The sequence below is a fragment of the Pseudomonas sp. P1_F7 genome (assembly GCF_056405655.1).
On record NZ_JBFUBR010000004.1, the window covers coordinates 230,687 to 288,357 of the forward strand.

The window sequence follows — 57,671 nt, forward strand, 5'->3', positions numbered from 1 at the left end:
CAACAGGGACAAACAACAAGGGGGCGAATTTTCATCCGCCCCCCATTTACCCGCTTATTCCTGTGGTTCTTCGTCAGCGGCAGCGTCGAGTTGCTGGTCTTCGGCAACGTCGTCGATCACAACTTCGCCGACAAACCCTTCACCCTCTTCACCTTCCAGCTCTTCACCTTCGACTTCCGACGGCTCCTGAACCCGCTCCAGCCCGACCAGTGTTTCATCGTTGGCCAGCTTGATCAGGGTCACGCCCTGGGTGTTACGCCCCAGGCTGGACACTTCGTCGACACGGGTGCGTACCAGGGTGCCCTGGTCGGAAATCAGCATGATTTCCTCGCCGTCGAGCACCTGGACTGCACCGACCAGACGGCCGTTACGGTCGTTGCTGACCATGGCGATAACGCCCTGACCGCCACGTTTGTACTCAGGGAACTCGGTGATCGCCGTGCGCTTGCCGAAACCACGGGCCGAAGCGGTCAGGATCTGGCTGCCTTCTTCCGGGATCAGCATGGAAATCAGCTTCTGGCCTTCCGGTAGACGCATGCCGCGGACACCGCGAGCGGTACGGCCCATGGCGCGAACGTCGGTTTCCTTGAAGCGAGTGACCTTGCCGCCGTCGGAGAACAGCATGACTTCGCGCTCGCCATCGGTAATGGCGGCAGAGATCAGTACGTCACCTTCGTCCAGCTCCAGCGCGATCAGACCGACGCTGCGTTGACGGCTGAAGGATTCCAGCGGGGTCTTCTTCACGGTGCCTTTAGCAGTGGCCATGAAGATGAAGTGACCTTCGGTGTATTCCTCGACCGGCAGCATGGTGGTGATGTATTCATCACTGTCCAGCGGCAGCAGGTTGACCAACGGACGACCACGGGCAGCGCGGGACGCTTCCGGGATTTCGTAGGTTTTCAGCCAGTACACTTTGCCTTTGCTGGAGAACAGCAGCAGCGTGGTGTGGCTGTTGGCGACCAGCAGGTGAGCGATGTAGTCCTCATCCTTGACGCCGGTTGCCGACTTGCCTTTACCGCCACGACGCTGAGCCTGGTACGCAGCCAGCGGCTGGGTCTTGGCGTAACCACCGTGGGAAATGGTCACGACGCGCTCTTCTTCCGGGATCATGTCACCCAGGGTCAGGTCGAGACGGGCATCGAGGATCTCGGTGCGACGTACGTCGCCGTATTCGGCGCGAATCACTTCCAGCTCTTCGCGGATCACTTCCATCAGGCGCGTGGCGCTGTTGAGGATGCGGATCAGCTCGCCGATCTGGTTGAGGATCTCTTGATACTCGGCCAGCAGTTTTTCGTGCTCCAGACCGGTCAGGCGGTGCAGACGCAGTTCCAGAATGGCTTGCGCCTGTTCCGGCGACAGGAAGTACTTGCCGTCGCGCAGACCGTATTGCGGATCGAGGTTTTCCGGACGGCAGGAATCGGCACCGGCACGCTCCACCATCGCCACCACGGCCGAGGACTCCCAAGGGGTGCTGATCAGCGCTTCCTTGGCTTCCGACGGCGTTGGCGAGGCTTTGATCAGGGCAATGACCGGGTCGATGTTCGACAGGGCAACCGCTTGACCTTCAAGGATGTGACCACGCTCACGCGCCTTGCGCAGTTCGAACACGGTACGGCGAGTGACGACTTCGCGACGGTGACGAACGAAGGCTTCCAGCAGGTCCTTGAGGTTGAGGATCCGCGGACGGCCGTCGATCAGCGCAACGATGTTGATACCGAACACCGCTTGCAGCTGGGTCTGGGCGTAGAGGTTGTTGAGGATCACCTCAGGCACTTCGCCACGACGCAGCTCGATCACGACGCGCATACCGTCCTTGTCGGACTCGTCGCGCAACTCGGTGATGCCTTCGAGCTTCTTCTCCTTGACCAGCTCGGCGATCTTCTCGATCAGACGCGCCTTGTTCAGCTGGTAAGGGAGTTCGGTGATGACGATCTGCTGACGGCCACCGACCTTGTCGATGTCTTCGATCATCGAGCGGGCGCGCATGTAAATGCGTCCGCGACCGGTGCGGTAGGCTTCGATGATGCCGGCGCGACCGTTGATGATCGCGGCGGTCGGGAAGTCCGGACCGGGGATGTATTGCATCAGTTCATCGACGGTCAGCTCGGGGTTGTCGATGAGCGCCAGGCAACCGTCGATGACTTCACCGAGGTTGTGCGGCGGAATGTTGGTCGCCATGCCCACGGCGATACCGCTGGAGCCGTTGACCAACAGGTTGGGAATACGGGTCGGCATGACCGCCGGGATCATTTCGGTGCCGTCGTAGTTCGGCACCCAGTCCACGGTTTCCTTGTGCAGGTCAGCCAGCAGCTCGTGCGCCAGCTTGGTCATGCGCACTTCGGTGTATCGCATGGCCGCGGCATTGTCGCCGTCCACCGAACCGAAGTTGCCCTGGCCGTCTACCAGCAGGTAGCGCAGGGAGAATGGCTGCGCCATCCGAACGATGGTGTCGTACACCGCGGTATCACCGTGCGGGTGATACTTACCGATCACGTCACCGACAACACGGGCAGATTTCTTGTACGGCTTGTTGAAGTCGTTGCCCAGCTCGCTCATCGCGAACAGCACGCGCCGGTGCACGGGCTTCAAGCCATCGCGCGCATCCGGCAGTGCCCGCCCGACAATTACGCTCATCGCGTAGTCGAGGTAGGACTGCTTCAGCTCGTCTTCGATATTGACCGGGAGGATTTCTTTGGCCAGTTCGCCCATGAGAAGCCTGATTCCTTTTTCTGGTGAAACTTCGTCACATCCATATGGGACGAACGAAGCTCGCCGATACAGGCTGAGTGCCATGCACCGACTTACGACAAATCAACGAGTTATGCCATGGATCTGCGCAGTACGGGTCGCCACTTCGGGCAACCCTGGAAACCGCGGGATGTTATCACAAGAGCCGCCACGCACCTATCCCCCAGATGCGCATGGAGAGTAGTTAAGTTGACCGGTGACAGGCTTGAAGGGGACCAGAGGGGCTTAGAGCTGTATTGAAAGGCGAATTCGGGCTGATTAGGGCAGCTTCATTGGCCTTTAGGGTCTCATCGCGAGCAAGCTCGCTCCCACAGGTTTCGCGTACGCCACCGAACTATGTGGGAGCGAGCTTGCTCGCGATGGCTATCTTTCAGACGCCAGAAACTATTAGTGCAGGCGCTTGCGGCACATCAACTGCGCCATCTTCGCCGCATCCGGGCGCTCGACGATGCCTTTTTCGGTGACGATCGCATCGATCAGATCTGCCGGCGTCACGTCGAACACCGGGTTGAAAGCATCGACGTCAGCCCCGACGCGCTTGCCACCGACCTCCAGCAACTCGCGACCATCACGCTCCTCAATCGGAATGTCATCGCCGCTGGCCAGGTTCATGTCAATGGTCGAACTCGGTGCCACCACCATGAAGCGCACGCCGTGATGCATGGCGTTGACGGCCAGTTGATAGGTGCCGATCTTGTTGGCCACGTCGCCATTGGCGGTGATCCGGTCAGCGCCGACGATGACCCAGGTAGGGCCTTTGGTCTTCATGATATGCGCCGCGGCGGAATCGACATTGAGGGTCACGGGAATGCCTTCATTGGCCAGTTCCCACGCGGTCAGCCGTGACCCCTGCAGCCATGGGCGGGTTTCGTCGACATATACCCGCTCGACCATACCCTCGATGAATGCACCACGAATCACTCCCAGCGCGGTGCCGAAACCGCCCGTGGCCAGCGCGCCGGTGTTGCAGTGGGTGAGGATCGCCTGGGCGTTGCCCTGATGCTTGCGGATCAGGTCCACACCCAGCTGGGCCATGGTCAGGTTGGCTTCGCGATCACTTTCATGAATGGCGATGGCCTCGGCCTCCAACACCGCCAGCGGATCGGCATTGTCCTTCAGGCGATCAAGCCGGTCGTGCATGCGGCCCAGCGCCCAGAACAGGTTGACGGCGGTAGGACGGGAGTCGGCCAACAGCATGAAGTCCTCTTCCAGTGCAGCGTACCAGTCACCACCTTCGGCAATCCGGGCACGAGCTGCCAGTACAATGCCATAAGCCGCACTGATACCAATCGCCGGCGCACCGCGCACCACCATCGAGCGAATGGCCTCGGCCACGCCAGCGGCGCTGGTGTAGGCAATCCAGGTTTCCTCGAACGGCAAAATGCGCTGATCCAGCAGATGGAGAGCGCCATCACGCCAATCGATGGCCTTTACTTTTTCCGCAGCCAACAGTCGATCGCGCATCCCTCACCCCGCACTCATGAACAAAAGCCGCCGATTATAGCGATCCCCCCGCGAAGACGCTCGGGTATACTTCGCCATCCTTTACAAAAGCACTGGAACCGACCCTCGATGCCGAACACTGCCGTTGCGCTCGACCTGTTATTGCTGCCGACCTGGCTGGTACCCGTCGAACCTGCTGGTGTTGTCCTCAAAGAACATGGCGTAGGCATCCGTGATGGACGCATCGTGTTTATCGGCCCACGTTCCGCCGCGCTGAAGCTTAACGCAACCGAAACCCGCGAATTGCCCGACATGCTGCTCAGCCCCGGCCTGATCAATGCCCACGGGCACGCGGCGATGACACTGTTCCGTGGCCTGGCCGATGACCTGCCATTGATGACCTGGCTGGAAAACCACATCTGGCCCGCCGAAGCCAAGTGGGTCGATGAAGATTTCGTGCGCGACGGCACCGACCTTGCCATCGCCGAGCAAATCAAAGGTGGCATCACCTGTTTCTCTGACATGTACTTCTTCCCGAAGGTTGCCAGCGAGCGCGTGCACAACAGCGGCATTCGCGCGCAGATCGCGATTCCGATCCTCGACTTCCCGATTCCGGGGGCCGCCACGGCGGACGAAGCCATTCGTCAGGGCATCGAATTGTTTGGCGATCTCAAGCACCACGAACGCATCAAAATCGCCTTCGGCCCCCATGCCCCCTACACCGTAGGCGACGAAAACCTGGAAAAAATCCGGGTGATTGCCGAGGAACTGGACGCCTCGATCCACATGCACGTGCATGAAACCGCCTTCGAAGTGCAGCAATCGGTCGAGCAGCGCGGTGAACGACCGCTGGCCCGACTGGCGCGCCTGGGTTTGCTGGGGCCACGCTTCCAGGCGGTTCACATGACTCAGATCAGCGAGGAAGACCTGGCACTGCTGGTAGAAAGTAACAGCAATGTGATTCATTGCCCGGAGTCGAACCTGAAGCTGGCCAGTGGGTTCTGCCCGGTCGAGCGTTTGTGGCAGGCCGGGGTCAATGTCGCGGTCGGCACCGATGGCGCGGCGAGCAACAATGATCTGGACCTGCTCGGCGAAACCCGCACCGCGGCCCTGCTGGCCAAGGCTGTCGCTGGCTCGGCCACCGCGCTGGATGCCCATCGTGCCTTGCGCATGGCCACCCTCAACGGCGCCCGGGCACTGGGTATCGAGGCCGACGTCGGCTCACTGGAAATCGGCAAAGCGGCGGACATGGTGGCATTCGACCTCTCCGGCCTGGCCCAACAACCGGTCTACGATCCGGTTTCGCAGCTTATATACGCCACCGGCCGGGACTGCGTGAAACACCTTTGGGTTGCCGGCAAGCAACTGCTCGACGACCGTCGCCTGACACGCTTGGATGAACAACAGCTTGGCACTGTCGCAAGGGCCTGGGGCCAGCGCATCAGTGGCCGTACCGAATCGTAAGCACCCTGGAACGCATTCCGGGGCAACAGGATTTTTCAAGTTTTAGAGGACTTAAACCATGAGCAACGTCGACTACGCCGAAATCGCCAAATTCGAGGCCCTGGCCCATCGCTGGTGGGACCGCGAAAGCGAGTTCAAACCACTGCACGACATCAACCCGCTGCGGGTCAACTGGATTGACGAGCGGGTCAATCTGGCCGGTAAAAAGGTCCTCGACGTCGGTTGCGGCGGCGGCATCCTCAGCGAAGCGATGGCTCAACGCGGCGCCACCGTGATGGGCATCGACATGGGCGAAGCGCCGCTGGCAGTTGCCCAGTTGCATCAGTTGGAGTCAGGCGTCAACGTCGAATACCGGCAGATCACCGCCGAAGCCCTGGCCGAAGAAATGCCTGAGCAGTTCGACGTGGTCACCTGCCTGGAAATGCTCGAACACGTGCCGGACCCGTCGTCGGTCATCCGCGCCTGCTTCCGCATGGTCAAGCCCGGTGGCCAGGTGTTCTTCTCCACCATCAACCGCAACCCGAAGGCGTACCTGTTCGCCATCGTCGGTGCCGAATACATCATGAAGCTGCTGCCGCGCGGCACCCACGACTTCAAGAAATTCATCCGCCCTTCCGAACTAGGCGCCTGGAGCCGCATGGCCGGCCTGACCGTCAAGGACATCATCGGCCTGACCTATAACCCGCTGACCAAGCACTACAAGCTGGCCTCCGACGTGGACGTCAACTACATGATCCAGACCCTGCGCGAGGAGTAAGCCGATGCCTATCAGAGCAGTTCTTTTCGACATGGACGGCACCCTGCTCGACACCGCGCCGGACTTCATTGCGATCTGTCAGGCGATGCGTGCCGACCGTGGTTTGCCACCAATGAACGACAAGCACATCCGCGACGAGATTTCCGGCGGCGCCCGGGCAATGGTCGCTGTGACCTTCGCCATGGACCCGGAATCGCCGGGGTTCGAGGCGTTGCGCCTGGAGTTCCTGGAGCGCTACCTCGTCGGTTGCGCCGTTCACAGCAAGCTGTTCGACGGTATGGCTGAATTGCTCGCCGACATCGAAAAAGCCAACCTGATCTGGGGCGTGGTCACCAACAAGCCACTGCGATTCGCCGAACCGATCATGCAACAGCTGGGGCTGGCCGAGCGTTCGGCGCTGCTGATCTGCCCGGATCACGTGAAGAACAGCAAACCCGATCCTGAGCCGCTGATCCTGGCCTGCAAGATGCTCGACCTGGACCCGGCCAGCGTGCTGTTCGTCGGCGATGACCTGCGTGATATCGAGTCGGGCCGCGATGCCGGCACCAAGACTGCCGCCGTGACCTTCGGCTATATCCACCCGGATGACAACCCGCGGCATTGGGGTGCGGACGTGGTGGTCGATCATCCGCTGGAGTTACGCAAGGTGCTCGATAGCGCGCTTTGCAGCTGCTGATTAAAGTCAAGAGATCGCAGCCTGCGGCAGCTCCTACAGGGGACCGCGATCGACGTAGGAGCTGCCGCAGGCTGCGATCTTTTCCAGTTTTGTAATGGATTGAGGTTTTTTATGTTTGATTATTCCGCCCGCCCCGAACTGCTCAAGGATCGGGTCATTCTGGTCACCGGCGCAGGACGCGGCATCGGCGCTGCTGCGGCAAAAACCTACGCGGCCCACGGTGCAACCGTACTGCTGCTGGGCAAGACCGAAGCCAACCTGACCCAGGTCTACGACGAAATCGAAGCCGCCGGCCATGCACAACCGGCGGTCATCCCGTTCAACCTCGAAACCGCCCTGCCCCATCAATACGATGAGCTGGCCGCCATGATCGAGAGCGAGTTCGGGCATCTCGACGGCCTGCTGCACAATGCTTCGATCATCGGCCCGCGCACGCCGATCGAACAGCTCTCCGGCGAAAACTTCATGCGGGTCATGCAAGTCAACGTCAATGCCATGTTCATGCTCACCAGCACACTGTTGCCGCTGCTCAAGCTGTCGCAGGATGCCTCGGTGGTGTTCACTTCCAGCAGCGTCGGCCGCAAGGGACGTGCGTATTGGGGCGCTTACGGCGTCTCCAAATTCGCCACTGAAGGCCTGATGCAAACCCTGGCTGACGAAGTCGATACCGTGGCCCCGGTGCGCTCCAACAGCATCAATCCGGGCGCTACCCGCACCAGCATGCGCGCCCAGGCTTACCCGGGTGAAAATCCACTGAACAACCCGACGCCCGAGGAGATCATGCCGGTCTACCTTTACCTGATGGGCCCGGACAGTACCGGTATCAATGGTCAGTCGTTCAACGCCCAGTAACGACCGTGCGTCGCTTTTTGGTGCCGCGCCGGCTTCCCGTCGCGGCACTTGAAGGCTCTCGAATTCAGGCCAGGCACCTGTCAAACAAATGTCACACGCCGCGCTCTGCAGGTGGCAGATAAACAACAACCAATTGATTTAAAACAAATTTTATTCGGATGAACCGAATGGCACGACTTTCGCTCTAAGTTTGCTCAGACACGCAACGTGAAAGCAGACGGGGTGAAGCATGAGTGCAGAAGTTACTCATCTTTTACAAAGCGGATTAAACTTGTACGAAATGTCCTACGGGACTGACGGACCAGTACGACGCGCAGCCCTAAGCCGCTCTCACCCTGCTTGTAAGACAGCCTTACTGCTTAGGGGCGCACGCCTTATGAAACCACCTTCCCAGACCAACGCAATTGACTTCGATAGCGCCAAATTGCAGCGCCTGGGCTTTGGTCAGCAGCCACCCCTTCTGGAAAGGCCCGTCAGCCTTGCGCAATTGCGCCAGCAACTGAGCCTGCAGCTGCAAACCAGTCTGGAGCCGCAACGCATTCTTGGGACGTTCTATCGCGAGATTCAGCGATTGGTGCCGTTGGACGCCTTGTGCTACCAGCACAAGAGCAGTGACTTGCGTCTGGAGTTCGGCCAGCGCGGCCACCATTCCATCAGTTACAGCCTCAGCCACGAAGGCGAACACCTGGGTGAACTGATTTTCCGCCGCAATCAGCGTTTCAGCGAACAGGAACAGGGCAATCTCGAATCACTGCTGGCCGCGCTGCTTTTCCCGATGCGCAACGCGTTGCTTTACCGTACCGCCACCCAAAGCGCACTGCGCGACCCGCTGACCGGCACCGGCAACCGCATCGCCATGGACCAGACACTGCAAAGGGAAATCGAGCTATCCCGGCGCCATCTGCAACCGTTGTCGGTGCTGATGCTGGACATCGATCATTTCAAGCAAGTCAATGATACCCATGGCCACAGCACAGGCGATGACGTGCTCAAGGCGGTCGCTGCCTCGATCAAAAACCAGCTGCGCAATGTGGACATGGTGTTTCGCTATGGCGGTGAAGAGTTCCTGATCCTGCTGTCGAACACCAGCCGCGAGGCCGCGGCCATGGTCGGTGAACGACTGCGGTTCGCGGTGCAGTCGCAAGAGTACCTGGCCGATAGTCATATGATCGTGCTGACAGTCAGCCTCGGCTGTTCGACCCTGTTGCCCGGCGAATCTGCCGAAAGCCTGTTGCGACGAGCAGACAGCGCGTTGTATGTGGCCAAGCGCGAAGGTCGTAACCGACTGGAGATGGCGGGCTGAGTCATCAACCGCGACACAAGACAGTGTGGGAGCGAGCCTGCTCGCGATGACCTGCTTACATTCAACACTTCTGGTGAATGTTAAGGCGCTATCGCGAGCAGGCCCGCTCCCACAGTTGTTTCAAGCAGACGTTGAATCAGCCTTCGGCCAGTGCCATCCGCTCACGCACGACCGGTGCCCGCTCTACGTGCTCCATTTGCATGCAACGTTCGAGAAACAGGTACATGTAGTCGTAACTCTTGCAAACAGCCTGGCGTAACTCCACCTGCAGGGATTTGCTCGGGTTGGTGCCCGCCAATGTGCAGATAATTTCCAGGGCTTCCCATGGATGGGCATCGTCGTACTGGGCATGCATCTTCAGCCACTTCATCGCCCGCTTGCGATCTTCCTCGGGGAACGAGGCGGCGTAGATACCGTTGGAACAAACTACCGCCGACCATTCCCCGGTCGCCCCTTCGATGGCGTAGTTGGTAGCGGCAATCGCAACGATCAGCGAGTCGGCTGAACTGGCGTGCCAGCACCAATGGCTCAAGGCGTGAAGCTCCGGTGCAACCTGCTGTGCCTGCAGGTCTTCCAGGCTGACACCGTGCGCGCGGCTCCAGTGCACCCAGTAGTCGGCGTGGTTCAATTCGACGCGGATATTGCGCATCAGCCAGCGACGAGCCATGTCTTCGCCGGGATGACGGGCAAAGCGTGTCTTGGTGAGGTTTTGTGCCATATACAACGCGAACTGTTCGACCACCGGCCAGCCACCGATCAGGTATTGGCGCATGGTCTTCGCACTGAGCTTGTTGTCTCGCATGCGTTGGTACAGTTCGTGTTCGACAACCCGGCGCTTGCTCTCGCTGCAATCCCGGATCAGGCGCTGGGCCCAGGCAGGATAACTTGCAGCTTCCATGAGCGGTCCGGTTCGGTTGAATGTGTCGATCACTGTCGAGCTCCTTTTGATTGTGATTGTAAGACCGGCAGGAGTTTCAACGGAACGTGCCAGGAGCCTTGAACAACAGCGGCTGAGGCCTGGCAGGACGACTTAGCAAGCTATCGCTGGTAAACAGATGCGGGCGTTCAATCACATACCCTTGAGCGTAATCTACCCCGATCTCCAGCAATGCCTGCTCGATCTGAGGCGTTTCGACAAACTCGGCAATCGTGCGCTTACCCATGACATGGCCGATGTGATTGATCACTTCGACCATGGCCCGGTTAATCGGGTCGTCCAGCATATCCTTTACGAAACTCCCATCGATCTTCAGGAAGTCTACAGGCAAATGTTTCAGGTACGCGAATGAGGACATTCCGGCACAAAAGTCATCCAGTGAAAAATGGCATCCTAAGCCTTTGAGTTCATTAATGAATCGAATGGCGCTGCCAAGATTTGAAATGGCACTGGTCTCAGTAATTTCAAAACAAATCATTTCAGGCGGAATCGAATACGTCACAAACTGTTCGCGCAAGAAGTCGAGGAACGCCTCATCCCCGATCGTCGTGCCTGACAGATTGATCGCACACATGGCCAGCGGCCCGTGGCCTTGCTCGGCCCGGCATTGGGCAATGATCTTGAACACGTTCTGCACAACCCAACGATCAAGTGAGCTCATCAGCCCATAACGCTCGGCAGCCGGAATGAAGCTATCGGGCAAGATCATCCGCCCGGCTTCATCATGCAATCGCAGCAGGATCTCAATGTGCCCGCCGTCCTGATCGATATGGCCCAAGGGGGCAATTTCCTGGGCGTACAGGCAGAAGCGGTCCTCCTCCAGCGCCATGTGCAAACGCTGCACCCAGGCCATTTCGCCGAAGCGCAGGGACAGTTCCGAGTCATCCGGATGATAGACCTGAACCCGGTTGCGGCCCTTTTCCTTGGCCATGTAGCAAGCCATGTCGGCAGCACGCAGCGAGGCTTCAAGCGTCGTCGGATTCTGCGCGACATGGACCAGCCCGATACTGACAGTGGTCACGAAAGGCCGGCCCTTCCAGACAAAATGCAGGTTCTGCACAGTCTGACGCAGGCTCTCGGCAATTTTCTCCGCCGCTTCCGGTGCGCAGTTTTCCAGCAGAATGCCGAACTCGTCGCCGCCAAGGCGCGCCAGGGTATCGCCTTCGCGCAACCCGGATTGCAACAAGGCACAGATATGCCGCAACAGTTCATCGCCCGCCGCGTGACCGCAGGTATCGTTCACCAGCTTGAACTGATCCAGATCGAGGAACATCAGGGCATGGCGACCCGAATAGCGAGTCAGGTTGTGCAGCGCCTGTTCCAGGCGATATTCGAATTCGCGGCGGTTGGCAAGGCCGGTCAAGGCGTCGTGGGTGGCCTGCCACGACAGATTGGCGATGTATTGCCGCTCCTGGGTCATGTCATGCAGCACCAGCACCGTCCCGCTGACTTTGCCGGCATTGCGGATCGGCGCGCCCACTAGCGTGACCGACACCGTGCTGCCGTCCAGGCGTTGAATCAGCTTGGAGTGCTCACTGCCGCCACTGAGTTGGCCGCTGAGAATATGCTCGATCAGGGTGAAACCATCGGTTTGGGCGTTTTCATCCAACAGGTTGAACAGCGCCGCCAGCGGCAACCCCGTCGCCTGCTCGGCCTTCCAGTGGGTCAACGCCTCGGCCGCCGGATTCATGTAGGCAATCGCACCGGAAACATCCGTGGTGATCACTCCGTCGCCAATCGATTGCAGGGTGATCTGCGCCCGTTCTTTCTCCAGTTGCAGCGCATCGGCGAAGGCATGGCGCTGCTTGAGCAGTTTATGGGTGCGCATCAAGGCCAATGCAATCAGGCCCAGGGCGGTGGCCAGATTCGTCACCAGCAACAAACGCAGAATCACCCGCGAACCTTCACCCAGGGCATCGCTGAACGCTTTCGCCGCCGGCGTCACACCGTCGTTGATGGCGAAAATCTGCTCCTTCCAGCGCTTGATGTCGGGCTCTGAGACGTGATTGGCGGTGATGTGTTGGTGCATCTGCCGTGCAACGTCATCGAGTTGATCCAGATACGAGTCACCTACCGTCCATAGGTCAATGGCCTTTTCGAGATAACTGAAGTGCCGGAAGTTGAGGTACAACCAGATCAGGCTGGAGACATCGTCCGGGTGGTTGCCGCCTTTGAGGATCGCCACTCGCGCAGCTTCGATATTCGGTGGCTGATGATCCAGCGCCACCCGCAACTCATGGCCACCTTGAGGTACGGCGATAGCGTTCTGATATTTGACAAAGATCGTCTCGTCGCGGCTGTCGGCGTAGAGATTGAGGTAGTAGATGGCGTCTTTCTGGCCCTTGGACCACAAGCTTTCGCCGGCAACATAGCCACGGACCGCCGACAGCACATAAAGACTAACGCCACCCAGCAAGGCCTGAAATAACACAACGGCGATGAATGGCCAGACAATGCCCAACAACCGTGGCGTTCCGAGAGTCCGCGTTTGATTCATGTGGTCCCTTGCATTATTACCGCCTGCTCGTCTTCCGGACGAAATCGCTATAGCTAGACTAGGGGGCGTTCGTGATCCCGGCAAGTAAGAACTGCCGCCCACCGTGAGTGGCGTTCTTTAAGCAACGCCAGCGCCGTACCGCCCCAGCCATAGACCTTGTACAGAAATCGACTTCTTCAAAAACGCTGCATTAACTATGTACCGCACAGCCTGTGCCATGAACCGTTGTAATCGGCGGCGAAACGCCAACGCTCGTTCAATCGAGCGAAGGCCAACCGACGCAACGAAAAGAGAAGCAGGCTTATGCAAATTACCCCTTTAACTAGCACATCAACTGAAACTTCAAATTCAGCCACGGCCACGGCGCAGATCTATCAGAGCCAACTGGACGACTATGAATTATTGCTGTCTTTCCTACGCGCAGAAGTCGGCTCTATCTCTCATTTCGCGCAAACACTGCTCAGACCCCGCACGCTCTCGCCGCTGGATCAAGAAAATGAAGCCGGTCAAACCGCTTTGCAAGACTTGATGAAAGACAACGAGTACCAAGCGCTGTGTAGAAGTAAAAACGTGTCCCCTCATTATTTGATTGTCACTGCAATAAACGGAACCTACGTCTACGAGACGTCGAATCGCGATGACCAGAACAAAGTAGCTCTGGCATTGACCGGATCTGAAAAATGGACAGAACTTAAAGCCCGCATCGAAAAAGCGGCCAAGTTGCTGAGCGGGCAGATCCGCTACGACCGCCTTATCAGCCTTCCCAGAATGGCCACTTTTTACGGTCTTGCCCCCTGGGATCCGACCAATACGACTGAACACCAAGCCGCCATCAATGCCCTTGAGGAAAAAATCGCAAGCTATCGTCTGAAACTGGAAGACGACTTCAACATTGTCGACTTGAAGCGCCCTCCCAGCGAAAAAGATCGCAAAGTGTTTAAAGCTGTCCAGGCAGCTTCATCCGATCCTTCCAGTGTCACTATGCAGAAAGTGCAAGAGCAGATCATCGGTGCGGAAACGATCGAAGCGATAAGAGCGTTTCTGCCCGAGGCCGGCATTTCTCCATTCACCCATCTGGCCAATGACATTCTTATGTCGGCTACCGTTGAACAAATCCGCACTACTCCTACCGTTTTTCTTGAAAAGATCCTGCAAAACCCTGAAGCCGAGAGACTGGCAACCAGCTTACTGTCGACCTTGAATTGGTATGGAGGAACAACTGGCGAAGAAACGTCGCCGCACATCCGTATCAAAGTCATAGCCAATGCATTGCAAATATGGTCTGAGGCACCGAGCCGAAACCCGGAAGAGGTTGCCGGTTTCGATTGGCAGGCGCGTTCGCACTGGGGCAAAAGTTATCAGACCATTCGGAGCGAATTCGAAGCCCATCTACTCTCGTCAAAACGGGCCGCGTCGGAAAAAGAAGCGATTGTTATGGCCCGATTATTTCTGCGCCAGTTTACGGTCGAGTTCCGTGTCGCCGATATTCCGACCGCGCTTCCATACAGGAGCTCACTTGTTTGGGTGAATTTCCTGAATGGCGTGAACCTGATAAACGCTACCGACCCTGGGGCGTTGTGCAGAATGACCTTTCAGCAATTGGTTAACCTGGCCCTCGATCGGGCCGAGGGAGAGACAGACGAGCAACTGAAAGAAGTAAGCCTGGCAAGGCTGCTGCCAACACTGGACTGGGCAGTGACCCAAGGCATCATCCTGGCTAAACGTCGTGAGGATTACACAGAGTCCGAGATCGAACTGGCGCTATCGGAGCTCGATAAACACACCAAAGCGCTCAGCACTGCCATCACCCGAATCAACGAAATCCCGCCCAACCGACTTTTAATGGCTAAAACGGTAGCGGAAGAGTTCTTTGGAAAACGCTTTGTCGCTGAAAACAGGAAGCTGGCGAGGAAAGAACGCGAGATCATCCGATGGAATAGCGTTCCGACCCTCCCTGGCAAGGAGTACGACCACTATTCGCTCATCGACATCCTCGCTTCAGATGAATTCGACGAGCAGACACGGTGGTATTACACGCTGACTAATGGCGCCGTCAGTCGATACTATTTCAGGATCGACAGTGACCGAGAGGTAACGTCGCCCTTTTATTGGGAGACATCAGGGATACCGGCGGTATATGGCACCTTGCCAGAAGTCAAATCAATGTTCTATCACGGCTTCCAGGATTACCTTGAACGACAGACAACCGCTTACAAAACGCTGATTCGCAGTCAACTGGCCTCACTCCCATTCGAGGATCGCCAGGCCATTGAATGGGGTGAACTCAAAATCCATAGTCTGAGAAAGGAAACCAGCGGTGTAGAAGCCCAAAACGAAACACCTGAAATAATCCTGCCGCTACGAGCCCGTAATGGCCTGATTTTGCAGACGACCTACGCTGATGAAACAAGAACTTACGAACTGCTACCCCGAGCAGGGCTGATACGCTGCGTAGAAACCCTCGACTCGGAACAATTCGGGGGTGCCAAAAAAACCGAGAAGTGGCGGATGAGAAATGGGACCGTTTCAGTTTCGGTGTTGCGCAACCAGACATTACCCTTTGACTGGGATGCTCATTCGACCGGGAGCGCACCCAAAGCAGGAGCGGTCTGTGAGGCAATCATCGAACAGCTAGGTGATTCGTTCACCGCACCTTCCAACGATGTACAAGCCGCAAACAGTGCTCCACTGACACTTTCCTCACCCCGTTGCCTGGCAATCAGTCATTTCATTGCCAGCCAGCTGTTGTTTGTGGACCCCAAACAGCTTTACAAGGACTGCGCCGGGCAGACCGCATTCGAACGCGAAAGGGCCAAAAAAGATAAAATCCTAGACGTTATCAAAATCTTCGTGCCGTTCTGGAAAAGTATCGAAGATCTGGCCTCAGGCGAAAAGACGCGCCTTATCGATGGCGTGTTCGGGGTATTCGTCGACGTATTGTCATTTGCACAACCGATCGGCAAGTTTGCTTCGGGCTCCACGAAACTAATCAGCAATGCTGGCCGACTGACCTTACGCGCCAGACTTCCGGCATTTAAATTGCTGACCAAAGAGTTTTTGGTTTTGAGCTTGCAGGCACTGAACCCGCTTGACGGCATCGGAGCGCTGCTCAAGGCATTGGGATCAAAAGGGCTGAACATCGGCAGAGCCGGTATTTTTCGCATCAAGGAACTGGCGGACAGAGCCGGTCATTATGATTTCTCCCGCAGCCTGCCACAGATCACTGGTGCGGGTCGCTGGAAGCCTTTGGTTAACGGTGACCAGTTAGCGTCTCTGAGAGGTTTGGACGATGTGCCAGTACGTAACCTGTCGTCCTCAGGCAAGGCCCAGCGTTACCTGGTCGACCCATTGTCGTCCAAGCCCTATGGCCCCTTACTGCCCACCCGCTCAAGTGAGCTTGCGCTGGGGCGATCTCACTACACCACCCTGGAAAAAACCAACAATAACGTCATTGTCGAGCTCGCTGACAACAGTTCCGTACGTGAAGTGCTTGAAGTCGATGGCCGGACGACGCTCTTCATTGACGACCAGCCTTACCGACTGAAGGACGATGTGTTACGACGCGCCGACCTGATGGACCTGGAGGACAGCTACAAGGCGGCTCCTTGCAGAATCCGTCGCATGCCCGGTTCCGCGCTGTGTAAAACCAGCTATGTCCTTCGCGACCCTGCCCCCACACCTGACATCGGCAGTTTTGATACTGCCAAGGGTTGGGCGCCCTGGTTCGGCGACATAAGTTATCTGCCTGCTACCAACAGGGCTGCGATGCGAGTGAGCGCGCTTCGCACGCACTCAACCCTACAGGGCACGATGGAGTTTCAAAAAGGTATTTATGGGCGGGTCATGGTCAGTGTCCACGTTCCGGGGCAGGAGCTCGTCGATAACTTCCACGTCGGCAGCATCATTGTCGAAGCAGCAGACGGCTCAAAACACTACGTTTTCACGCGGTTGAACGCCGGGGACTTTTACGTTGCCGAGCGCGCACCTGGACAAAGCGTGCACGACATCCTGACGTTCAAGAAAGCCGGCACCCTTCCCGATGAACTGAAAAACGAGCTATTGGTGGTGTACACCGGCTCTCTGAATGCCAACAACATGGTCAGAATCCATGGCCAGGTGTCGGTAGAGCGAGCATTGAAAGCAATGGATGACATTGCGATCCCGATCGGCGGCCATGCCAATCCGCCCGAAACACTCAAATGGCTCAAGGTTGATACCAGCCCGGGCGAAGCGGCTTTGTTCGATCACTCCACACGAATGATCATTCGGTCTTCCTCCGACGGTGCTGCAACCTGGTCGCTGTCCAAGGCTGCCCCCGACAATGCCCGTGAAACGACTGCGGAAATTTTCAACAACCTGTTCGGAAAAGAGGTCATCACCGTCGCATCGTCGACGCAGGCGGGGCCCAAGGCATTAAAAATCGATGACACGATGATGCAACTGCAACGCCTCATCAGCCGGAAAACACGACGTCCCCTGCACAACCCCCGGAACATCGCGTTCGCCGAAATCAAGACCAAGGCCGGGGGGCACGAGGTGTATGTCAGCGTTTCCGGCAACCAGGGTGATACTGGTTTCCTGCCATTGTTTGCCCAAAACAGACATACGAATGAGGTCAAAGTCGGCAGCACCAGCTACTTCAATATCGATCATAAAGTCCGCTTCCCGCAGACCGCACTTGAGGTATCGCCCCAAGGCAAGTTGCAAGCGATCCCGCACACTATCGACAACATTGAAACCTACACGCCTGCACTCACGTCTCGTCCCACCTCGCTGGACACCGAGAGCAAACTCATCAGTGTCATCCGAGGCAAATACCCGGACCCCAGGGACCTGGACTCCATCACGATCGCCACCACCCTGGCACCGTGCGACTCGTGCTCGGTCGTGATGAAGCAGTTCGGCTATGACGGCAGCGCCAATGCACTGGAGGTGATCTGGAGGTAATTGCTTGCTGGTCAGTGCTGCTGCAAATGCCCATACAGCTTGGCGTATAACCCACCCTCGGCGATCAGTTGCTGGTGGTCGCCGTCCTCGGCAATTTGCCCGCCGTCGAACACCAGCACGCGGTCAGCCTGTTTTACCGCCGAAAGGCGGTGGGCAATGATCAACGTGGTGCGGTTGCTCAGAAACCGCGCCAGTGCCTGGTGCAGGTTGTATTCGGTGGCGGCATCCAGCGCGGAGGTGGCTTCGTCGAGGATCACCACTTTGGGCTCCGCCAGCACCATCCGGGCGATGGCCAGGCGTTGGCGCTGCCCACCGGACAAACGCACGCCTGAGCGCCCGACGATGCTGTCCAGGCCATTGGGCAAATCCCGGACCGTGCCGTGCAACTGGGCGATTTCCAGTGCCTGCCAGCAAGCCTCGTCACTGCGCTCACGGCCCATGGTCAGATTGGCCCGAATGGTGTCGTTGAACAGCGCCGGATGCTGCAGGACCACGGCAACATTTTCCCGCACGGTTTCCAGGCCGATCTCTTGCTGGGTCGAACCGCCGAAGCGAATGGTTCCGGCCAACGGCGTGTACAAGCCCAGCAGCAGTTGCACCAGCGTGCTCTTGCCGCCGCCACTGGCGCCGACGATCGCGACCTTTTCGCCGGGGGCGATGGACAGGTTCATCTGGTTCAGGACCAGTTCATCGCCGTAACCGAAGCTCAGCCCTTGTACTTCCAGCCCGACCGTCTCGCGCCCCATGAACGGGTCGACCCCACCAGGGTATTCAGGCTCATCGGCTCGGGACAGCAGCTCATTGATCCGCGACAGCGCACCGCCGGCAGCGTAGTAGGCATATTGCAGATTCAGCAACTGTTCGACCGGACCGATCATGAACCACAGGTAGCTGAACACCGCGAGCATCTGGCCGATGGACAGGTCTGAGAACAACACCGTGAGCATCGCCGCTGCCCGGAAAATATCGATGCCGAACTGAAACAGCAAACCGCTGGCCCGGTTCGACGCATCGGTTTTCCATTGCGAATTCACCGCATAGTCACGCACGTCCCGGGCGCGCTGCCCCAAGCGACCGAGGAAAAACCCCTGGCGGTTGCCGGCGCGAACTTCCTGGATCGCATCCAGCGTTTCGGTCAGCGCCTGGGTAAAGCGTGAAGTGCTGTCGTTCTCGAGCTTCTTCAGGTGCTTGACCCGCTTGCCCAACTGCACCGTGGCGTAGATCACCAGCGGGTTGAACAGCAGAATCAGCAATGCCAGCTTCCAGTGCATCCACATCAGAATGCCCGCTGTGCCGACCAGGGTAAGCATGGCCACGAGGAAACGGCTGAGGGTTTCACCGACGAACTTGTCCAGTGTGTCCAGGTCGGTGACCAGATGCGTGGTCACTGTGCCGCTGCCCAGGCTTTCGTATTCACCCAGCGAGATACGCTTGAGCCGTTCGATCAGGCGTATGCGAATGCGATAGACGATGTCCTTGGCCAGCCCGGCGAACAATTTCGCCTGCACCACGTTGAACATCAACGCCGCGCACCGCAGGGTCAGGGTCACCAGCAGCATCAGGCCGATGTAGCCTGCGGCTTTCTGCCAGCCTTCGGGCAGCGCGTGGTTCATGATCTTCAGCGCGGCATCGCCGTGGCCCAGCAGCACTTCGTCCACCAGCAACGGCAGGAGCAAGGGAATCGGCACGCTGCATAAGGTCGCCAGCACGGCCACACCGTTGGCGATCCACAGGGATTTCTTGTGATGCAGGGCCAGGCGACGGATTTCCGCCCAGCTCAGACGGTCGACACGTTTAGCGGGTGCGACATCATCAGGCAGGTCATGCACAGGCAGCACGCTCCAGCCAGCGGCCGAGCAGCGCGGACAACTCGCTCAACGGCTGATAGCCATTGGTCAACAACGCCAGTTGGCCGTTACGCTCGGCCAACAGAGTGGGGAAACCGGCAATGCCCAGGTCCTGGACCCAGGTGAAATCGGCTTCAGTCGCAGTGTGCATGTCGGCACGGTCGAAAGCGGCGGCGAACTCGATGCGCGGCACGCCGGCCTGCTCGGCCAGTTCCACCAGCACACTGGCGCGGGTGACGTCCCGGCCTTCGACATAAAACGCACGCTGGATCAACCCGAGCAGCTTCCAGGCGCAATCCGGCGCCAGTCCGCGCGCCGTCACCAGTGCCCGGCAGGCAGGCTCGGTGTCGTAGACAAAGCCATCGGGTAATGCGCCCTCGAACTTGAAGGGCTGGCCGGTGGCCTCGGTGACCGCCTGCCAGTGTTCAAGGATGTAGCGTCGGGTGGTCGGCTCCAGCGCCGCACCGCTACCGGTGCGCAAACCACCCACGATCAAGTGCACATCCACACCCGCGGCTTGCGCCTGCTCGACCAGTGCGTTGGCCACCGGGGCAAACCCCCAGCACCAGGAACACATCGGGTCCATCACATAGAGCAGGCGCGCAGACATGGTTCAGGCCTCGGAAGATGCTTGCTTGTAGTTGAAGCCGATCGGGTGAGGCTGGTTACGAGCCTTGGCCAGTTCGATCTGCTTCTGCCGGTCGATCGCGCTGCGACGGGTCTTCTCACTCAGCTTATCCCAGCAATGCGGGCAACTGATGCCGGCCACATAATGCTCGGACGCGCGGTCTTCGACGCTGACTGGCGTGCGGCAGGCATGACATTGATCGTAGTCACCTTCGCTCAGGTCGTGACGAACGGTCACGCGGTTATCGAACACGAAGCAGTCGCCCTGCCACCTGGTTTCTTCCTGCGGCACCTCTTCGAGGTACTTCAGGATGCCGCCCTTGAGGTGGTAGACCTCATCGAAACCTTCGCTGAGCATGTAGCTCGATGCCTTCTCGCAACGGATACCGCCGGTGCAGAACATCGCGACCTTCTTGTGCACGGCCGGGTCGAAGTTGGCTTTGATGTAGTCGGGAAATTCGCGAAAACTGGTGGTTTTCGGGTCGATGGCGCCTTCGAAGGTACCGATCGAGACTTCGTAATCGTTACGGGTGTCGATCAACAGCACTTGCGGGTCGCTGATCAGCGCGTTCCAGTCCTGCGGATCAACGTAGGTGCCGACCTTTTTGTTCGGGTCCACGCCTTCCACGCCGAGGGTGACGATTTCTTTCTTGAGTTTGACTTTGGTGCGGTAGAACGGCTGCTCGTCGCAGTACGACTCTTTATGGTCGATGTCATCCATGCGCGGGTCGTTCTTGAGCCAGGCCATAAGCCCGTCGATACCTTCGCGGCTGCCGGACACGGTGCCGTTGATGCCTTCTTCGGCAATCAGCAGGGTGCCTTTGATGCCGTTGTCGACCATCGCTTGCAGCAGGGGCTCGCGCAGGGCGACGTAATCTTCCAGGGTGACGAACTTATACAGTGCCGCCACGACAATCTGTTGTGTCATGGGTAAATCTCCAGGTGGCTACCCTCGTAAGGGGTGAACCGGATGCGAAAAAAAACGCGCCGAGTGAGCGGCGCGTTGGGCATTCTAACAAAAAACCGCTGTTTAGTGCTTGCTGCCGCCGGCACAGGTTGGCGAAGCCGGAGCCGCGTCGATCTGTGCCCATTCCTCTGGCGTGTAGGTATGCAGCGCCAACGCATGGAACTCGCCCATCAGCTCGCCGAGCGTGCCGTAGACCTTCTGGTGGCGCTTGACCCGGTTCAGGCCTTCGAACTGCGTACTGACCACCACAGCCTTGAAATGGGTTTGCAGCCCGCGGCTGTGCATGTGGCTTTCATCCAGCACTTGCAGATGCTCGGGCTGAAGCAGGCCCAACGTCGATTCGATGCGTTGTTGCATGGTCATACCGAACTCCGCTTAAGGCTTTTTCTTGGCTGGAGCGGCCGCGTCTTTCGGCGTCAGCTCGGCGGTCATGTCAGCCAACAGTTTGTTGACCACCGGCACCGCGCTTTCCAGCTTGGCCTGGGTCATCTGGGCCGATTGTTGAGTCAGCTGAGGCATTTTTTCCAGGACTTTCTTGCCCAGTGGCGACTGGTAGAACGCAACCAGGTCCTTGAGCTCGGATTCGGTGAAGTTGGTGGTGTAGAGCTTGACCATGTCCGGTTTCAGCTTGTTCCAGCCAATGGCCTGGTCCAGAGCGGCGTTGGCCTTGGCCTGGTAGGTTTCCAGCACGGCTTTTTTCGACTCAGGGGCTTTGGTCTGTTCGAAACGCTGGGCAAACATCTGCTGTACTTGCATGTACACCGGGGTGCCCAGTTTGTCAGCGTGCGCCATGGTCAGGAAAGCCTCGGCACTGGCGTTATGGCTGGCGGTGTCGGCAAGAACCTGGCCGCTGGCGCAGACCAAAGCAACGGCGGTACAGATGGCACGAAGACGAGTCATCGAGTTTCCTTTTCTAGCTGGCGAGGTAAAACCCCAAGGGCGTCCATTCTGCGCCTAAAAAAGTGTGTCGCTCAACCCCAAGCCTTGTCGCACCTGATTTAGAGGGGTTGAATGGTCAAATTCAGACTGATGGAACCACGGCCGTCGATCACGGCCTAAACTGCGCAATCGGACCTACAGGAGTGAGCAAGATGAGCCGTATCGAAACCGACAGCCTCGGCCAGGTTGAAGTCCCGGATGAAGCCTATTGGGGCGCTCAGACGCAACGCTCCCTGATCAACTTCGCCATCGGCAACGAACGCATGCCGCTGGCTGTGTTGCATGCTCTGGCGCTGATCAAGAAAGCCGCGGCACGGGTCAATGATCGCAACGGCGACGTACCCGCCGATATCGCCCGCCTGATCGAGCAGGCAGCCGACGAAGTGCTCGCCGGCAACCACGACGACCAGTTTCCGCTGGTGGTCTGGCAAACCGGCAGCGGCACCCAGAGCAACATGAACGTCAACGAAGTGATCGCCGGTCGCGCCAATGAACTGGCCGGCAACCCCCGTGGCGGCAAGTCCCCGGTACACCCCAACGATCACGTCAATCGCTCCCAGAGCTCCAACGACTGTTTCCCCACCGCCATGCACATCGCAGCCGTCCAGGCGGTGCAACAGCACTTGCTGCCGGCGATCAGCGAACTGTCCGGCGGGCTGGCCGAGCTGGCCGCCCGCCATATGAAGCTGGTCAAGACTGGCCGAACCCACATGATGGATGCGACACCGATCAGCTTCGGCCAGGAAATCTCGGCCTTCATCGCGCAACTCGATTACGCCGAGCGAGCGATCCGCAGCGCACTGCCCGCGGTCTGCGAACTGGCCCAGGGCGGAACGGCCGTCGGCACCGGGCTCAATTCACCCCACGGCTTCGGTGAGGCCATCGCCGCAGAATTGGCCGCCCTCTCCGGGTTGCCGTTTATCACCGCGCCGAACAAGTTCGCCGCACTGGCCGGTCATGAGCCGCTGACCACGCTGTCCGGCGCGCTGAAAACCCTCGCCGTGACGCTGATGAAAATCGCCAACGATCTGCGCCTGCTGGGTTCCGGTCCGCGCGCCGGCTTTGCCGAAGTCAAGCTGCCGGCCAATGAACCGGGGAGTTCGATCATGCCGGGCAAGGTCAACCCGACCCAGTGCGAAGCGCTGTCGATGCTGGCCTGCCAGGTGCTGGGCAACGACGTCGCCATCGGCTTTGCAGCCAGTCAGGGCCACTTGCAGCTGAACGTGTTCAAGCCGGTGATCATCCACAACCTGCTGCAATCGATCCGTTTGCTGGGTGATGGCTGCAGCAACTTCCAGCAGCATTGCGTGGCCGGTTTGGAGCCGGATGCGGAAAAAATGGCTGAACACCTGGAGCGTGGCCTGATGCTGGTGACGGCGCTCAACCTGCACATTGGCTATGACAAATCGGCGGAGATCGCCAAGAAGGCCTACAGCGAAGGGCTGACCTTGCGTGAGGCTGCTTTGCAGCTCGGGTATCTGACTGACGAAGAGTTCGATGCGTGGGTAAGGCCGGAGAACATGCTGGAGGCTGGGGCCAAGGGCTGAGATTTGCAGTGAAGCGAAAAGATCGCAGCCTGCGGCAGCTCCTACGGGAATACGCGTTTACATGTAGGAGCTGCCGCAGGCTGCGATCTTTTGATCTTCAGGCCACCCGCATCTTCCTTGCCTTGAGCCCGGCAATCAGCGAAGGCCCCAACGCCACCAGCGCCGACCCCAGCACCACCAGCACCGCACCGCCATAACCCAAACCATTGATCGTCTCGGCATGCACATAGTCGGGCCACAACCATGCCGCCATGGCAACCGCGGCAAAGGTCACCAGCGGCGTGATGGCCAGCGTCGCGCTGACCCGGGAGGCTTCCCAATGGGCCAGGGCCTCGGCAAACGCGCCATAGGCAATCAGGGTGTTGAGGCAGCAGGCCAGCAGCAACCAACCTTGCAACGGGTTCAATTGCAACGCTTCGAGCGGATGCACCCAAGGCGTTAACAGCAGCGCGCAAAACAGGTAGATCACCATCATCACCTGCAGCGAATTCCACACCGTCAGCAATTGCTTCTGCCCCAGGGCATAGAAGGTCCAGACCGTGGACGCCAACAGCACCAGCAGCACGCCGGCGGTGTAGTCGGTCAGCGACGTGAGCAGCTCACTCAAGCGCTGGTTGAAAAACAGCGCAAAGCCGATCAGCAGCACCAGCAGACCAATCCCCTGCCCCAGGCTGAAACGTTCCTTGAACACAAACAGACTGGCGATCAGCAGCATGATCGGGCCCATCTGCACCACCAGTTGCGCGGTGCCGGGGCTGAGCAGGTTCAGGCCCATCAGATACAACACATAGTTGCCGACCAGGCCGAGCACCGCCATCAGCACCAGCCAGCTGCCACGAGGACCGAGCACTTTGCGGCTGGGCAGACGCCTGGTGGCCGCCAGGTAAATGAACAGGCAGCCGCCGGACACCATCAGGCGAAACCAGGTCACCGTCACCGGGTCCATCACCAGCAATACCTGCTTGAGCTTGATCGGCAGGATTCCCCACAGCAACGCGGTCAATAAGGCCAGGAACAGACCGTAACCCCAGCGACCCGATGAAATGTGCATGTGAACCCCAACGCCAACTGACAGGAGTCGTCATTCTAGGCCTGCAGCGGTGGCGTACACAGGCACAGTTTCGGTCTGGCCGCGAATGAAACTGTGCGGGTCGCAATACCGTGGCGCGCCCATCGCGAGCAAGCTCGCTCCCACAGGTTTTGTGGCGTACACAAGATTAGTGATCGCAGCGGAACACTGTGGGAGCGAGCTTGCTCGCGATGGCTATCTTACTGACAACGAGAAATATCGAGGCTTACCGCACCGCTTCAAACAGCCCGGTTGCCCCCATCCCGCCACCCACGCACATGGTGACGATGCCGTAACGCAGATTGCGTCGCTGCAATTCACGAACGAGATGCCCGACCTGGCGCGAGCCGGTCATGCCGAACGGGTGGCCAATGGAGATCGAACCGCCATTGACGTTGTACTTGTCGTTATCGATTTCAAGGCGATTACGCGCATACAGGCACTGCGAGGCGAACGCTTCGTTGAGTTCCCACAGGTCGATGTCGTCAATCCGCAAGCCTTTGGCCTTGAGCAGTTTCGGTACCGAAAACACCGGGCCGATGCCCATCTCGTCCGGCGCGCAACCGGCCACGGTAAAACCGCGGAAGAACGCTTTCGGCTTGAGCCCCAGTTCCAGCGCTTTTTCCAGGCTCATCACCAAGGTCATGGACGCGCCGTCCGACAGCTGCGACGAGTTGCCGGCCGTGACCGAGCCATCTTCGGCGAACACCGGTTTCAACCCGGCCAGGCTTTCCAGGGTGGTATCCGGGCGGTTGCAGTCATCACGATCAACGACACCGTCGAGGATCTGTGCTTGACCGGTGGCCTTGTCTTCGACGCGGTACTTCACCGCCATCGGCACGATTTCATCAGCGAACAGCCCGGCGGCCTGAGCCTCTGCGGTACGCTGCTGGCTTTGCAGGGAGTACAAATCCTGCTCTTGGCGACTGACGTTGTACCGACGCGCAACGATTTCAGCAGTCTGGCCCATCGGGAAGTAGATGCCCGGCACCTGTTCCTTGAGCAGCGGGTTGATCAGGTTGTCGGTATTGACACTTTTCATGGTCAGGCTGATGGATTCGACGCCGCCGGCGACGATGATATCGCTGCAACCCGAAGCGATCTGGTTGGCGGCGATAGCGATCGCCTGCAAGCCCGAGGAACAGAACCGATTGAGGGTCATGCCGGCGGTACCGATGCCCAGACGCGACAACACCGCGACGTTGCGACCGATATTGAAACCCTGGGCGCCTTCGTTGGAGCCGGCGCCGACGATGCAGTCCTCGACGCTCGCCGGATCGATACCGGAGCGCGCCAACAGCGCATCGACACAGTGTGCCGCCATGTCGTCCGGGCGGGTCATGTTGAATTTACCGCGAAAGGATTTAGCCAGGCCGGTCCGCACGCTGTCGACGATCACCACTTCACGCATGACATACCTCATTGTTGTTATCGGTTGAGAGTGGACCGAGCATAAGTCCAGCTCTTCACCGACCGCGACAATCATTCACCTCGCGTATGCGTAACCATCGCTTCAATCCTTGTCCTTACGCTTCTTGTTCTCATGCCGGTCGGATTTTTCGAAAGCCTCCTCCAGTGCCCGATTGATGGTGCGCAAGACTTTGACCCGAGCCCAGCGCTTGTCGTTGGCTTCCACCAGGGTCCATGGCGCAATTTCGGTGCTGGTACGGTCGACCATGTCGCCGACCGCCGCGCGATAGTCATCCCATTTTTCACGGTTGCGCCAATCGTCTTCGGTGATCTTGAAGCGTTTGAAAGGAATCTTTTCGCGCTCCTCAAAGCGCTCCAGTTGCGTCTGTTTGTCGATGGACAGCCAGAACTTCACCACGATCACACCTGCATCGGTAACCTGTTCCTCGAAATCGTTGATCTCGCTGTAAGCGCGCAACCAGTCTGCCGGGCTGCAAAAACCTTCGATGCGCTCCACCAACACCCGGCCATACCAGGAGCGGTCAAACACGGTGAACTTGCCCCGGGCCGGAAGGTGCCGCCAGAAGCGCCACAGATACGGTTGCGCCCGTTCTTCTTCGGTGGGCGCGGCAATCGGCACGATGCTGTACTGGCGCGGATCAAGCGCTGCCGCTACCCGGCGGATCGCCCCGCCCTTGCCTGCCGCGTCGTTGCCCTCGAACACCGCCACCAGCGAATGGCGGCGCATGCGTTTGTCACGCATCAACCCGGAAAACCGCGCCTGCTCGGTGATCAGCTGTTCTTCGTAATCATCCTTGTCCAGGTGCAGGGTCAGGTCCAGGCTGTCGAGCAGGTTCACTTGATCGACACTGGGGAACACTGGCGCGGCGCTGACCTTTTCAGGGTGGATCGTCGGCCGCTGCAATGCGCCGTGCAGCCCTTCCAGCAGAATCCGCCCCACAGCCAGACTCCGATAATGTGCATCCGCCCCGGCGATCACATGCCAGGGTGCATAGTCGCGGCTGGTGCGGCGCAGCACCCGCTCACCATACTTCACGAACCTGTCGTAGGTTTGCGACTGTTGCCAGTCCAGCGGGCTGATGCGCCAGCTGTGCAGCGGGTCGTCGGCCAACGCCTTGAGGCGTGCCTTCATTTGCTTCCTGGAGAGGTGAAACCAGAACTTGAAGATCAGCGCACCTTCATCGCACAGCATCTTTTCCAGGCGCTCGGCGGCATTGATCGCCTGGTCCAGTCGCGGATCCTTGAACTCGCCATGGACCCGTCCCTGCAACATCTGGCTGTACCAGTTGCCGAAGAAAATCCCCATGCGGCCCTTTGCCGGCAGCATCCGCCAGTACCGCCAGGCCGGCGGCCGCGCCAGCTCTTCGTCGGTTTGCTGATCGAACGTGCGAACCTCGATCAGGCGCGGGTCCATCCACTCGTTGAGCAACTTGATCGTCTCGCCCTTGCCCGCACCTTCGATGCCATTGATCAAAATGATCACCGGAAAGCGGCGTTGCTGCTGCAATTCGAATTGCGCTTCGAGCAACGCTTCGCGCAGGGCCGGGACTTCGGCGTCATAGGTGTCTTTGTCGATGGCGTGATCGATTTCGGCGGATTCAAACATGAGCGGCTCCCTTCCAGATTGAGCAAGACTAGCGGATTGAACTGAAGGCCAGCAGAGATTTTCCCGGTCTCGGCCAATGCATACCTTGCCACGGATCAAGCACCGCGCCGTCGATCGGCTAGAATGGCGGCCTTGCCGTTGCCGAGCCTGCCATGAAACCTGTATTGCCTCACGCCCAACTCGACTGGGACGGCCAAGGTCGCCCGTATTCGCGAGTGTTCGACGACGTGTATTTCTCCGATCAGTCAGGGCTGGATGAAACCCGCTATGTCTTTATCGAGCAGAACCGCTTGGCCGAACGCTTTGCGGCCTTGCCCGAGGGCGGGCGGCTGGTCATCGGTGAAACGGGGTTCGGCACCGGGCTGAATTTTCTGTGTGCCTGGCAGGTGTTCGAGCAACACGCCGCGGCCGGTGCGCGGCTGCATTTTGTCAGCGTCGAGAAGTACCCGCTGAGCCCCGACGACTTGCAACGGGCCCTGGCGCTGTGGCCGGAACTCAAGGTGTTTGCCGATCAACTGCTTGAGCAATACGTGGCCATCCATCAGGGCTTTCAGCGCCTGACGCTGGACCACGGCCGCGTGACCCTGACGCTGCTGATCGGCGATGCACTGGAGCAACTGCCGCAACTCGATGCCCGAATCGACGCCTGGTTCCTCGACGGTTTCGCTCCGGCGAAAAACCCCGACATGTGGACCGCCGAGCTGTTTGCCGAGCTCGCACGCCTGGCCGCCCCCGGTGCTTCCATCAGCACCTTCACCAGCACCGGTTGGGTGCGGCGACTGCTCAACGCCGCCGGCTTCAAGATGAAACGCACCCCCGGTATCGGCCATAAATGGGAAATCCTGCGCGGCGAGTTCCTCGGCTGGCCCCAGGACGTGCCCGCCCCGGCGCCCGACAAACCCTGGTTTGCCCGACCGGCACCGCCGAGCGGCGAACGCCGGGCGCTGGTAATCGGCGCAGGGCTGGCCGGTTGTGCCAGCGCCGCCAGTCTCGCTGCGCGGGGCTGGCAAGTGACTTTGCTGGAGCGCCACGACGACATCGCCCGGGAAGCCTCGGGCAACCCGCAGGGCGTGCTCTACCTGAAGTTATCCGCCCATGGCACGGCGCTGTCGCAAATGATCGTCAGCGGGTTCGGTTACACCCGACGCCTGCTCGAACACTTGCAACGGGGTCGCGACTGGGACGATTGCGGCGTGTTGCAACTGGCCTTCAATGCCAAGGAAGCCGAACGCCAGGCGCAATTGGCCGCGGCGTTTCCAGCGGACTTGCTGCACCTGCTGGATCAACCCGAGGCACAGGCCGTGGCAGGTATCGGGCTGGCACAGGGGGGGCTGTTCTATCCCGAAGGCGGCTGGGTTCACCCACCAGCGCTGTGCCAGTGGCAGGCTTCGCATCCACAGATTCAATTGCTCACCCATCACGATGCGCTGGAACTGCGCAAGGTCGAGGGCCGTTGGCAAGCCTGGGACGGTGAGCGTTTGCTTGCCAGCGCCCCCGTGGTGGTGCTCGCCGGTGCGGCGGAAATCCAGCGTTTCCCCGAGAGCGCCGAGTTGCCGCTCAAGCGCATTCGCGGACAAATCACCCGCCTGGCGCAAACCCCGCAAAGCCAGGCCCTGAGCACCGTGGTGTGCGCTGAAGGCTATGTCGCCCCTGCCCGTTTGGGCGAACACACCCTGGGGGCCAGTTTCGATTTCAAGAGCGATGACCTGGCGCCGACCACGGCAGAACACCTGGGCAACCTGGCCATGCTCGAAGAGATTTCCCACGATCTGGTCGAGCGGCTGGAGATCGAACGCCTCGACCCGGAGAACCTCCAGGGTCGCGCTGCATTTCGCTGCACCAGCCCCGACTACCTGCCAATCGTCGGCCCGTTAGCCGACACCCAGGCGTTCACTCAGGCGTATGCGGCGCTGGGCAAAGACGCCCGGCAGGTGCCGGACGTCGAATGCCCGTGGCTTGACGGTTTGTACATCAACAGCGGTCACGGCTCGCGCGGCCTGATCACCGCGCCGTTGTCCGGAGAACTGCTGGCAGCCTGGCTGGACAACGAACCGCTGCCGTTGCCCAGAAGCGTGGCCGAAGCCTGTCACCCCAACCGGTTTGCCCTGCGACGCCTGATCCGGGGCAAGTAGTCGATACAGCAGCCGAAGTCGCCCTCGCGGGGCGATTCGGCCGTGATTTGTCGCGCATATAACTCATCGATCTAAAACTCCCCTTACCGAGGAGGGTCACTTTCTGAGTACCCGCCGTTGCGGCGCGGTATCGATCGACCCTCCCCAACGGAAAAACCGGTAAGGAATTTATGTGCGGATTAGCTGGCGAGTTACGTTTTGATCAACAACCTGCAGACCTTGCAGCCATTGAACGAATCACCCATCACCTGGCCCCCCGCGGCCCCGACGCCTGGGGATTTCATAGCCAGGGGCCGGTTGCCCTGGGCCATCGGCGCCTGAAAATCATGGACCTGTCGGACGGCTCGGCGCAGCCGATGATCGATCCGCAACTGGGCTTGTCCCTGGCCTTCAACGGGGCGATCTACAACTTTCCGGAACTGCGCGCCGAGCTTGAAAGCCTGGGTTACGCCTTCTATTCCGGTGGCGACACCGAAGTGCTGCTCAAGGGCTATCACGCCTGGGGCGAAGCCTTGCTGCCAAAACTCAACGGCATGTTTGCCTTTGCCGTTTGGGAGCGCGATGCCCAACGCCTGTTCATCGCCCGCGACCGTCTCGGCGTGAAACCGCTGTACCTGTCGCGCACCGGCCAGCGCCTGCGCTTCGCCTCGGCGCTGCCGGCGTTGCTCAAGGGCGGCGACATCAACCCGATCCTCGATCCTGTGGCGCTCAATCACTATCTTAATTTCCACGCCGTGGTCCCGGCACCGCGCACCTTGCTGGCGGGCATTGAAAAACTGCCGCCGGCCACCTGGATGCGCATCGAGGCCGATGGCCGCACCGAACAGAAAACCTGGTGGGCCCTGCCCTACGGCCCACACGACGATGAGAAAAAACTGACCCTCGAAGACTGGCGCGACCGTGTGCTCGACAGCACCCGCGAAGCGGTAGCGATTCGTCAGCGTGCGGCGGTGGATGTTGGCGTGCTGCTGTCCGGTGGTGTCGATTCAAGCCTGCTGGTGGGCCTGTTGCGGGAAGTCGGCGTGGACAATCTGTCGACCTTCTCCATCGGCTTCCAGGATGCCGGCGGCGAGCGTGGGGACGAGTTCCAGTATTCGGACCTGATCGCCCGACACTACGGCACGCAGCACCATCAACTGCGCATCGACGAAAAGGAAATCATCGAACAGCTGCCCGCCGCGTTCCGCGCCATGAGCGAACCGATGGTCAGCCATGACTGCATCGCCTTCTACCTGTTGTCCCGGGAGGTGGCCAAACACTGCAAAGTCGTCCAGAGCGGCCAGGGTGCCGATGAACTGTTCGCCGGTTACCACTGGTATCCGCAAGTGGACGGCGCGAGTGATCCGTATGCCGCATACCGCGAAGCGTTTTTCGACCGCAGCTACGACGACTACGCCGCCACCGTGCAACCGAAATGGCTGACTGCGTATGACGCCGCCGGTGACTTCGTCAAAGCCCATTTCGCTCAGCCCGGTGCCGATGCGGCGGTGGACAAGGCCTTGCGTCTGGACAGCACGGTGATGCTGGTGGACGACCCGGTCAAACGCGTCGACAACATGACCATGGCCTGGGGCCTGGAAGCGCGCACGCCGTTTCTCGACTACCGCCTGGTGGAGCTGTCGGCACGAATTCCGGGGCGTTTCAAACTGCCGGACGGCGGCAAGCAAGTCTTGAAAGAAGCCGCGCGACAAGTGATTCCCAGTGAAGTGATCGACCGCAAGAAAGGTTACTTCCCGGTGCCGGGCCTCAAGCATTTGCAGGGCGATACGCTGGACTGGGTGCGCGAGTTGCTGCTCGATCCCAGCCAGGATCGCGGCCTGTTCAACCCCGCGATGCTCGACCGCCTGCTGACCGATCCACAAGGTCAATTGACGCCGTTGCGCGGCTCGAAGCTATGGCAACTGGCGGCCCTCAACCTGTGGCTCAGCGAACAAGGAATCTGACCGATGAAACCTCACGCCACGGCTATCAGCCAACGCCTGTTGCGCGGCCAGTCGCCTTCCTACGAACGCTTGCAGGCACGTCTGGCCGAGGATGGCAGTGAACTCGGCGGGGCGCCGATTGCCGTGCACTGCGGCTGGGGCCGCTTGCTGATCGGCCACACCTTTGCCGATGCCGCGAGCCTCGCCGGCGAGTTGCTCAACGAGCAGCCCGGCGAGCGGGACATTGCCCTGTACGTCGCCGCGCCTCAGCAAGTGCTGGGGCTGGAGCCGACGCAGCTGTTCCTGGATCCGTCCGACACCTTGCGCCTGTGGTTCAGCGATTACCGCCAGGCGACCCGGGTGTTTCGCGGTTTCCGTATTCGACGCGCGCAGAGCGATGCCGACTGGCAGGCGATCAATCATCTGTATCAGGCCCGCGGCATGCTGCCGATCGACGCCACCCTGCTCACTCCGCGTCACTTGGGCGGCCCGGTGTACTGGCTGGCCGAAGACGAGGACAGCGGCGCGGTCATCGGCAGTGTCATGGGCCTCAATCATGAAAAAGCCTTCAACGATCCGGAACACGGCTGCAGCCTGTGGTGCCTGGCGGTCGACCCGCATTGTGCGCGGCCGGGTGTCGGTGAAGTGCTGGTGCGGCATTTGATCGAACACTTCATGAGTCGCGGGCTCGCCTGCCTCGACCTGTCGGTGCTGCACGACAACCGCCAGGCGAAAAGCCTTTACGCCAAACTCGGTTTTCGCAACCTGTCGACCTTCGCCATCAAGCGCAAGAACGGCATCAATCAGCCGCTGTTTCTCGGACCCGGCCCGGAAGCCGCGTTCAACCCGTACGCGCGGATCATTGTCGAGGAAGCTCACCGTCGCGGCATCGACGTGCAAGTCGATGACGCCGACGCCGGGATGTTCACCCTCAGCCATGGCGGGCGCCGGGTACGTTGCCGTGAGTCCCTGAGCGACCTGACCAGCGCCATCAGCATGAGCCTGTGCCAGGACAAAAGCCTGACCCACAAAGTGCTCAAGGCTGCCGGCTTGAACCTGCCGGCGCAGCAACTGGTTGGTAACGCCGATGACAATCTGGCGTTCCTCGATGAGCACCGACGAGTGGTGGTCAAACCGCTGGACGGTGAACAGGGCCAGGGCGTGGCGGTCGACTTGCAGACCATCGAAGAGGTGCTGCACGCCATCGAGGCCGCCCGCCAATTTGACAGCCGCGTGCTGCTGGAAAGCTTCCACCAAGGCCTCGACCTGCGCATCCTGGTGATCGGTTTTGAAGTGGTCGCGGCCGCCATTCGCCGGCCGGCCGAGGTGGTGGGCGACGGCCAGCACTCCGTTGGCGCGCTGATCGAAGCCCAAAGTCGCAGACGTCAGACGGCCACAGCTGGCGAAAGCAAAATCCCCCTGGACCATGAAACCCAACGCACGCTGCAGGCCGCCGGTTATGACTACAACAGTATTCTGCCGGCCGGCGAGCATCTGTTCGTACGACGCACGGCGAACCTTCATACCGGCGGCGTGCTTGAAGACGTCACGGCGATCCTGCACCCGACGCTGGTGGACGCCGCCATCCGCGCGGCCCGGGTCCTGGACATTCCCATGGTCGGCCTCGACCTGATGGTGTCCGCCGCTGATCAGCCGGACTATGTATTTATCGAAGCCAATGAACGGGCCGGGCTGGCCAACCACGAACCGCAGCCCACGGCGGAGCGGTTTGTGGATTTGTTGTTTCCGCATAGTCAGCCGGTGGTCTCTTAGTTATGCGGTGCCAGCACTGACGCCATCGCGGGCAAGCCCGCTCCCACATTTGATCGCATTCCCCTGTAGGAGCGAGCTTGCTCCGGGCGGCGTTCCGACGATGGCGGCCGTACAGGCGATAACTCATCAGGAGTTTCCATGACCAGCAAAATCCCTGAACCGGACCTCGGTTACCTGCAAAAAGTCCTGCTGGAAATGCTCGCCATTCCCAGCCCCACCGGGTTCACCGACACCATCGTCCGCTACGTCGCCGAACGCCTTGAAGAACTGGGTATTCCCTTCGAACTGACCCGTCGCGGCACCATCCGCGCCACGCTCAAGGGCAGGAAAAACAGCCCCGACCGCGCCGTCTCCGCCCACCTGGACACCATCGGCGCCGCGGTGCGCGCGGTGAAAGACAACGGCCGCCTGACCCTCGCGCCGGTCGGCTGCTGGTCCAGCCGCTTTGCCGAAGGCAGCCGGGTCAGCCTGTTCACCGACAACGGCGTGATCCGCGGCAGCGTCTTGCCGCTGATGGCGTCCGGGCACGCGTTCAATACCGCCGTGGATGAAATGCCGATCAGTTGGGATCACATCGAGTTGCGCCTGGACGCCTACTGCGCCACCCGTGCCGACTGCGAGTCGCTGGGCATCAGCGTCGGCGATTTCGTCGCCTTCGACCCGTTGCCGGAGTTCACCGAAAGCGGCCACATCAGCGCCCGCCACCTCGATGACAAGGCCGGGGTGGCCGCACTGCTGGCGGCGCTCAAAGCCATCGTCGACAGTGGCGAAGACCTGATGATCGACTGCCATCCGCTGTTCACCATCACCGAGGAAACCGGCAGCGGCGCGGCGGCGGCGTTGCCCTGGGACGTCAGTGAATTCGTCGGCATCGACATCGCACCGGTCGCGCCCGGCCAACACTCCAGCGAGCACGCGGTGAGCATCGCCATGCAGGATTCCGGCGGACCGTATGACTATCACCTGTCGCGCCATCTCCTGCGCCTGGCCAGCGACAACGAGTTGCCGGCACGCCGCGACCTGTTCCGCTACTACTTCAGCGACGCCCATTCAGCGGTGACCGCCGGCCACGACATTCGCACCGCCCTGCTCGCCTTCGGCTGCGACGCCACCCACGGTTATGAGCGTACCCACATCGACAGCCTCGCCGCCCTGAGCCGTCTGCTCAGTGCGTACATCCTCAGCCCGCCGGTGTTTGCCAGCGATGCACAACCGGCCACGGGCTCACTGGACCGCTTCAGCCATCAACTCGAACACGACACCCAGATGGAAAGCGATACGCGGGTGCCGTCGGTGGACAGTCTGGTGGGGCAGCGGTCGGAGAACTGATCCGGTTTTTTTGTTGCTGGAGAGATCGCCATCGCGAGCAAGCTCGCTCCCACAGTTGATCGGTGGTGAACACAATTACCCGGTTCGCCACTGAACCCTGTGGGAGCGAGCTTGCTCGCGATGGCATCAGAGCAGGCGAGATCAAATCCCAGGCTAGCCGATACCGGTCATTCGCCGTAGCATCGCGCCATTGATCCAACCGAGGTGCCTATGCTGATCCCCCACGACCAACTTCAAGTCGACACCCTCACCCGCCTGATCGAGGATTTCGTGACCCGCGACGGCACGGACAATGGTGACGACACGCCACTGGAAACCCGCGTACTGCGCGTGCGCCAGGCCTTGACCAAGGGGCAGGCACTGATTGTCTTCGACCCGGAAAGCGAGCAATGCCAACTGATGCTCAAGCACGACGTGCCCAAGCACCTGTTTGACTGAGGCCTTCAGCGTCCCTTGGTTTTCACCGGTTTTTTCTGGATGCGCTCGTAGATTTCCGAGCGGTGCACATTGACGTCCTGAGGCGCTTCGACGCCAAAGCGAATGTTGCTTCCGTTGATCGCGAGAACGCGCACGGAAATGTTTTCACCGATGGAAATGGTTTCGCCCACAACGCGAGTGAGTACGAGCATGAGGAGTGTCCTTCAGGGGTTACTGGCCCTTGAAGATGCCCGGCCCGCGGTACGCCTACAATGCTCCGACAGCAAACCAGACCGGACTGACAGCCATGACGCACCACGCTTACGGAAAGGTCTGACAGGCCGGTTGATTGTAGGGTCGATCTGTCAGGACGCGGAGAATCGTGGCCCGAACAGGATGATGCTCGCGCCGATCACACACAGCGCCACGCCAAGCCAGTCCGAACCCAGCGGACGAATCCGCTCGACCACGGCCAGCCAGCCGATTGACGCAATGATGTAGATGCCACCGTAAGCGGCGTAGGCGCGGCCGGCGTAGGTGGCTTCGATACGGGTCAGCAGCAGGGCGAACAGAGTCAGGCTAAGGAGCGCCGGCACCACCCACCACATGCTTTTACCCTGGCGCAGCCACATCCAGAAGGCGAAGCAACCGGCAATTTCGAACAGCGCTGCGAGAAAAAACCACAGGTAATTGAGCATGCAAGTGTCTCGCGAGGATGGCCGATGGCGGCCACCCTAACCACAGCGTCGCCTGCGGGCAAGATCAGCTTGCCGATTGCCTGGCCTTGGCGCGCATTTTGTCGGCCATGACGGTCATTTCGTTGTAGAGCAATTGCGGGTTCTTCTGCTTGATCGCCCAGGCCATGCGGCCCTGTTCGTGGGGCAGGATCATGAACTCGCCGGCGGCGACCTGCTGATAGATGTAGTCGGCGATGTCGGCAGCGCTGATCGGCGAGCTTTCCAGCAACTTGCCGACCTGGGCTTTCATGGCCGGGGTCGGACCGCGGAAGGAGTCCAGCAGGTTGGTCTGGAAGAACGACGGACACACCACATGCACGCCGACTTCCTGATGCGCCAACTCGATCAGCAGGCTTTCGGACAACGCCACCACGCCCGCCTTGGCCACGTTGTAGTTGCTCATCGCCGGGCCTTGCATCAGCGCGGCCATGGACGCGATGTTGATGATCTTGCCTTTGCTTTTTTCCAGCAGCGGCAGGAAAGCCTTGCAGCCCTTGACCACGCCCATCAGGTTGATCGCGATCTGCCAGTCCCAGTCCTCCAGGGACAACTCACTGAAGAACCCGCCAGACGCTACACCCGCGTTATTAACGATGACGTCGATGCCGCCGAGTTTGACTTCGCAGGCCTGGGCGAACGCCGTCAACTGGCTGTAGTCGCGCACATCGCAGCGCTGGATGAAACCGTCGCCACCGGCTTCGCGGACCAGCTTCAGGGTTTCCTGCAAGCCGGGCTCGCTGACGTCCGACAAGGCCAGTTGCCAGCCTTCACGCGCCCAGCGCAGCGCGATTTCGCGACCCAGACCAGAGCCTGCACCAGTGATCATCATGCGATTTTGCATAGCAAACAGCCTTGTTGTTCTCGGAAGATGCATCGAGTGTAGCGAAGGAAATTCTCCGATCCACGCTCCATCAGATTGCTGAATGGCCCGAGCAAACCGCGGGAGCGCCTGAAGTAACTAATGCAACAAAAAAAGATAAAGACCCGTTCGAAATACTTGAAAAAAACCTGGAATTTTCCTGCAAGCGCAAGAGTCTGAATTTTTAAGCAGCGCGAATTTACTTCATTCCCGTTGACCTTGATTGGCATGGTCAATCCACTGCATTTTCGACAAGGAAACAGACATGGGCACAATACTAATCATCATTCTGATCCTGTTACTGATCGGTGGTTTGCCGGTCTTCCCCCACTCCAGAAGTTGGGGTTATGGCCCGTCCGGAATCTTCGGCGTCGTATTGGTGGTGCTGTTGATCCTGCTCTTGCTCGGCCGAATATAAAAATCCGCCAAGCAAAAAAAAGAGGCTCTTGAAGAGCCTCTTTTCTATTGCGTCACAACTTAGTCCGGCTTGCCATCAACTACACCAGCGGTGTTGTCCAGCAGGCTCTTGGTCGCTGTTTGCAGGAACGCTTCGAGCTTGAGTTTCAACTCGGCGGTACGCGGCGCATCAGGAATGACTTCGGCGTGAGGGTTGGCACCCAATTCATACTGATACAACTTCGGCGCCATGTCCTTGTCCTTCGGCAGGACCAGAATCTGGTCTGCGGTGAGGATGGCCGTGGTCTGCTCGCTGCCCGACGGCTTGATCACACCAACACCGGCGTCGCCTTCCGGCAGGTTGAGCAGGTCGCGTCCCCAGCACTGATGACGCACTTCGCCACCGATGCGGCCCATGATGGTCGGCACGATGTCGATCTGAGTGCCCACGGTGTGGTCACGCTGGCCGAACTTTTCCTGGATGCCCGGCGCAATCATCAGCATCGGCACGTTGAAGCGGCCCAGGTCCATTTCGGTGATCTGCTGTTCGTTACCAAAACCGTGGTCGCCAACGATGACAAACAGGGTTTCCTTGAAGTACGGCTCCTTGCGGGCTTTTTCAAAGAACTGGCCCAGTGCCCAGTCCGCGTAACGCATGGCGGTCAGGTGTTCGTTCAGGCTGCCACGATCGGTCACGCGCTCGACCGGCAATGGCGTCGGCAAGGCGTAAGGCGTGTGGTTGGACAGGGTTTGCAGCAAGGCATAGAACGGCTTGCCGTTTTCCCGTGCCTTGAGCTCGACCAGGCCACGGTCGAACATGTCCTGGTCGGACACGCCCCAGGTCGGATCAGAGAACACCGGATTCACGAAATCGTTACGGCCGATGAAGTTGGTCATGCCCTGGTTGCTGAAGAAACCCGACTGGTTGTCCCAGGCGAAATCGCCGTTGTAGACATACACGTCGTCGAAGTCACGGGTGCTGAGCAACTGCGGCAAACCGGACAGCTTGTGGCTGCCTTCCGGGGTCTGCATCAGGTATTCGAAGCCCGGCAGGTTCGGGAAGCAGGCCATGGTGGCGAACATACCCTGGTGGGTATGGGTACCGTTGGAGAAGAAGCGGTCGAACAGCAAGCCTTCCTTCGACAGTTTGTCGAGGTACGGCGTGATGTTGCCTGGTCCACCCAGCGCACCGACCGAGTGGCCGGCCATGCTTTCCATCAGGATCACAACGACGTTCTTGATCGGCAGGGTCTTGTCGGCTGGCGGGGTGTAATCGCGACGTACCGCTGCGGTGTCGGCATCCACCAGTTTGTCGGCCGGCGTCACCAGCATGTCACGCACCACTTGCTGGGCTTGTGGCTGTGGCAGGGTCGCCTTCCAGATATTGTCGCGATCTTCGGACATCCGGCTCTTGGCTGCGGCAACCAGCGACAGCGTGCCGTTGAGGCCCAACTGGTTGGCGAAATTCGAGTCGGTGGTATAGACGTCGCCCCAACGTAGCGGCGGGCCTTGACGCAGAGTGCCACGCGCGGCGACCACGCAAACAAGCAGGCACACCACAAACACAGCGATACGCGCGTACCACGGCGCAACCTGGCGCGTGCCGATGCTGCCGCCACTGAACGGGCCACGGGGACGGGTCGCACGATCGGCGCCCTTGAATGCCAAGCTCAGGATCCAGGTGCCCACGGCCCATGCCAGCAGGTAACGGACCACCGGGAAACCGTACCAAAGCATGCTCATCACGGTTTTCGGATCTTCCTTGACGTACTGGAAGACCAGGCCGTTGAGGCGCTGGTGGAACTCACGATAGAAGTCCATCTCCATCAAGCCCAGGAACAGCGCAATGCTGGAGGCGATCGTCAGCCAGAGACGGAACAGCCCGCGTGCGGCCATGGCCCGGGCGCTGAACAATGCCAACAGCAACGGAATACTGAGATAGACCACCAGACGCAGGTCGAAACGCAGACCGTTTGCGAATGCCTCGAGGAAGGTCGAGGCCGGTGTGTCGAGGATCATCGAGCGGTTGTAAACCAGCAGCGCGACGCGCAGCAGGCTGAACATGACCATCATGACCAGGGCACACAACAGCGTGTAGGCCAGATGCGATTTGACGGTCGGTTGCAGCAGGCGACTAGAAGCTCGCTGCTGATTCAGGGCGTCCGGGATTGCCATGTCGTTTTAGGACCCATTGGAAGTTGAAGTTTCAAAAATACAGCTGCGCCTTGCCCTCTTTTCGGCCCGTACCAGGCCCGGGGGTTTGCGCGGTGCGCAAATGTTGCACGATCAACGGCAGCATTGCCATTGATAACTACCCTCATTCCGACTGTTTCATCCTGCATTCAGCAATACGCAGCGCGTTACGGGAGAGCCGGCGAATTGTCTTGGAGAGTGGGTGAAAATTTCGTGCAACGCATATCCGGAAACAATTTAAAGCCTGCGCACCGGTCAAAAACGCAAACGCCCCGATCGAGTCGGGGCGTTACGAAGTCACCTCAAAAGAGCGATAAAGTTACTTCTCGGCGCGCTCCTTGAGGGCTTTCAAGGTATTGAACGGGGCATCCACCACGAACTTGTTGGCCACCATCGACGGCACGCTGCCACCCGGTTCGGTGTGCACCTGATAGGTCACTTCGACCTGGTCGCCCTTGGGTACGAACTTCCAGAAACCGTCGACCTTGGCGACCCGGACGAAGCCTTTTTCTTCAGGAATGTATTTCGGTACGCCTTCGAGCTTGCGGGTCAGGCTGCCATCGGCGCCTTCGATGGTGGTGACGTGCAGCACCGAATCACGCGGAGTAACCGGCCACGGCGTGTTGAACTGAGTGTAGGTCCAGCTCTGGTCACCTTCGTGCTTGAGCAGCTTCTGGGTTTTGCATTCGTGAATCCAGGCGCAGGCTCCGGGCACGTCTTCCTGCAACGCACGCAGCTTGGCTATGGTGGTTTTCATCAGCGTGACGCCCTGGTAGGCCTTGTAGTCGGAGCCGGCCACTTCACTCAGGGAGATCTTGATGCCGTCTTCGTCTTTTTTGACTTTCCAGTCTTCGGCCTGGGCCGTCGAGGTAGCCAGCACAACCGTCAAACCACACAGCACAGCCATACGATGCAGCGAACCCATAGTCTTATTCCTTATTGTTGAAGTTACGTTCGTTGGGCTTGCACCTCCGATCACCTTCAGGTTTTTCGGAGGTGATCGGACCTCCGGGTCGGCCTCGAAGGCAGAACACACCGCCGGCCGTTCTGGCTGGCCGAAAATACGGCACAGGTTATCGGAGGAAAGTTGCAGGCAACGCTCCCCCGCGGCTTTGCCGTTGGGCATACCGGGAATCGGTGAACTGATGGAAGGGGCAATGCAACAAGCGCCACAGCCCTCACGGCATTTCATGACGACAAGCTCCTCGCGACGAACAATGTGTTAAAGGACGGGGCACAGAGTACCCGCTAAAACAGTTGTTTTAAATTACCTGCGAGCGGGTTTTTCAATGCAAACGAACATGACCGACCAGTCTCCGACAAAGCGTCTGGTCTGCGGTTCGCGGATCCTGGTGAGGTTACTGCTTGAACTCGAAATCCAGTGCCGCGCCTTCGACCTCGCGGCGTTCTTCATTTCGCAGTTGCAGCTGCATTTCATTGCTGAGCAGGCGGCCGTTGAGCTGGAACGGGCTGCTGCCGCTTTTGTCACCGAACATCTGGGGTAACAACTGTTCGCGCCTGGTTAACGGCACCGTTCCGACCGGCTTCAGCTCTTGAACCATATCCTTGGGCAGGCTCAAGTCCAACTTGGCGGATGGAAGCTCGGTCTTTACCACCTCACTGGCCGGTTTCGATTTGGAGGCAATAGGCGGATGCTTTTTCACGGGCGTCGCCGATTTCCTGGCCGGCGAAGTTTTTTTCACAGGTTCGGGTTTTGTCGGCGCGATGTGGAAACTGCCAGTGGTCTGCTGATCTTGCTCGGTAGCGGCAACGACGGATGCCGGCTGAATACTCGCAAACAGGCAGAGCCAAAGCCAGGCGGCAGGAAAAGTCGGTTTCATGTTTCCAACGGTGGGTGCAAACGGCAGAGGTGCATATGCTCCCCTGTTGCAGCCCACATGACAAGCACAGTCGCAGCCTGTTACAAACCGCCAGCCATCTCCTGGCAGAGTTGGGTGGCCAGCATGCCCAGGGTCATCAACGCACGCTCGGCTTCACGATTCCACGGGATGCCGCAATTGAGGCGAATGCAGTGATTGAATTGCTCGGTATTACTGAAGATCAGTCCCGGCGCAATACTGATGCCCTGCTGCAATGCCCGCACGTGCAACTCTTGCGTGTTGACCCGCCCCGGCAGACTGACCCACAGAATGAAGCCGCCGGTAGGCCGGGTCATCTGCGTGCCTTCCGGGAAATACTGCTGCACGGCCAGCTGGAAGGCACTGAGGTTTTTCCGGTATTCCTGACGGATGAAGCGCAAATGCCGGTCATACCCGCCATTTTCCAGGTAAGCGGCGATACCCATCTGGGTGACGCTGCACGCAGAATGCGTACTGAAAGTCTGCAAGCGCTGGATTTCCTGCTGATACTTGCCGGCAATCATCCAGCCGATTCGCACGCCAGGCGACAAGGTCTTGGAGAAGCTCGAACAATAGATCACCCGATCCAGCCGATCGTAGGCCTTTAGGGACTTGGTGCGCCCCTGCTCGAACATCAGCTCACCGTAGATATCGTCTTCGACAATCTGGATATCGAAGTCCGACGCCAGGCGCAGCAATTGTTTCTGCCGCTCTTCGGGCATGGTACCGCCCAATGGATTACTCAGTCGGGTGGTCAGCACCAACGCCTTGATCGACCATTGGTTGGCCGCCAGTTGCAGGGCTTCCAGGCTCATGCCCGTGGCCGGATCGCTGGGGATCTCAATGACCTTGAGGCCCAACAGATCGGCCAGTTGCAGCAACCCGTAATAGGTCGGTGATTCGGCGGCGATCAGATCGCCGGGACGGGTCAGCACGCGCAAGGACATCTGCAGCGCATCGACGCAGCCGTGGGTGATCACCACTTCCGACGGATCAACCACCACGCCTGCATCGCGCATGCGGATCGCCACCTGTCGGCGCAACGGCTCGAAACCGGGGCTGAACATGTAACTGAAGGCCCGCGGGCTATGGAAACGGGTGACTTTGGCCAATTGCTGATGCAGTGCCCGCACCGGCAAATAGTCGACACTCGGCACCGCAGCACCCAGCGGGAAGACACCTTCACGACGGGATTCGACCAGAACTTGTTGAATGATGCTGCTGCGGGTGACCAGGCCGGGGCGCTCGACCCGGGCGATGTCCGGCGTCGGCGCGGTGAGTGCCGGCGTCTGGTGCACGTAGTAACCCGACTGCGGCCGGGCGCGGATCAGCCCCTGATCCTCGAGATTGGCATACGCCTGCAACACCGTCGCATGGCTGACATTGAGCTGCGAGCTCATCTTGCGCACCGAAGGCACGCGCTCTCCCGGCTGATAGACCCCACGGCGGATGTCTTCGGCCAGTTGTTGAGCAATACGTTGATAGAGCAAAAGATTGGTCATGACGCAGCACTCGATTTCACGGGCATTTTATTCTTGTGTGAAACAATACCGGAACAGTTTAGAAGTGTACGGGGACAGTTGCCACAATAGTCGACCGTACAGTGCAGTGTCAGCAAAATCTGTACTGTTTTGTGCGGTAATCGGCGGACATAAAAAAACCCGGCGCTGCATGGCATGCCGGGCTGCAGGAGCTGTCGAGTGAAACGAGGCTGCGATCTTTCCAGGCCCGATTGAGTATCAAGAGCAAGATCAAAAGATCGCAGGCTCCGCCAGCTCCTACCGGGCTGCGCCGAGCTGGCCCTTTTCGTCGGAAAACACAATTTCCACCCGACGATTCTGCGCTCGGCCCCGTTCCGACGCATTCGCGTCCACCGGATACTCGTCGCCATAACCCTCGACCTGGATGCGCTTGTCGTCAATCCCCAGGTCCATCAGCACGTCAGCCACCGATTGCGCGCGGTCGCGGGACAGCTTGAGGTTTTCCTGCTTGCCCCCGGTACTGTCCGTATAACCTTCGATCCGCACCACACGCTTGGGGTTGAGTTGCAGGAACTGCACGATCTTCAACACCACACGGTTGGCCGACGGTTTCAGCTCCGCTTCGCCCGTGTCGAACAGCATGTCGCCCAATGTCATCACCAGCCCGCGGTCGGTCTGGCTGGTCGTCAATGCCAGGATCTGCTCCTCGAGCCATTTGCCTTGCTGCTGCACGCTGAACAGTTTGGATTCACGCAGTGCCAGTTGCAGACGCTGCCGCTCCAGTTCGAGCTTCGCCGCCTGCTCTTCGTTGAGCACCTGATTGGTGTGTTCCCGAGCAATGGCGCTGTAGCGCTGGCTCAGGTAGGCGTAATGCACCACGTCCGAACCACTGCCCCAATAGCTGGACAGGCGATCGGCACGGGCCAGGGACTCTCCGGCGCGAATCACATCCTTGGGGGCGATTCGCAGCACATTGGAGTCTTCCTTGACCTTCTGAAAGTCGGCACCGGCCTGCTGCAACGCGGTTTCGCTGTGCTGACTGGCGCAACCAGACAGGCTCGCGCAGCCTGCCAGGATCAAACCGCCGAGGGCTTTGCTCTTGAGGCTCATTCGGCATCTCCCAGTTGCTTGTGCAGGCGGGCGATGCGGGTGTTCAGCACGTTCAACTGTTCCTCGCTCTTGGCCGTCAACACCTTGGCTTCAGCCAGACGCGCATCGAGTTCGGCCTGTTCGGCCCGCATGCGTGCGTTTTTGAAGGATTGGTCAGTCATGTTGCCCTTGGCGCGGTTGTACTTGTCTTCGGCCAGTTTCATTTCCGGCACATCGTCGGCGGTGGCGCCCACGGCCTTGGCCTGTTCGAGTGCCTGTTCGGTCAAGCGAATCTGTTCATTCGGCGCAGGATCGGTTGCACAACCCGCCAGGACCACAAAGGCCACGGCAGCAAAAAGAGGTCGAATACTCACTAAATATCCCTACTGTTTTGGGGCACTGACGGGTTGTTGCGAGGGTTGCTGCGGTTGTGAGCGTTGTGCCTTCCAACGCTCGATATTGCGCATCAGCACGGCTTCCGTCAGTCCGGACGCAGGCAATTCTGTCATCTTTTTGGCCAACTGTCCGCGCAACCACGGATCGTTGCAGGCCGAGTCATGGGAAATCGCCAGGTACAGGCCAGGCTTGTCAACCGGTTGCGAGCGAGCGACCAAATCACCGGCCATGCCCAGTGTCTGTGCGGTCGCCATGCCCGAGTAACGTCCTGCCAGCACAAACTCGACCTCTCCCAACAGCAGTTTCTGAAAGGCCTGGGTCAGGTTGGACGTGCGCGTGAGGGTCAGTTGCTGTCCGGCAAAGGTGCTGAATTGCGGGGTCAATCGGGCCTTTTCCGACACGGCACCGGGATGGCCGTGCAGGTCTTGTGCTTCGTTGTAGACCAGTGTCGAGTCCTTGCGAGTCCAGACCAGATAGTCGTTTTCCAGCACCGGTGGATGGATGTAATCCAGGGTTTCCAGCTCACTGACGGTCAACGTCGCGTCCGCCAGCATGTCCATGCGCCCGCTACGCACTTCGTCCAGGGCCTGGGCGCGTTTGCCGGCATAAAGCAGTTCGACCTTGAGCCCCAACTCCCCCGCCACTTGCTGCAGCAAATCGGCACTGGCACCGATCAGGTGCTTGGGATTCTGCGGGTCTTGCCACAGGTACGGCGGCGCGTCCGGGCTGCCGGTGACCACCAGGCGTTCGCATTTACCTGCGGCGACCGTCAGCGTCGGCAATAACGCCAATCCCAGCAAGCTCCACACACAGCGCAGATCCATGGCTTCACACTCCACTCATACCCGATTATGCCCCCCCTGTAGGAGCGAGCTTGCTCGCGATGGATTCAAAGGCACCGCGTTTATCCAGGATCAACGCGTCATCGTTAACGTCCTTCGCGAGCAAGCTCGCTCCTACAGAAGAGCAAAAAAAAGCCCGACCAAAAGGCCGGGCTCTTTATAAGTGAAGCAGCCGGATTAGACCAGCTTCTCCAGCTCAGGGATGGCTTCGAACAGGTCCGCCACCAGGCCGTAATCGGCCACCTGGAAGATCGGCGCTTCTTCGTCCTTGTTGATCGCAACGATCACTTTGGAGTCTTTCATGCCGGCCAGGTGCTGGATCGCGCCGGAGATACCGACGGCGATGTACAGCTGTGGCGCAACGATCTTGCCGGTCTGACCGACCTGCATGTCGTTCGGAACAAAACCTGCGTCAACCGCGGCGCGGGAAGCACCGACGGCAGCGCCCAGCTTGTCGGCCAGGGCGTACAGGTGTTTGAAGTTGTCGCCGTTCTGCATGCCGCGCCCGCCGGAAACGACGATCTTGGCAGCGGTCAGTTCCGGACGATCGGACTTGGCCAGCTCTTCGCCAACGAAGCTGGAGATGCCAGCGTCGTGAGCAGCACCAACGGCTTCAACGGCAGCCGAACCACCTTCAGCAGCTACCGGGTCGAAACCGGTGGCACGCACGGTGATCACTTTGACCGCAGCGTTCGATTGAACGGTAGCGATGGCGTTACCGGCGTAGATCGGACGCTTGAAGGTGTCAGCGCTTTCGACCGAGATGATCTCGGAGATCTGGTCAACGTCCAGTGCAGCAGCAACGCGCGGCAGGATGTTTTTGCCGTTGGAGGTAGCGGCAGCCAGGATGTGGCTGTAGCCCTTGCCCAGCTCTGCGACCAGCGGAGCAACGTTCTCCGGCAACTGGTGAGCGTAGGCAGCGTTATCGGCTACCAGCACTTTAGCCACGCCAGCCACTTTCGCAGCGGCTTCAGCCACGGCGCCAGCGCCCTGGCCAGCGACCAGAACGTGGATGTCGCCACCGATTTTGGCGGCAGCAGCAACGGTGTTCAGCGTGGCCGGAGCCAGCACTTTGTTGTCGTGTTCAGCAATAACCAAGATAGTCATTTAGATTACCTTCGCTTCGTTTTTCAGTTTCTCGACCAGTTCAGCCACCGACTTGACCTTGATACCCGCGCTGCGTGCAGCTGGCGCTTCGACTTTCACGGTCTTGTTGGTGGAGGCGGTGGAAACGCCCAAAGCATCCGGAGTCAGCACTTCGAGAGGCTTCTTCTTGGCTTTCATGATGTTTGGCAGAGACGCATAACGCGGCTCGTTCAAACGCAGGTCGGTGGTGACGATGGCCGGCAATTTCAGGGAAACCGTCTGCGCGCCGCCGTCGACTTCACGGGTGACAGCAACGCTGTCGCCGCTGATTTCGACTTTCGAAGCGAACGTGCCCTGACCATAACCGCTCAATGCAGCAAGCATCTGGCCAGTCTGGTTGTTGTCGCTGTCGATGGCCTGTTTACCAAGGATCACCAGCTGAGGCTGTTCCTTGTCGACAACAGCTTTCAACAGCTTGGCAACGGCCAGGGAAGTCAGGTCTTCGGCGGACTCGACGAGAATGGCACGGTCGGCACCCAGAGCCAGCGCAGTGCGCAGTTGCTCTTGAGCGGTGGACGGGCCTACGGAGACGACGACGATTTCAGTCGCAACACCCTTCTCTTTCAGGCGTACGGCTTCTTCCACGGCGATTTCGCAGAACGGGTTCATCGACATCTTGACGTTGGCAAGATCGACGCCGGAATTGTCCGCCTTGACGCGAACCTTGACGTTGTAATCCACAACGCGTTTGACAGCTACAAGAACCTTCATGGATTCCTCGTTACTCTCCGGTGAAAAGAAAATCGCCTAGGCGAACCTGGCGGTTGATGCTCATCGGGCGCAAGGGCACCTCCAAAAACGCCGGCAAACGTGTCAAGTGACCATCGCTCATGATCTGGATGACCGTTCGTCAGTGGTGACTGACGAGTCATTCAACATCGCGGCGTGTAAACTGTGCATCAAACCCGCGCAGCGCATCACTCTCTACTGCCATCGCCCTGTCTTTAGAGGTGCTCTTGAAACCAACAGTCAGCCTACGGCGAGCGCAAAACCGCCCGTATCTTGACCGGAACGCCTATTCCGGTCAATACGCCAAAATGGCCGTTCATAAGGCGCGTGACTTTGATTTCTCTGGCTTTGAGCCAATTCAAACAAACGTTTGTATTGGACGCTGAGAGTGGTGTAGATATAATGCGCCACCCAAAGAGAAAGGTGGTCAATCGATTGTCCGCTCCCGGCGTTGCGCTGGGATTCATGGATGCGACACCCAACCTCCAAATTAGAAAAAAAACTGTTGAGCCTTGAGTAGGAGATAACCTGTGGAACGCGAATACATGGAATTCGACGTTGTCATCGTCGGTGCCGGCCCCGCTGGTCTTTCCGCCGCCTGCCGCTTGAAGCAGAAGGCCGCCGAAGCCGGTAAGGAAATCAGCGTCTGCGTGGTCGAAAAAGGCTCCGAAGTCGGTGCTCACATTCTGTCCGGTGCCGTGTTCGAACCACGCGCCCTGAACGAACTGTTCCCGGACTGGAAAGAACTCGGCGCGCCGCTGAACACCCCCGTCACCCGCGACGACATCTTCGTTCTGAAGAACGCTGAAAGCGCGCAGAAAGTTCCAGACTTCTTTGTGCCCAAGACCATGCACAACGAAGGCAACTACATCATCTCCCTGGGCAACCTGTGCCGCTGGCTGGCCCAGCAGGCCGAGAACCTGGGCGTGGAAATCTACCCGGGCTTCGCTGCTCAGGAAGCGCTGATCGACGAAAACGGCGTGGTGCGCGGGATCATCACCGGTGACCTGGGCGTCGACCGCGAAGGTAACCCGAAGGAAGGCCTGTACACCCCGGGCATGGAACTGCGTGGCAAGTACACGCTGTTCGCCGAAGGTTGCCGTGGCCACATCGGCAAGCAGCTGATCAAGCGTTTCAACCTGGACACTGACGCTGATGCCCAGCACTACGGCATCGGCCTCAAGGAAATCTGGGAAGTCGACCCGGCCAAGCACCAGCCTGGCCTGGTGGTCCACACCGCCGGTTGGCCGATGGACATCATGGGCACCGAGAACACCGGTGGTTCGTTCCTCTATCACCTGGAAAACAACCAGGTAGTGGTTGGCCTGATCGTCGACCTGTCCTACAGCAACACCTACCTGTCGCCGTTCGACGAGTTCCAGCGCCTCAAGCATCACCCGGTGCTTGCTCAGTACCTGGAAGGCGGCAAGCGCATCAGCTACGGCGCCCGCGCCATCTGCAAGGGCGGCCTGAACTCGCTGCCGAAAATGGTCTTCAAGGGCGGCGCGCTGATCGGTTGCGACCTCGGCACCCTGAACTTCGCCAAGATCAAAGGCAGCCACACCGCGATGAAGTCCGGCATGCTTGCCGCTGAATCCGTGGCTGAAGCCCTGTTCGCCGAGAAGGATGGCACCGAAGAGCTGACCACTTACGTCGACGCGTTCAAGAACAGCTGGCTCTATGAAGAACTGTTCGCCAGCCGCAACTTCGGCCCGGCGATCCACAAGTTCGGCGCCATCGTCGGTGGCGGTTTCAACTGGCTCGACCAGAACATCTTCGGCGGTAAACTGCCGTTCACCCTGCACGACACCAAGCCGGATTACGCTTGCCTGAAACTGGCGGCCGACTGCAAGAAGATCGACTACCCGAAACCGGACGGCAAGATCAGCTTCGACAAACTCAGCTCGGTGTTCATCTCCGGTACCAACCACGAAGAAGAACAGCCTTGCCACCTGAAGCTGGCCGATCCGAGCATCCCGATCAGCAAGAACCTGCCGCTGTACGATGAGCCTGCCCAGCGTTACTGCCCGGCCGGCGTATACGAAGTGATCACCAAGGAAGACGGCGAGAAGCGCTTCCAGATCAACGCCCAGAACTGCGTTCACTGCAAGACCTGTGACATCAAGGATCCTGCACAGAACATCACCTGGGTCGCGCCGGAAGGCGCTGGCGGCCCGACTTACCCGAACATGTAAGCCGAACCGCGAACATCAAGGCTCCCGAAATGGGGGCCTTTTTGTTGTGTGCGATTCAAGCCACAACACCGTCCCCTGTGGGAGCAAGCTCGCTCCCACAGGGGACTTGCGGTGGATCAGGCTGCGCGTTCATCTCCCGGATTACGCTCGAAGTACCGCTTGTACTCGCGACTGAACTGCGACGTGCTCTGATACCCCACCCGATGCGCCACCTGCGCCACGCCCAGCCCCTCGCCCAACAACAACTGCTGCGCCCTGAGCAAACGCAATCGCTTCAGATACTGCACCGGCGACAACAAGGTGCTGCGCTTGAAATGCTCGTGAAACGTCGACGCACTCATGTTCGCGCAACTGGCCAGGGTCTCGACGTTCAACGGTTCGGTGTAATGCGCATGCAGATGACTGAGGGATGCCGCGATCCGGGCGAATTGCCCCTGCTGCTCCACCAGCGCCCGCAACACATCGGCTTGCGGGCCGCGCAAGGCGACGAACAACAACTCGCGCAAACGCGCTTGCCCCATGATCTGGCATTCCAGCGGATCGTGCAGGCAGCGCAACAGTCGTTCGACACAACCGCGCATGGCGTCATCGAGCACCGCGGATGTCATGGACTCAGGCGTTTGCGCCGGGATATGCCGCCCGGGTGCCAGGCCCATCGCCAACACCAACTCGCCCAGCATTACCCGGTCGATCGCAACCGACACCCCGAGCATCGGCCCGTCCGGCGCGGCAAAGGTTTCGCACTCGAACGGCACCGGCAGCGCCTGAATCAGGTAGTGCCCTGCCCCATATTCCAGGGTGCGCGGCCCCAGGTACGCGAGTTTGCCGCCCTGGGCAATGATCACCAGGCTCGGCTCGTAGATCTGCGGTCCACGAGCCACATCGCAACTGGCCCGCAGAACCTGCACGCCCGGCAACGCGGTCGGGACGAAACCGTCGCGAGTGGACAGCGGCTCGATCAGCGAAACCAGAGTGGCATTGGCATCAAGATGACGGGTCAGCAACATCGGAGCTCTTCACAAAAAAGTCACGGAAAAAGGGACGAAAGCATCATCGCAGGTCTGATCACCATTGCGATCAATCAAAGGCCGATGCCGGAGGAATAGGCATGACACCCGGAGGAATCGCCATGGCCGGTACAGGGTTCGGCGCCCAAAATGCGCCACCTCACCCGTCAGCGCTTTTGCGAGSTTCACCATGTACACCGCCATCGGATACGCCGCCCAGTCCGCCACCACTCCCCTCGCCCCCGTGAAATTCCAACGTCGCAGCCCAAGGCCGGACGACGTTGCCATCGAGATTCTCTACTGCGGCGTCTGCCATTCCGACATCCATCAGGCCCGCAACGAGTGGGGCATTGCTGTTTACCCGCTGATGCCTGGCCACGAAATCGTAGGCAAGGTGACCGCCGTCGGTGCGAATGTCACCCAACACAAAGTCGGCGATCTGGTCGGTGTCGGCTGCATGGTCGATTCCTGCCGAAGCTGCGAAGCCTGCCAGGCCAACCTCGAGCAATACTGCCTCGAAGGTCCGACCATGACCTACGCTACCCCGGACCGCGTGGATGGCAGCAACACCATGGGCGGCTACTCCGACAGCATCGTGGTCAGCGAACACTTTGTGGTGCGTATCCCGGAAAAACTGCCTCTGGCCAGCGCCGCGCCGATCCTGTGCGCCGGCATCACCACCTACTCACCGCTCAAGCACTACGGCGTGAAGGCCGGTGACAAAGTCGGGATTCTCGGCATGGGCGGCCTGGGCCACATGGGCATCAAGTTCGCCAAGGCCATGGGCGCCGAGGTGACGTTGTTCACCCGTTCGGCGAGCAAGGCCGAAGAGGCTCGTCGTCAGGGCGCGGACCATGTGATCGTGTCCACCGATGACGCCCAGATGCAGGCTGCGGCCGGGCACTTCGATTTCCTGCTCGACACCATTCCGGTGCAGCACGACCTCAACCCTTACCTCGATACGCTGCGATTCGACGGCGTACATATCCTGGTGGGGTTGATCGAACCGGTGGAGCCACCGGTACATGCCGCCAAGCTGGTGTTGGGGCGTCGCGTGCTCGCCGGCTCGCTGATCGGCGGCATCGCAGAAACCCAGGAAGTGCTGGATTTCTGCGCCGAGCACAACATCACCTGCGACATCGAGATGCTCGACATCCGCCAGATCAACGAGGCTTACGCCCGCATGATCGCCGGTGACGTGAAGTACCGCTTCGTCATCGACATGGCGACCTTGAAAATCTAAACCTTCAAGCCAAGCTCCGCCGACAGCCGGGTCGTGACCCCTTTGATCAGGGGAATCAGCTCGGCCATTTTTTCCAGCGGCATGTAAGGCACGGTACTGGCAATGCTGATGCCGGCGACGATACGCTTGCTGGCATCACGGATCGGAGCGGCCACACAGCGGATCGACGGTTCGTTGTCTTCCAGGTCGAACGCATAACCGCCGGCCACATACTCGACCATGCGCTGCTGAAACTGCTCCCAGGATTGCTCCGGGTGCTGCGGCCAGAACTGGTTTTTCCCACCCACCGGCAGGCTGACTTCGTACAGGCGCTGCCACTCTTGCGGCGAATCATCGAGCATCAGCGCCTTGCCGATCCCGGTGCGCGCCAACGGCATGCGATGGCCGACCCGCGAACGCATTTCCGGACCATTGCGCCCCGGATTCTTGTGCAGGTACAGCACTTCGTCGCCTTCACGAATCGCCAGGTGAATGGTGTCGCCGGTCAACGCCGACAACTCATCCAGATACGGCCCGGCCAGGGTCACCAACGGCAGTTCTTCACGGGCCTGAAAGCCCAATTCGATCAGCTTGGGCCCCAACAGATAACCGACTTGCGGCACCACCCGCAGATAACGCTCGTCCACCAGGCAACTGGCCAGGCGATGTGTGGTGCTGCGCGTGGTGCCGATCAGCCGGGCGATTTCCTTGAGATCGCGGGCGCCGCTGGCCACGGCCTGAACCACACCCAACCCGCGAAGCAGGGTCTGGGTGCCGGTCGGCGCGGCGTCCTTGGCGATTTTTGGGGCGTCTTCCTGCATATCCAGCCTTTACCGTTGAGCGAGTGAACGGGCGGCATTATGGTCGCCCGCGTGCCACGACTACAACTTGATACGCTCGACCTTGCCCACCAGCAAGATGTAGGACAGTGCGCCAATCAATGCCAACACCGAGATGTAGGTGATCGCCGGGGCAAAGGAATCACCCGTCGCGAGGAAGCCGATCACGATAGGCGTGGCGATCGCCGACAGGTTACCGATGAAATTGAATACCCCGCCGGTCAGCCCGAGCAAACGCGCCGGAGCCAAGGTCGACACCAGCGACCAGGTAATCGAAGCCAGGCCGTTGCCGAAAAACGCCAGCGCGAGGAAGGCAATCACCAGCGGCGTCGACTCGACGAAGTTGGCGCCGATGATCGAGGTGGAAATCAGCAAACCGCTGATGATCGGCAACTTGCGGGCGAAACCCACCGTGCAGCCGCGACGGATCAGAAAGTCCGAGAAGAAACCGGAACACAGCACGCCAATAAACGCGGCGAGAAACGGCAGCGATGCCAACAGGCCGGACTTGATGAAGTCCATGCCGCGGTACTTCACCAGGTAGGTCGGGAACCAGGTCAGGAAGAACCACAGCGTCGAGTTGAGGCAGAACTGCCCGAGGTAGATGCCCCAGAGTTTGCGCTTGGTCAGGACAATCCCCAGGTCGGTCCAGCTGAATTTGGCTTTGACCCTGGCCTGTTCGGCCTGGATATCCACCAGCCCGCCGCCCTCGCGGATCAAATCAATCTCTGCGTCATTGGCGCCTTTGAAATCCCGCGGCTCGCGATACACCGCGTACCAGATCACCGCCCACAGAATGCCCACCGCACCGGTGGTGACGAACACCATGTGCCAGCCGAATTCGTGCTGAAGCCACGCCAACACCGGCGTCAGGAAGGCCAGGCCGACGAACTGCCCGGAGGTGTAGAAACCGATGGCCGTGGCGCGCTCGCGCTCGGGGAACCAGGTGGTGACCACACGGCTGTTGATCGGATAGGCCGGCGCTTCCAGGGCACCGACCGCCATGCGCAGCACGAACAACGCAATGAAGCTGGCGGCGAAACCGAGCATCACTGTGGCCACCGACCACAGCAGCAAGGCGACGCTGTACAGAATCCGTGGCGGCACGCGGTCCACCAGCCAGCCACCGGGGATTTGCATGGCGGCGTAGGTCCAGCCGAAGGCGGAGAAGATCAGGCCGACGTGGATCGGGTCGATGCCCAGGTCACTGGTCAATGCCGGGGCGGCAATCGACAGGTTGCTGCGGTCCAGGTAGTTGATCACAACGGTGATGAACAACAGCACCATGATGAAAAAACGCTTGCGGCTGGGCGTCACCAACGACGCCTGCCCGGTGAGGGTTTGCGGTTGCATGGGGGGTGCCTCTTCTTATGGTTATTGAGGTCGTTCTTGAAGACTTCCACTAAACCCTGTGGGAGCGGGCTTGCCCGCGATGACGGCGGCACATCCGGCATTGATGTGACTGACAGGACGCTATCGCGGGCAAGCTCGCTCCCACAGGAATAGGTGGTGGATCAGAAATCACTCACCACTCGGCAAAACTGCCATCGGCATGGCGCCAGATCGGGTTGCGCCAGCGGTGGCCGATGGCGGCGCGTTCGATCACGTATTCCTCGTTGATCTCGATACCCAGGCCCGGGCCGTTCGGGATCTTTACGAAGCCTTTGTCGTAGTCGAACACCCGTGGGTCTTTGACATAGTCGAGCAGGTCGTTGCTCTCGTTGTAATGGATGCCCAGGCTCTGTTCCTGGATGAATGCGTTGTAGCAGGCCGCATCCAGTTGCAGGCAGGCCGCCAGGGCAATCGGACCCAGCGGGCAATGCAGCGCCAGTGCCACGTCGTAGGCTTCGGCCATGTTGGCGATCTTGCGGGTTTCGGTGATGCCGCCGGCATGGGACGCATCGGGCTGGATGATGTCGACGTAGCCTTCGCTGAGCACACGCTTGAAATCCCAGCGCGAGAACAGCCGCTCACCCAAGGCAATCGGCGTACTTGTCAGCGGCGCCAGCTCTTTCAGCGCTTCGTAGTTTTCGCTCAGCACCGGCTCTTCGATGAACATCAGCTTGTACGAATCGAGTTCCTTCATCAGCACCTTGGCCATGGGCTTGTGCACCCGGCCATGGAAGTCGACGCCTATGCCGACGTTCGGGCCGACGGCATCGCGCACGGCAGCGACGTTGGCCAGGGCCTGGTCGACCTTGTCGAAGGTGTCGAGGAATTGCAGTTCTTCGGTGCCATTCATTTTCACCGCGGTGAAACCACGCTCGACCGCTTCTTTCGCCGCACGCGCGGTGTCTGCCGGGCGGTCACCGCCGATCCACGAATACACGCGAATCTTGTCCCGCACCTGACCACCCAACAGATCGCTGACCGATACGCCCAGCGCCTTGCCCTTGATGTCCCACAAGGCCTGGTCAATACCGGCCAGGGCGCTCATGTGGATCGCGCCGCCACGGTAGAAGCCGCCGCGATAGAGCACAGTCCAGATGTCTTCGATGTTGCGCGGGTCTTTGCCGATCAGGTAGTCGGACAATTCTTCAACGGCAGCGGCAACGGTGTGGGCGCGACCTTCGACCACGGGCTCGCCCCAACCGGTGACGCCCTCGTCGGTTTCGACCTTGAGGAAGCACCAGCGCGGCGGAACGATGAAGGTGGTCAGTTTGGTGATTTTCATCTTTTGGCTCTCTTATTAGATGCAGCGCGCTCGGCGCTCAAAGAAGTCTTAGCGAAGGGCTTTCCAGGCAGCGACGTAGGCCTTGGCATTGGCCGCCACTTGCGCAGGCGTCATGCCCGGTTTGAACAGACCGGAGCCGAGGCCGAAACCTTTGACGCCCGCGTCGATAAACACCTGCATGTTGTCCGGCGTGATCCCGCCGACCGGCACAAGAATGGTTCCGGCCGGCAACACCGCTAGCCAGGCTTTGACGACTGCTGGTCCCATCTGCTCGGCCGGGAACATCTTCAGCACGTCCGCGCCTTCGGCCAGCGCAGCAAAGGCTTCGGTCGGTGTGGCGACACCCGGCGACAGGTACAGCCCTGCCGCTTTCGCCGCGCGCAAGACCTTCGGATCGCTGTGGGGCATGACGATCACCTGGCCGCCCGCGGCTTTCACTTGCTCGACCTGCTCCGGGGTCAACACCGTGCCGGCACCGATCAGGCAATCGGCGGGCAAGGTACTGCGCAGGATGCGGATACTTTCGTACGGCTCAGGGGAATTGAGCGGCACTTCGATGACGCGAAATCCGGCGGCGTACAGGACTTCACCGATGGCGGCCGCTTCCTGCGGGCGCAGGCCACGCAGGATCGCGATCAGGCCGTTTTGCGCCAGGGCTTGTTTGAGCATGTCAGGACTCCAGTCAGGTTTAACGGGATGCGGTGCACGTGACCAGGCCGGCAGCCAGTGCCAGTTGCCACAATCCGCGTTCGGTGGCCTGTTCGGCCAGGGTCACCCGGGCAAAACCGCAGGCGTCGAGCGCACGGCTGTAGCGGGCACAGAGTTGGGTGTTGCCGATGAGGATGATCGAAGGCAGATGCACGCTGTTTCGCCGGCGCCGCTGAACGCTGGCCAGGGCTGACAGTTCATGTCCAATCAGCAGGCCGGACAGATAATCCGCTTGCGCCGCAGCGCTCAGTTCACCGGTCAGCCCGAGACTGCGGGCACTGAACATCGTCGACAGTGGGCCGATTTCACCGTCCGCCGACAACGCGATCTTCACGCCGCGATCAAACGCATAGCCATCGAAAGACGCGCCACGTTGTTGGGTGCGTCCGAGAATGCTGTGTTCGCTGAGCACAGCGAAGACTTCGCCGGTCATGAAAGTATCGAAATGCACAATGCAGCCGTCGGCCACTTCCACCCATTTCGAATGGCTGCCCGGCAGGCCGATCAACAGATCAGCGCCCGCCTCGCTAGCCAGGTCTTGCAGCACACCGAGCACCTGGGTTTCTTCGCCGCGCATCACGTTCGGCAAACGCGAACGCTGGATAACGCCGGGCACAATGTGCACATCGACCCCGCGCAGGCTGCACACGGTTTGCAAGGAAGTACCGAGTGTGGCGACGTTTGCCGGCGTGTCCCGGTAAGCCGCTTCGCACCAGCCCTGGGCGCTGCCGACCATGCCGCAGGCAATCACCGGCAAATCCGGCTGGGCATCGAGCCAGTCGCCGCAAGCCTCATCGAAGGCCAGTTCGAAACCATTGGTGCATTCCCGGCCAGCAATGATTCGCGGCGCCTTCGGTAACTGCATGATCCCCGACGACAGCGAACGCTGTTCGAGCACCTGCCCGCCTTCAGCCAGTTTGTAAGCACGTAATGAGGTTGTCCCCCAGTCGAGCGCGATCAATTGCGCCTGCATCGCTTCACCTGTTTTGGTTTTTGGCAGTGAGTGAGCGGGACTATAAACCTGCGCAGGGATAAATCTCAATATATAAATATCAATCCCATATTATGAGACAAAACAAAAAAGATCGCAGCCTTCGGCAGCTCCTACAGGGAAACGCGAATTCCTGCGTAGGAGCTGCCGAAGGGCTGCGATCTTTTAAGAAGTTTCAGTTACCCGAAGCAAAATCCCGCAATACCGCCCCATCCATCCGATAGCGAACCCACTCTTCCTGCGGCTGCGCGCCCAGGGATTTATAGAATTCGATGGCCGGGGTATTCCACTCCAGTACGCTCCACTCGAAACGGCCGCAGTCGTTGGCGCAGGCGATTTTTGCCAGATGCCGCAGCAGGGTCTTGCCCGCTCCACCGCCGCGCTGTTGCGGGGTGATGTAGAGATCTTCGAGGTACAGGCAGTTGCTGCCAAGCCAGGTGGAATAGCTGAAGAAGAACACCGCGAAACCGATGGGTGCACCGTCGCGCAGGCAGATCAGGCCATGGGCGGTGGCGCCTTCGCTGAACAGGCTGCGCTCGATATCGGCAACACTGGCGATGACTTCATGGCGGGCACGTTCGTAGTCGGCCAGTTCAGTGATGAACGCGAGGATTTGCGGTGCGTCACTGGGGGTCGCCGGGCGGATTTCGATCGTCATGGACGTGCCTTGTCAAAAGTGGAAAACGCCATACTAAGTCGGCGCGTGACGTGTGGCGAGAGAGCTTGCTCACTGGCCACAAATGCGCTCATTACTCCGGCCAACACTAACCCTGGAATCGATAACCTCGGACCTAACATTTTGGCACTGCATGGTTAGATAGCCGCGCTGCTCATTTAGCCGGTCAAGGAACCGCGTCATGTCTACCGCAACACCCCCAGTTTCAAGCAAGTTGTTCGGCCTGTTCTGCCTCGCCAGTTACCTGTTGTCGTTGTCCTACGGTTCGACGTTTTTGCTGTCGTTGTTGATCGGTTCGCGCGGCGGTAACGAACACGACGCCGGGAGTGTGATTTCGGCGGCGATGCTCAGCACCTTTGCGGCGGTGATTGTTTCCGGTCATTTGTCCGACCTGCTCGGTGC

The 57,671-nt window shown here is 59.7% G+C and carries 47 protein-coding genes and 1 pseudogene (1 of these 48 cut by a window edge); 16 read left to right on the forward strand and 32 right to left on the reverse strand.

Going from position 1 to position 57,671, the window contains the following annotated elements:
• Positions 1-54: 54 nt before the first annotated feature.
• Positions 55-2,709, reverse strand: coding sequence for a DNA gyrase subunit A (gene gyrA / locus AC1D1M_RS07335; protein ID WP_477775109.1), 2,655 nt, complete (start codon positions 2,707-2,709; stop codon positions 55-57).
• Between the two features lie 426 nt (positions 2,710-3,135).
• Entirely contained in the window at positions 3,136-4,212 is a 1,077-nt protein-coding gene (gene mtnA, locus AC1D1M_RS07340; RefSeq protein ID WP_477775110.1) for an S-methyl-5-thioribose-1-phosphate isomerase, read from the reverse strand.
• 108 nt (positions 4,213-4,320) lie between these two features.
• Here mtnA and AC1D1M_RS07345 point away from each other — a divergent pair, with 108 nt between their 5' ends.
• The 5 genes from AC1D1M_RS07345 (at position 4,321) to AC1D1M_RS07365 (ending at position 9,243) form a co-directional block, all read left to right on the forward strand.
• Positions 4,321-5,655 carry a TRZ/ATZ family hydrolase gene (locus AC1D1M_RS07345; RefSeq protein ID WP_477775111.1) on the forward strand — a complete coding sequence of 445 codons (1,335 nt, stop codon included), beginning with the start codon at positions 4,321-4,323 and terminating at the stop codon, positions 5,653-5,655.
• A 58-nt stretch (positions 5,656-5,713) separates the two neighbouring features.
• Positions 5,714-6,412 carry a bifunctional 2-polyprenyl-6-hydroxyphenol methylase/3-demethylubiquinol 3-O-methyltransferase UbiG gene (gene ubiG, locus AC1D1M_RS07350; RefSeq protein ID WP_008017781.1) on the forward strand — a complete coding sequence of 233 codons (699 nt, stop codon included), beginning with the start codon at positions 5,714-5,716 and terminating at the stop codon, positions 6,410-6,412.
• A gap of 4 nt (positions 6,413-6,416) precedes the next feature.
• Entirely contained in the window at positions 6,417-7,088 is a 672-nt protein-coding gene (mupP, locus tag AC1D1M_RS07355; protein ID WP_108229830.1) for an N-acetylmuramic acid 6-phosphate phosphatase MupP, read from the forward strand.
• A 111-nt stretch (positions 7,089-7,199) separates the two neighbouring features.
• A complete protein-coding gene (locus AC1D1M_RS07360) occupies positions 7,200-7,940 on the forward strand; it encodes a YciK family oxidoreductase (protein WP_477775112.1) in 741 nt (246 codons plus the stop codon).
• A gap of 376 nt (positions 7,941-8,316) precedes the next feature.
• Positions 8,317-9,243 carry a GGDEF domain-containing protein gene (locus AC1D1M_RS07365; RefSeq protein WP_477775113.1) on the forward strand — a complete coding sequence of 309 codons (927 nt, stop codon included), beginning with the start codon at positions 8,317-8,319 and terminating at the stop codon, positions 9,241-9,243.
• A gap of 136 nt (positions 9,244-9,379) precedes the next feature.
• On the opposite strand, the gene AC1D1M_RS07370 is transcribed toward AC1D1M_RS07365, so the two are convergent.
• Positions 9,380-10,141, reverse strand: a complete 762-nt coding sequence (locus AC1D1M_RS07370; protein WP_477775114.1) for a TenA family transcriptional regulator — start codon at positions 10,139-10,141, stop codon at positions 9,380-9,382.
• A gap of 76 nt (positions 10,142-10,217) precedes the next feature.
• Positions 10,218-12,677 (reverse strand): EAL domain-containing protein, encoded by a 2,460-nt coding sequence (locus tag AC1D1M_RS07375; protein ID WP_477775115.1) that lies wholly within the window; start codon positions 12,675-12,677, stop codon positions 10,218-10,220.
• A gap of 303 nt (positions 12,678-12,980) precedes the next feature.
• On the opposite strand from AC1D1M_RS07375, the gene AC1D1M_RS07380 reads away from it, so the two are divergent.
• Positions 12,981-17,624 carry a hypothetical protein gene (locus AC1D1M_RS07380; protein WP_477775116.1) on the forward strand — a complete coding sequence of 1,548 codons (4,644 nt, stop codon included), beginning with the start codon at positions 12,981-12,983 and terminating at the stop codon, positions 17,622-17,624.
• An 11-nt stretch (positions 17,625-17,635) separates the two neighbouring features.
• On the opposite strand, the gene AC1D1M_RS07385 is transcribed toward AC1D1M_RS07380, so the two are convergent.
• The 5 genes from AC1D1M_RS07385 to AC1D1M_RS07405 all read right to left on the reverse strand — a co-directional run bounded on the left by AC1D1M_RS07385 (position 17,636) and on the right by AC1D1M_RS07405 (position 21,965).
• Positions 17,636-19,453: an ABC transporter ATP-binding protein gene (locus tag AC1D1M_RS07385; protein ID WP_477775117.1), complete on the reverse strand. Its 1,818-nt coding sequence runs from the start codon at positions 19,451-19,453 to the stop codon at positions 17,636-17,638.
• Positions 19,446-20,081, reverse strand: coding sequence for a DsbA family protein (locus AC1D1M_RS07390; protein ID WP_477775118.1), 636 nt, complete (start codon positions 20,079-20,081; stop codon positions 19,446-19,448). The genes AC1D1M_RS07385 and AC1D1M_RS07390 overlap by 8 nt, the downstream gene beginning before the upstream one ends.
• A 3-nt stretch (positions 20,082-20,084) precedes the next feature.
• Entirely contained in the window at positions 20,085-21,026 is a 942-nt protein-coding gene (gene trhO / locus AC1D1M_RS07395) for an oxygen-dependent tRNA uridine(34) hydroxylase TrhO (RefSeq protein ID WP_477775119.1), read from the reverse strand.
• A gap of 102 nt (positions 21,027-21,128) precedes the next feature.
• Positions 21,129-21,428: a BolA family protein gene (locus tag AC1D1M_RS07400; protein WP_090457159.1), complete on the reverse strand. Its 300-nt coding sequence runs from the start codon at positions 21,426-21,428 to the stop codon at positions 21,129-21,131.
• 12 nt (positions 21,429-21,440) lie between these two features.
• Positions 21,441-21,965 (reverse strand): DUF2059 domain-containing protein, encoded by a 525-nt coding sequence (locus AC1D1M_RS07405; RefSeq protein ID WP_007997268.1) that lies wholly within the window; start codon positions 21,963-21,965, stop codon positions 21,441-21,443.
• A gap of 191 nt (positions 21,966-22,156) precedes the next feature.
• Between AC1D1M_RS07405 and AC1D1M_RS07410 the strand changes: the two genes are divergently transcribed.
• Entirely contained in the window at positions 22,157-23,551 is a 1,395-nt protein-coding gene (locus AC1D1M_RS07410) for a class II fumarate hydratase (protein WP_477775120.1), read from the forward strand.
• Positions 23,552-23,648: 97 nt separating this feature from the next.
• On the opposite strand, the gene AC1D1M_RS07415 is transcribed toward AC1D1M_RS07410, so the two are convergent.
• The 3 genes from AC1D1M_RS07415 to pap all read right to left on the reverse strand — a co-directional run bounded on the left by AC1D1M_RS07415 (position 23,649) and on the right by pap (position 27,657).
• Positions 23,649-24,602 carry a DMT family transporter gene (locus AC1D1M_RS07415; protein WP_477775121.1) on the reverse strand — a complete coding sequence of 318 codons (954 nt, stop codon included), beginning with the start codon at positions 24,600-24,602 and terminating at the stop codon, positions 23,649-23,651.
• A gap of 244 nt (positions 24,603-24,846) precedes the next feature.
• Complete coding sequence (locus AC1D1M_RS07420) at positions 24,847-26,031, reverse strand: thiolase family protein (protein WP_477775122.1); 1,185 nt, start codon at positions 26,029-26,031, stop codon at positions 24,847-24,849.
• A 102-nt stretch (positions 26,032-26,133) separates the two neighbouring features.
• Positions 26,134-27,657 carry a polyphosphate:AMP phosphotransferase gene (gene pap / locus AC1D1M_RS07425; RefSeq protein ID WP_477775123.1) on the reverse strand — a complete coding sequence of 508 codons (1,524 nt, stop codon included), beginning with the start codon at positions 27,655-27,657 and terminating at the stop codon, positions 26,134-26,136.
• Positions 27,658-27,809: 152 nt separating this feature from the next.
• Between pap and mnmC the strand changes: the two genes are divergently transcribed.
• From mnmC to AC1D1M_RS07450, 5 genes are all read left to right on the forward strand, one after another.
• Positions 27,810-29,789, forward strand: coding sequence for a bifunctional tRNA (5-methylaminomethyl-2-thiouridine)(34)-methyltransferase MnmC2/FAD-dependent 5-carboxymethylaminomethyl-2-thiouridine(34) oxidoreductase MnmC1 (gene mnmC, locus AC1D1M_RS07430; RefSeq protein WP_477775124.1), 1,980 nt, complete (start codon positions 27,810-27,812; stop codon positions 29,787-29,789).
• A 170-nt stretch (positions 29,790-29,959) separates the two neighbouring features.
• Positions 29,960-31,732, forward strand: a complete 1,773-nt coding sequence (locus AC1D1M_RS07435; protein WP_477775125.1) for an N-acetylglutaminylglutamine amidotransferase — start codon at positions 29,960-29,962, stop codon at positions 31,730-31,732.
• 3 nt (positions 31,733-31,735) lie between these two features.
• Complete coding sequence (ngg, locus tag AC1D1M_RS07440; RefSeq protein ID WP_477775126.1) at positions 31,736-33,484, forward strand: N-acetylglutaminylglutamine synthetase; 1,749 nt, start codon at positions 31,736-31,738, stop codon at positions 33,482-33,484.
• A gap of 138 nt (positions 33,485-33,622) precedes the next feature.
• Complete coding sequence (locus AC1D1M_RS07445) at positions 33,623-34,813, forward strand: osmoprotectant NAGGN system M42 family peptidase (RefSeq protein ID WP_477775127.1); 1,191 nt, start codon at positions 33,623-33,625, stop codon at positions 34,811-34,813.
• Between the two features lie 210 nt (positions 34,814-35,023).
• On the forward strand, positions 35,024-35,251 hold the full coding sequence (locus AC1D1M_RS07450; RefSeq protein WP_056727184.1) for a YheU family protein: 228 nt from the start codon (positions 35,024-35,026) through the stop codon (positions 35,249-35,251).
• A gap of 5 nt (positions 35,252-35,256) precedes the next feature.
• Here AC1D1M_RS07450 and csrA read toward each other — a convergent pair whose 3' ends face one another.
• From csrA to AC1D1M_RS07465, 3 genes are all read right to left on the reverse strand, one after another.
• Entirely contained in the window at positions 35,257-35,442 is a 186-nt protein-coding gene (gene csrA / locus AC1D1M_RS07455) for a carbon storage regulator CsrA (RefSeq protein ID WP_477775128.1), read from the reverse strand.
• 153 nt (positions 35,443-35,595) lie between these two features.
• Entirely contained in the window at positions 35,596-35,928 is a 333-nt protein-coding gene (locus AC1D1M_RS07460; RefSeq protein ID WP_008004345.1) for a YnfA family protein, read from the reverse strand.
• Between the two features lie 64 nt (positions 35,929-35,992).
• Positions 35,993-36,808 (reverse strand): SDR family oxidoreductase, encoded by an 816-nt coding sequence (locus AC1D1M_RS07465; RefSeq protein WP_477775129.1) that lies wholly within the window; start codon positions 36,806-36,808, stop codon positions 35,993-35,995.
• Positions 36,809-37,091: 283 nt separating this feature from the next.
• Between AC1D1M_RS07465 and AC1D1M_RS07470 the strand changes: the two genes are divergently transcribed.
• Positions 37,092-37,244 carry a DUF3309 family protein gene (locus AC1D1M_RS07470; protein WP_477775130.1) on the forward strand — a complete coding sequence of 51 codons (153 nt, stop codon included), beginning with the start codon at positions 37,092-37,094 and terminating at the stop codon, positions 37,242-37,244.
• Positions 37,245-37,303: 59 nt separating this feature from the next.
• On the opposite strand, the gene AC1D1M_RS07475 is transcribed toward AC1D1M_RS07470, so the two are convergent.
• The 10 genes and pseudogenes from AC1D1M_RS07475 to AC1D1M_RS07520 all read right to left on the reverse strand — a co-directional run bounded on the left by AC1D1M_RS07475 (position 37,304) and on the right by AC1D1M_RS07520 (position 46,939).
• Positions 37,304-39,397: an LTA synthase family protein gene (locus AC1D1M_RS07475; RefSeq protein ID WP_477775131.1), complete on the reverse strand. Its 2,094-nt coding sequence runs from the start codon at positions 39,395-39,397 to the stop codon at positions 37,304-37,306.
• 337 nt (positions 39,398-39,734) lie between these two features.
• Positions 39,735-40,340: an START domain-containing protein gene (locus tag AC1D1M_RS07480; protein ID WP_477775276.1), complete on the reverse strand. Its 606-nt coding sequence runs from the start codon at positions 40,338-40,340 to the stop codon at positions 39,735-39,737.
• A 102-nt stretch (positions 40,341-40,442) separates the two neighbouring features.
• Positions 40,443-40,607, reverse strand: a pseudogene (locus tag AC1D1M_RS07485) (YkgJ family cysteine cluster protein); the annotation flags it as partial.
• A 166-nt stretch (positions 40,608-40,773) separates the two neighbouring features.
• Positions 40,774-41,256, reverse strand: coding sequence for a translation initiation factor 2 (locus AC1D1M_RS07490; RefSeq protein ID WP_477775132.1), 483 nt, complete (start codon positions 41,254-41,256; stop codon positions 40,774-40,776).
• A gap of 80 nt (positions 41,257-41,336) precedes the next feature.
• The gene (locus tag AC1D1M_RS07495) at positions 41,337-42,776 is read right to left on the reverse strand and encodes an aminotransferase-like domain-containing protein (protein WP_008050371.1); all 1,440 of its coding nucleotides are present in this window, start codon (positions 42,774-42,776) and stop codon (positions 41,337-41,339) included.
• Between the two features lie 276 nt (positions 42,777-43,052).
• Positions 43,053-43,865 (reverse strand): OmpA family protein, encoded by an 813-nt coding sequence (locus AC1D1M_RS07500; RefSeq protein ID WP_477775133.1) that lies wholly within the window; start codon positions 43,863-43,865, stop codon positions 43,053-43,055.
• Positions 43,862-44,218 (reverse strand): DUF4398 domain-containing protein, encoded by a 357-nt coding sequence (locus AC1D1M_RS07505; protein ID WP_477775134.1) that lies wholly within the window; start codon positions 44,216-44,218, stop codon positions 43,862-43,864. Before AC1D1M_RS07505 ends, AC1D1M_RS07500 begins: the two co-directional genes overlap by 4 nt.
• A gap of 9 nt (positions 44,219-44,227) precedes the next feature.
• Positions 44,228-45,064 (reverse strand): substrate-binding periplasmic protein, encoded by an 837-nt coding sequence (locus AC1D1M_RS07510; protein WP_477775135.1) that lies wholly within the window; start codon positions 45,062-45,064, stop codon positions 44,228-44,230.
• Between the two features lie 195 nt (positions 45,065-45,259).
• The gene (locus tag AC1D1M_RS07515; protein ID WP_008004325.1) at positions 45,260-46,189 is read right to left on the reverse strand and encodes an electron transfer flavoprotein subunit alpha/FixB family protein; all 930 of its coding nucleotides are present in this window, start codon (positions 46,187-46,189) and stop codon (positions 45,260-45,262) included.
• Positions 46,190-46,939, reverse strand: a complete 750-nt coding sequence (locus AC1D1M_RS07520; protein ID WP_007945693.1) for an electron transfer flavoprotein subunit beta/FixA family protein — start codon at positions 46,937-46,939, stop codon at positions 46,190-46,192. It abuts the gene before it with no gap.
• 548 nt (positions 46,940-47,487) lie between these two features.
• On the opposite strand from AC1D1M_RS07520, the gene AC1D1M_RS07525 reads away from it, so the two are divergent.
• Complete coding sequence (locus AC1D1M_RS07525) at positions 47,488-49,152, forward strand: electron transfer flavoprotein-ubiquinone oxidoreductase (protein ID WP_477775136.1); 1,665 nt, start codon at positions 47,488-47,490, stop codon at positions 49,150-49,152.
• 116 nt (positions 49,153-49,268) lie between these two features.
• On the opposite strand, the gene AC1D1M_RS07530 is transcribed toward AC1D1M_RS07525, so the two are convergent.
• Positions 49,269-50,159, reverse strand: coding sequence for an AraC family transcriptional regulator (locus tag AC1D1M_RS07530; RefSeq protein WP_477775137.1), 891 nt, complete (start codon positions 50,157-50,159; stop codon positions 49,269-49,271).
• A 190-nt stretch (positions 50,160-50,349) separates the two neighbouring features.
• Here AC1D1M_RS07530 and AC1D1M_RS07535 point away from each other — a divergent pair, with 190 nt between their 5' ends.
• Positions 50,350-51,402, forward strand: coding sequence for an NAD(P)-dependent alcohol dehydrogenase (locus tag AC1D1M_RS07535; protein ID WP_477775138.1), 1,053 nt, complete (start codon positions 50,350-50,352; stop codon positions 51,400-51,402).
• Here the strand turns inward: AC1D1M_RS07535 and AC1D1M_RS07540 are convergent.
• From AC1D1M_RS07540 to AC1D1M_RS07565, 6 genes are all read right to left on the reverse strand, one after another.
• Positions 51,399-52,202 carry an IclR family transcriptional regulator gene (locus AC1D1M_RS07540; protein WP_223508041.1) on the reverse strand — a complete coding sequence of 268 codons (804 nt, stop codon included), beginning with the start codon at positions 52,200-52,202 and terminating at the stop codon, positions 51,399-51,401. The genes AC1D1M_RS07535 and AC1D1M_RS07540 overlap by 4 nt on opposite strands.
• 60 nt (positions 52,203-52,262) lie before the next feature.
• Positions 52,263-53,573 (reverse strand): MFS transporter, encoded by a 1,311-nt coding sequence (locus AC1D1M_RS07545; RefSeq protein WP_477775139.1) that lies wholly within the window; start codon positions 53,571-53,573, stop codon positions 52,263-52,265.
• Between the two features lie 172 nt (positions 53,574-53,745).
• A complete protein-coding gene (gene dgoD / locus AC1D1M_RS07550; RefSeq protein ID WP_477775140.1) occupies positions 53,746-54,894 on the reverse strand; it encodes a galactonate dehydratase in 1,149 nt (382 codons plus the stop codon).
• Positions 54,895-54,942: 48 nt separating this feature from the next.
• Positions 54,943-55,563: a 2-dehydro-3-deoxy-6-phosphogalactonate aldolase gene (locus AC1D1M_RS07555; protein ID WP_477775141.1), complete on the reverse strand. Its 621-nt coding sequence runs from the start codon at positions 55,561-55,563 to the stop codon at positions 54,943-54,945.
• A gap of 19 nt (positions 55,564-55,582) precedes the next feature.
• Positions 55,583-56,575: a 2-dehydro-3-deoxygalactonokinase gene (locus AC1D1M_RS07560; RefSeq protein ID WP_477775142.1), complete on the reverse strand. Its 993-nt coding sequence runs from the start codon at positions 56,573-56,575 to the stop codon at positions 55,583-55,585.
• A gap of 193 nt (positions 56,576-56,768) precedes the next feature.
• The gene (locus AC1D1M_RS07565) at positions 56,769-57,251 is read right to left on the reverse strand and encodes an N-acetyltransferase family protein (protein ID WP_477759903.1); all 483 of its coding nucleotides are present in this window, start codon (positions 57,249-57,251) and stop codon (positions 56,769-56,771) included.
• Between the two features lie 199 nt (positions 57,252-57,450).
• Between AC1D1M_RS07565 and AC1D1M_RS07570 the strand changes: the two genes are divergently transcribed.
• Positions 57,451-57,671: the start of an MFS transporter gene (locus AC1D1M_RS07570; RefSeq protein WP_477775143.1), read on the forward strand. 985 nt of this gene lie beyond the right edge of the window; only the first 221 of its 1,206 coding nucleotides appear in the window; the start codon lies at positions 57,451-57,453; the stop codon falls past the right edge of the window.

What these genes read in the sequence shown, in the direction of transcription:
- AC1D1M_RS07365 (WP_477775113.1), top strand. Translation starts at nt 8,317, where the DNA reads ATGAAACCACCTTCCCAGACCAACGCAATTGACTTCGATAGCGCCAAA.
- AC1D1M_RS07420 (WP_477775122.1), bottom strand. Translation starts at nt 26,031, where the DNA reads ATGCGTGAAGTGGTGATCGTCGACAGCGTGCGGACCGGCCTGGCTAAA.
- AC1D1M_RS07495 (WP_008050371.1), bottom strand. Translation starts at nt 42,776, where the DNA reads ATGACCAATCTTTTGCTCTATCAACGTATTGCTCAACAACTGGCCGAA.
- AC1D1M_RS07560 (WP_477775142.1), bottom strand. Translation starts at nt 56,575, where the DNA reads ATGCAGGCGCAATTGATCGCGCTCGACTGGGGGACAACCTCATTACGT.
- AC1D1M_RS07470 (WP_477775130.1), top strand. Translation starts at nt 37,092, where the DNA reads ATGGGCACAATACTAATCATCATTCTGATCCTGTTACTGATCGGTGGT.
- AC1D1M_RS07445 (WP_477775127.1), top strand. Translation starts at nt 33,623, where the DNA reads ATGACCAGCAAAATCCCTGAACCGGACCTCGGTTACCTGCAAAAAGTC.
- AC1D1M_RS07345 (WP_477775111.1), top strand. Translation starts at nt 4,321, where the DNA reads ATGCCGAACACTGCCGTTGCGCTCGACCTGTTATTGCTGCCGACCTGG.
- AC1D1M_RS07405 (WP_007997268.1), bottom strand. Translation starts at nt 21,965, where the DNA reads ATGACTCGTCTTCGTGCCATCTGTACCGCCGTTGCTTTGGTCTGCGCC.
- AC1D1M_RS07410 (WP_477775120.1), top strand. Translation starts at nt 22,157, where the DNA reads ATGAGCCGTATCGAAACCGACAGCCTCGGCCAGGTTGAAGTCCCGGAT.
- AC1D1M_RS07415 (WP_477775121.1), bottom strand. Translation starts at nt 24,602, where the DNA reads ATGCACATTTCATCGGGTCGCTGGGGTTACGGTCTGTTCCTGGCCTTA.
- AC1D1M_RS07465 (WP_477775129.1), bottom strand. Translation starts at nt 36,808, where the DNA reads ATGCAAAATCGCATGATGATCACTGGTGCAGGCTCTGGTCTGGGTCGC.
- pap (WP_477775123.1), bottom strand. Translation starts at nt 27,657, where the DNA reads ATGTTTGAATCCGCCGAAATCGATCACGCCATCGACAAAGACACCTAT.
- dgoD (WP_477775140.1), bottom strand. Translation starts at nt 54,894, where the DNA reads ATGAAAATCACCAAACTGACCACCTTCATCGTTCCGCCGCGCTGGTGC.
- AC1D1M_RS07500 (WP_477775133.1), bottom strand. Translation starts at nt 43,865, where the DNA reads ATGAGCCTCAAGAGCAAAGCCCTCGGCGGTTTGATCCTGGCAGGCTGC.
- AC1D1M_RS07375 (WP_477775115.1), bottom strand. Translation starts at nt 12,677, where the DNA reads ATGAATCAAACGCGGACTCTCGGAACGCCACGGTTGTTGGGCATTGTC.
- AC1D1M_RS07380 (WP_477775116.1), top strand. Translation starts at nt 12,981, where the DNA reads ATGCAAATTACCCCTTTAACTAGCACATCAACTGAAACTTCAAATTCA.
- AC1D1M_RS07535 (WP_477775138.1), top strand. Translation starts at nt 50,350, where the DNA reads ATGTACACCGCCATCGGATACGCCGCCCAGTCCGCCACCACTCCCCTC.
- mtnA (WP_477775110.1), bottom strand. Translation starts at nt 4,212, where the DNA reads ATGCGCGATCGACTGTTGGCTGCGGAAAAAGTAAAGGCCATCGATTGG.
- AC1D1M_RS07510 (WP_477775135.1), bottom strand. Translation starts at nt 45,064, where the DNA reads ATGGATCTGCGCTGTGTGTGGAGCTTGCTGGGATTGGCGTTATTGCCG.
- AC1D1M_RS07460 (WP_008004345.1), bottom strand. Translation starts at nt 35,928, where the DNA reads ATGCTCAATTACCTGTGGTTTTTTCTCGCAGCGCTGTTCGAAATTGCC.
- AC1D1M_RS07540 (WP_223508041.1), bottom strand. Translation starts at nt 52,202, where the DNA reads ATGCAGGAAGACGCCCCAAAAATCGCCAAGGACGCCGCGCCGACCGGC.
- trhO (WP_477775119.1), bottom strand. Translation starts at nt 21,026, where the DNA reads ATGACACAACAGATTGTCGTGGCGGCACTGTATAAGTTCGTCACCCTG.
- AC1D1M_RS07390 (WP_477775118.1), bottom strand. Translation starts at nt 20,081, where the DNA reads ATGTCTGCGCGCCTGCTCTATGTGATGGACCCGATGTGTTCCTGGTGC.
- csrA (WP_477775128.1), bottom strand. Translation starts at nt 35,442, where the DNA reads ATGCTCGTACTCACTCGCGTTGTGGGCGAAACCATTTCCATCGGTGAA.
- AC1D1M_RS07530 (WP_477775137.1), bottom strand. Translation starts at nt 50,159, where the DNA reads ATGTTGCTGACCCGTCATCTTGATGCCAATGCCACTCTGGTTTCGCTG.
- AC1D1M_RS07370 (WP_477775114.1), bottom strand. Translation starts at nt 10,141, where the DNA reads ATGGAAGCTGCAAGTTATCCTGCCTGGGCCCAGCGCCTGATCCGGGAT.
- mupP (WP_108229830.1), top strand. Translation starts at nt 6,417, where the DNA reads ATGCCTATCAGAGCAGTTCTTTTCGACATGGACGGCACCCTGCTCGAC.
- AC1D1M_RS07565 (WP_477759903.1), bottom strand. Translation starts at nt 57,251, where the DNA reads ATGACGATCGAAATCCGCCCGGCGACCCCCAGTGACGCACCGCAAATC.
- AC1D1M_RS07520 (WP_007945693.1), bottom strand. Translation starts at nt 46,939, where the DNA reads ATGAAGGTTCTTGTAGCTGTCAAACGCGTTGTGGATTACAACGTCAAG.
- AC1D1M_RS07360 (WP_477775112.1), top strand. Translation starts at nt 7,200, where the DNA reads ATGTTTGATTATTCCGCCCGCCCCGAACTGCTCAAGGATCGGGTCATT.
- AC1D1M_RS07555 (WP_477775141.1), bottom strand. Translation starts at nt 55,563, where the DNA reads ATGCTCAAACAAGCCCTGGCGCAAAACGGCCTGATCGCGATCCTGCGT.
- AC1D1M_RS07450 (WP_056727184.1), top strand. Translation starts at nt 35,024, where the DNA reads ATGCTGATCCCCCACGACCAACTTCAAGTCGACACCCTCACCCGCCTG.
- mnmC (WP_477775124.1), top strand. Translation starts at nt 27,810, where the DNA reads ATGAAACCTGTATTGCCTCACGCCCAACTCGACTGGGACGGCCAAGGT.
- AC1D1M_RS07545 (WP_477775139.1), bottom strand. Translation starts at nt 53,573, where the DNA reads ATGCAACCGCAAACCCTCACCGGGCAGGCGTCGTTGGTGACGCCCAGC.
- ngg (WP_477775126.1), top strand. Translation starts at nt 31,736, where the DNA reads ATGAAACCTCACGCCACGGCTATCAGCCAACGCCTGTTGCGCGGCCAG.
- AC1D1M_RS07515 (WP_008004325.1), bottom strand. Translation starts at nt 46,189, where the DNA reads ATGACTATCTTGGTTATTGCTGAACACGACAACAAAGTGCTGGCTCCG.
- ubiG (WP_008017781.1), top strand. Translation starts at nt 5,714, where the DNA reads ATGAGCAACGTCGACTACGCCGAAATCGCCAAATTCGAGGCCCTGGCC.
- AC1D1M_RS07480 (WP_477775276.1), bottom strand. Translation starts at nt 40,340, where the DNA reads ATGGGTTCGCTGCATCGTATGGCTGTGCTGTGTGGTTTGACGGTTGTG.
- AC1D1M_RS07490 (WP_477775132.1), bottom strand. Translation starts at nt 41,256, where the DNA reads ATGAAACCGACTTTTCCTGCCGCCTGGCTTTGGCTCTGCCTGTTTGCG.
- AC1D1M_RS07400 (WP_090457159.1), bottom strand. Translation starts at nt 21,428, where the DNA reads ATGACCATGCAACAACGCATCGAATCGACGTTGGGCCTGCTTCAGCCC.
- gyrA (WP_477775109.1), bottom strand. Translation starts at nt 2,709, where the DNA reads ATGGGCGAACTGGCCAAAGAAATCCTCCCGGTCAATATCGAAGACGAG.
- AC1D1M_RS07475 (WP_477775131.1), bottom strand. Translation starts at nt 39,397, where the DNA reads ATGGCAATCCCGGACGCCCTGAATCAGCAGCGAGCTTCTAGTCGCCTG.
- AC1D1M_RS07435 (WP_477775125.1), top strand. Translation starts at nt 29,960, where the DNA reads ATGTGCGGATTAGCTGGCGAGTTACGTTTTGATCAACAACCTGCAGAC.